This is a genomic window from Pseudomonas cerasi, assembly GCF_900074915.1.
GTDB classification, from domain to species: Bacteria; Pseudomonadota; Gammaproteobacteria; order Pseudomonadales; family Pseudomonadaceae; genus Aquipseudomonas; species Aquipseudomonas cerasi.
Map to the genome: position 1 here is coordinate 338474 of NZ_LT222319.1, position 57671 is coordinate 396144.

Here is a 57671-nt window from a genome sequence, read left to right on the forward strand (position 1 = left end):
GAGCATGGCTTCGACGTGTTCGGCCATCGATTGCTTGGCCGCCTTGACCACACTGGCCGGCTCGCTGACCGAGCGGGCACGGTACTCGTCCCAGGTCCAGCCTTTGGGCAGGTAGCCATTGAGCGGGTCGTGGGCGCTTGTCTGGTCGGTGACCATGTCCGGGCGCACACCGCGACGGACCATTTCCGGCAGGATGTCCGCCGCGTTGCCACACAGGGCGATGGAGATGGCTTTGCCTTCGGCCGTGTATTTCGCGATACGCGCCAGTGCGTCATCGAGATCAGCGGCCTGTTCGTCGACGTAGCGGGTCTTGATGCGGAAATCGATACGGCTCTGCTGGCATTCGATGTTCAGCGAGCAGGCCCCGGCCAGTGTCGCGGCCAGCGGCTGCGCGCCACCCATGCCGCCCAAACCTGCGGTCAACACCCAGCGGCCCTTGAGGTTGCCGTCATAGTGCTGGCGACCGGCTTCGACGAAGGTTTCGTAAGTGCCTTGCACGATGCCCTGGCTGCCGATGTAGATCCAACTGCCGGCGGTCATCTGGCCATACATGGCCAGGCCCTTGGCATCCAGTTCGTTGAAGTGCTCCCAGCTGGCCCAGTGCGGCACCAGGTTGGAGTTGGCGATCAATACGCGCGGGGCGTTGCTGTGGGTCTTGAACACGCCGACCGGCTTGCCGGACTGCACCAGCAGGGTTTCATCATCGTTGAGCTGAGTGAGGCTTTCGACGATCTTGTCGTAGCACTCCCAGTTGCGTGCGGCACGACCGATGCCACCGTAAACCACCAGTTCATTGGGGTTTTCGGCGACTTCCGGGTCGAGGTTGTTCATCAACATGCGCAGCGGTGCTTCGGTCAGCCAGCTCTTGGCGGTCAGTTGAGTACCGCGTGCAGCCCGTACTACACCTTCGCGATGGCGGGTCCAGTCCTGCTTAAGGTCTTGATTATTCTCGGTCACAAAAAAATCCTCGGCGATCAATTCGAACCAGCCCGATGAAGGGCGAGCAGCGCCTGGCGAAGCAGGCCTATTCAGTTGGGTAGAAGACAGAGTGTTAAGCCTGTCTCTACTTGTACATACAAGCATATGCAATCAAAAGACCAACTTTGTGCTGTCGCTGTTTTTTGCCCATCGAATCTATCTGCAGGGCTTTATTTATGCGGGCCTGGTGCTTTTGATCAGCAAAGGGGCATTTCTCCGAAAAGGGCTGGACGTTGTTACCTGAATGACTTTTTGCGCAGTTTTGGGGCAACAGGTAACAGATTGGTGCGGGGAATGTGTGCGCCGCATTCGGGCCGGGAATGAACTGCCGCTGGGTGTTTGCAAGCAGCGCATTTGGCGGGCTGCAAATGGCCTCTTTAGCATGGGAACGAACCCCCTCAAGCATGCGTCATACCCAGGCCTGAGCCAGCATTCACCGGCCTGCGATTAGGTCTCGCGGGTGTTTTCGTGTTTAAATTGAACGCTCGTTCAAGTTAAACCGGTGGTTCGCTGCCCGCTCACAACAGGAGGCTTACCCTTGCCGTATCCGCTTTTTGCAGTTGGTTTTATCAGTCCGGAGGCACTCAACCGATGAGTTCTGCGAGTTCCTCTTCAAGCGGCATGGTTCGCATGAATGCTCCAGTGTTCTATTTCGCTGCGAGTTTTATTCTGATTTTCGGCATCGTCGTGATCGCGTTCCCGCAAGCCAGCGGCGAATGGCTGCTGGCGGCGCAAAACTGGGCGGCCAACACGGTCGGCTGGTACTACATGATGGTCATGACCCTGTACCTGGTCTTCGTGGTGGTCACCGCCTTGTCGGGCTTCGGCAAGATCAAGCTCGGTGCCGACCACGACGAACCCGAGTTCAGTTACCTGTCATGGGCCGGGATGCTGTTTGCCGCCGGCATCAGCATTACGCTGTTCTTTTTCTGCGTTTCAGAACCCCTGACGCACCTGCTGCAACCGCCGCAGGGCGAGGGTGGTACCGCAGAAGCAGCACGCCAGGGCATGCAGTTGCTGTTTCTGCACTGGGGGCTGCATGGCTGGGGCGTGTTTGCCTTCGTCGGGATGGCGCTGGCCTATTTCGCCTATCGGCACAACCTGCCGCTGGCCCTGCGTTCGGCGCTGTATCCGCTGATCGGCAAACGCATCAACGGCCCTATCGGCTATGCGGTCGATGGTTTCGGCATCATTGCGACCATCTTCGGCCTCGGCGCAGACATGGGCTTCGGGGTGCTGCACCTCAACTCCGGTCTGGATTACCTGTTCGGCGTGGCGCACACCCACTGGATTCAGGTCGGTCTGATCACCCTGATGATGGGCGCGGCGATTCTGGTGGCGATCGCCGGTGTCGACAAAGGCGTGCGCGTCATGTCCGACATCAACATGCTGCTGGCCTGTGCGTTGCTGTTGTTCGTGCTGTTCGCCGGCCCGACTCAGCACCTGCTCAACACGCTGGTGCAGAACATCGGTGACTATCTGGGTGCACTGCCGAGCAAGAGTTTCGACGTGTATGCCTACAACGAGCCGAGTGACTGGCTGGGCGGCTGGACGGTGTTCTATTGGGCCTGGTGGATTGCCTGGGCGCCGTTCGTGGGCCTGTTCATTGCGCGTATCTCGCGTGGCCGGACCATCCGTGAGTTCGTCTTCGGTGTGTTGCTGATCCCGCTGGGCTTCACCCTGGCGTGGATGTCGATCTTCGGTAACAGCGCCATCGATCAAGTGCTCAACCATGGCATGACTGCGCTGGGTCAGTCGGCTATCGACGATCCGTCGATGACCCTGTACCTGCTGCTGGAAACCTATCCGTGGAGCAAGACGGTCATTGCGGTCACGGTGTTCATCAGCTTTGTGTTCTTCGTGACGTCGGCCGATTCGGGCACTGTGGTGCTGTCGACACTGTCAGCCAAAGGCGGCAACCCTGACGAAGACGGTCCGAAATGGCTGCGGGTGTTCTGGGGTGTGGCCACGGCGCTGATCACCAGTGGCCTGTTGTTCTCGGGCAGTATCGATGCGCTGAAGTCGGCTGTGGTACTGACCTCGCTGCCGTTCTCGCTGATTCTGCTGCTGATGATGTGGGGCCTGCACAAAGCGTTCGTCATGGAATCCCAGCGCCAGATTGCGCAACTGTATTCGTTGGCGCCAGTGTCCGGTTCAAGGCGCGGCGGGTGGCGTCAGCGCCTGAGCCAAGCTGTGCATTACCCGTCGCGAGACGAGGTGTACCGTTTCCTCGATCAGACCGTGCGTCCGGCGATTGAAGAAGTGACGGCGGTGTTCGTCGAAAAGGGTTTGAACGTGGTCAACGTGCCCGATCCGTCCAACGACTCGGTGACCCTGGAAATCGGTCACGGCGAAGAACGTCCGTTCATTTACCAGGTGCAGATGAAAGGCTTCTTCACGCCTTCGTTCGCCCGTGGCGGCATGGGCTCCAAGCAATTGAACAACCGCCGCTACTACCGCGCCGAAGTTCACTTGAGCGAGGGCAGTCAGGACTACGACCTGGTGGGCTACACCAAGGAACAGGTCATCAACGACGTGCTCGATCAGTACGAACGGCATATGCAGTTCCTGCATCTGGTGCGGTGATCGGGACGTGGGGGGCGGTTACAACTATCGTCCCTCACGCTCTGCGCCGCGCCTCATGTTCAGGAGAGGACGCGGAGCGTCGCACGATGGTTACAGGGTCATCGTTCCTCACGCTCCCGCTTAGGCTCGAGAGTGCGGCAGGCTCACGTACTCTCTCGCTCTACCAATCTGCATTCCAGCAGATTCAGGCGTTGTATCTCTCCCTCTACCGGTAACACTCCGAGGCTTTCAAGCACCCGCGTGGCGGCCATTACGCCGATCTGCAGTGCGGGCGGTTTGATGGTGGTCAGGCTGGGCAGCATCATTTCTGCGAAGGCGTAGTCGCCAAAACCCATCACGGCGCAATCCTGCGGAATGCTCAGGCCTGCGCGCTGGCTGGCGAGCAGGGCGCCGGCTGCCAGGTTGTCGTTGGCGAAGAAGATCGCGTCAGGGCGGGGCTCTTGGTTCATCAGGGTGTCCATCGCCTGTTTGCCTGCCTCGAATGGCGCTCGGTCCGCGTCCGGGACGAAGACCCACGGCGTGATACCGAGCCCTTCCAGAGTCGCAGCGTAGCCGTCGCGGCGCTCCAGTGCGCTGAAGTCGCCCGCGATGCTGTTCTGTACGAACGCGATTCGCCGGTAGCCCTTGTCATGCAGATAACGGGCTGCCATGACGCCGACGTCGTAGTGCGAAAAGCCGATCTGGATCGGACTGCGGTCGGGTTGATGGTCCCAGGTTTCGATCACCGGGACATCGGTCTGCTCGATCATTTTCTCGGTAGCAGGGCTGTGAAAGCGACTGGTCAGCACCAGTGCCGCCGGTGACCAGCCCAGAAATGCCCGTACCGCGCTTTCTTCCTGCTCGGCGGAAAAGTAGCTGGAGGCCAGCAGCAACTGAAAACCGTGCCGGCTCAGGGTGTCACTGAAGCCCTGAATGGTATTGGCAAAGATCGGCCCGGAGATGTTGGGAATCACCATCGCCACCACACGGCTGCGTGCTGACGCCAGGCCGCCAGCAACCAGATTGGGCACGTAACCCAGTGCATTGACCGTGCTCGCAATCCGCTCGCGCAGTTCGGGCGATACCTGTTCCGGCTGATTGAAATAGCGCGATACGGTAATGGCCGACACCCCCGCCTGACGCGCCACGGCAGTGATCGTCACCCGGCCTGCGCCTCGGCGTTTACGTGTCAGGGGTTTCTCGTCGGCCATGCTTGATCACTTCGCATAAAAGTAAAAAGAATATAAAACTAATTTTTCAGTATTGGACGGTCTATCTAGCATTTCCCGATACTGGCGATGTTAGCGCTAACAAAGATGGTTTGTCTGCTACTCGCCACCGCGAATGCCCGGACCCGGTTTAGTCAGCACGTATAGGCGCCAGTGCGCATCGCACTGTCGGATCAGGGCATATTTCAGGTAGGCACGCAGATGCACACAACAGCTGGGGATGGCGTCAGACACATGCTTCTGGCGCAGGCGATCGATCAGGTTCATGCGGCGCGGGGGCGTCGTTGTGGGTGGTTACTGATGGGGCTGACGGCATTGCCGTGTGTTCCGGCCATGGCAGAGACAGCGGCAGGGCAGAATACAGAAACGGTAGCGCTGGAATCGGTGACCGTGACCGCCACACGCCGTGAAGAATCGCTGCAAAAAGTACCGGTTGCCGTGTCCGTGATCGAGGGCGAACAACTGGAGCGCGATAACCGTAATGGCGTGGCCAGTATTGTGCAGCAGGTGCCGTCGTTGAATTTCCGCACCGGGGCTTCCAACAAGGACACTTCGCTGTTCGTTCGCGGTGTCGGCACCATTTCCACCTCGCCAGGCGTCGAACCGACCGTGGCAACCGTGATCGACGGCGTGGTGTATGCCCGTCCGGGTCAGGCCACGCTGGACTTGCTCGACCTGGAACGCATCGAAGTGCTGCGCGGCCCGCAAGGTACGCTGTTCGGCAAGAACGCTTCGGCGGGCGTGCTGAACTTCACCACCAAGGCACCGACCGAAGAGACTCACGGTTACATCGATCAGTCGTATTACAGCGGCAACGAAAGCCGCACCCGTTTCGGTATTGGCGGCAGCCTGATTCCGCAGACCCTCAAAGGCTCGATCACGACGTTGTTCGGCAGCTATGACGGCAATGTCGATAACAAGCTCAATGGTCAGGAAGTCAACGGTTACAACCGCAAGGGCGCACGCGGCAAGCTGGAATTCACGCCCAATGACGACATCACCTTCACCCTCGCAGCGGACTACATGCAGTCCCATGACGACGCGCCCAACGGTGTGGTAACCAAGGCGCTGACCCCGTCCTTCGCCAGTGCCCTGGCGCCGGTACGTGCCGACAGCGATAACCGCAATGTCGTCAGCGATTACCGCAGCCATGTCGAGGACGTCAACAAAGGCCTGTCCGGTCAGCTCGACTGGCAACTGGGTGACTACACCCTGACCTCCATCACCGCCTGGCGCGGCTGGGACAACACGCAGTATCAGGACGGTGACCGGCTTGGCACCATCACCTCCGCGTTCCCCGGCACTGAAGACAAGGGCGATCTTGAGTTCAACCAGTATTCACAGGAGCTGCGTCTGGCGTCGCCGAAAGGCCAGTTCGTCGAATACGTGGGCGGGCTGTTTTACATGCACGGCAAGAGCGACGAGACCTATCAGCGCACGCTGATCACACCAACGACTCAGGATCGCGGCATCGCCGACTACAGCACCACCACCGACAGTTATTCGGTGTTCGGCGAAACCACGTTCAATTTCACCCCGGACTTCCGTGCGATTGCCGGGGCACGCTGGACCCACGACGATCTGGAATACGATCATCGCCGCGTCTCGACATCGGCTACGACCGTCAGCGGCATTCAGCCAGCGACCAGCAGTTCCGGGTCGGTGGACGAAGACGGCAAGTCCGGGCGTCTCGGTTTGCAATACGACCTGAGCGACAGTGTGATGACCTACATCACCTATTCGCGCGGCTACAAAGGCCCGGCCTACAACGTGTTCTTCAACATGCAGCCGCGTGACACCGAGGCCCTCAAGCCGGAAACCTCGAACACCTGGGAGGTCGGCCTCAAGGCCACCACCTGGAATAATCGCCTGACCACCAACCTGGCGGTGTTCCACAGCGAATACGACAACTATCAGGCGAACTTCTTCGACAGTGTTGCCGGACAGGTTGTGACGCGCCTGATCAACGCCGGCAGTGTCAGCACCGAAGGCGTCGAGCTGGATTACGCCCTGCAAGCCACGCGAAACTTGAAACTCTCCGGCGCGCTGTCCTACACCAGAACACGCATCGACAGCTTTGCCTGCCCGGCCGGTGCGGCGGCGTCCTGCAACGTCGACGGCAAAACCCTGCCGTACAGCCCGGACTGGAAAAGCTACGTGCGCGCCGACTACACCCTCCCGCTGGACAACGGCCTGGATATCGAACTGGGCACCGATTACAGCTGGCAGAGCGAAGTGCAGTACGACATCAGCCAGAACCCGGACACCAAACAGGGCGCTTACGGCATCTGGAACGCCAGCGTGGCACTGGCTGATTACAACAGTGGCTGGCGTGTGGCATTGCTGGGCAAGAACCTGGCTGACAAGTCCTATTCGCCAATGCTGGCGACCGGGGGCAACTACGTTTACCGATCCGTGCCGCGTGATGATGAACGTTATTTCGGTGTGCAGTTACGCAAGGATTTTTGAGCCGAGACCCCAGGCAACACGGAAGGAGTGAGGTATGAGCACGACTGCTCGACAGATGAAGCTGGGCGCTTTCCTGATGGCCACCGGGCATCATGTCGCTGCCTGGCGGCACCCGGATGTGCCTGCGGATGCAGGGCTGGATTTCAAGCATTACCGGCACGTGGCCAGGGTTGCGGAGGCGGCAAAATTCGATGCACTGTTCGTCGCCGACAGCGTGGCTGCCGCGACCGGTGATATCGCCAGCCGCATGGCACGCTCCGATCATTTCGAACCGCTGACCCTGCTCTCGGCACTCAGTGCGGTGACTGAGCATATCGGTCTGATCGCGACGGCAACCACCACCTACAACGAGCCGTATCACGTAGCCCGCAAGTTCGCCTCGCTGGATCATCTCTCCGGTGGGCGAGCGGGCTGGAATCTGGTGACCTCGGATGCCGCCGCCGAAGCGCAGAACTTCGGTCGCGCCGAGCATGTGGGGCATGCCAAGCGCTATAGCCGCGCACGAGAGTTTCATCAGGTGGTGACCGGCCTTTGGGACAGCTGGGCAGACGATGCCTTCACCCGCGACAAGGCCAGCGGCGAGTATTACAACCCGGCCAGGCTGCATGTGCTCGATCACCAGGGCGAGCACTTCAGCGTCAAAGGCCCGCTGAACGTGGCACGTTCGCCGCAAGGACAACCGGTGGTGGTGCAGGCCGGTTCCTCGGAAGTCGGGCGTGACCTGGCGGCGCAGACGGCGGAAGTGGTGTTCACCGCGCAGACCTCGCTGGCCAGCGCCCAAGCGTTTTATGCGGACATCAAAGGCCGTCTGAGTGCTTACGGGCGTGACGTCGATTCGCTGAAAATCATGCCCGGCGTGTTCATCGTCGTGGCCGAAACCGAAGCCTTGGCGAAAGCTAAATTCGAGTCGTTTCAGGCGCTGGTCGAGCCTCAGGTCGGGGTCGCTCTGCTGGGCCGCATGCTGGGCAATTTCGACCTGTCGGGTTACCCGCTGGATGGCCCGTTGCCAGAGCTGCCACTGACCGACAGCGGCCAGCGCAGCCGGCAGAAACTGCTCACCGAACTGGCCGATCAGGAAAACCTGACCCTGGCGCAACTGGGGCGGCGGATTGCCGGCGGGCGAGGGCACTACAGCCTGATCGGTACGCCTGAGCAGATTGCCGATGAGTTGCAACGCTGGTTCGAGCAAGGCGCGGCGGATGGCTTCAATGTGCTGGTGCCGCATCTGCCGGGTGGTCTGGAAGATGTCGCGCAGTTGCTGGTGCCGGAGTTGCAGCGGCGCGGGCTGTTTCGTACCGAGTATGAGGGCACGACCTTGCGTGAAAACCTGGGCTTTCAACGGCCTGCTTACAAATTTTGATCGTTGCCGCATGCAAGTCCTGATGAGCGCAGCAAGCGGGCTTCGGCCAGAATCAGAGGCAGATTTTTATACAGAATTAAGGGATCACTCATGAAACCATTCACGTTTATCGCCGCCATTCTGGCTTTCAGTGGCCTGTTCGGGACAGCTGCTGCCGTCGAGCCCGACACCCTCCGCATCGGCTACCAGAAGGGTTCTGTCACGCTGGTGCTGGCCAAGGAACACGGCTTGCTGGAAAAGCGTTTTCCCGAGAAACAAATCAAATGGATCGAGTTTCCGGCCGGGCCGCAGATGCTGGAGGCGCTGAACATTGGCAGCCTGGACATCGCCTCCACCGGCGACATTCCGCCGATTTTCGCCCAGGTCGCAGGTGCCGACCTGGTCTACATTGGTGCCGAGCCACCCAAGCCGCAGGTGGAAACCCTGTTGGTGCGCAACGAAAGCCCGGTGCACAGCGTCGCAGAATTGAAAGGCCGCAAGGTCGCGCTGCAGAAAGGCTCCAGCTCGCATAACGTGGTGCTGCGTTTGCTCAACAAAGCAGGCCTGACCTTCAAGGATATTCAGCCAATCTATCTGACCCCTGCCGATGCCCGTGCTGCCTTTGAAAACGGCAGTGTCGATGCCTGGGCGATCTGGGACCCTTACTACTCCATCGCTATGAGCGAAGGCCACACTCGCCTGCTGGCCGACGGCGAGGGGCTTGGATTGTCCGGGCCGTTCTATACCGCACGGCGGGCGTTTGCCGAGGAAAATGCAGCGCTCGTGCAGCAGGTCCTCGACGAACTGACAGTTGCCGATGGGCTGTCGCGCTCGCAGCGTGCCGAGAGTATTCAGATACTGGCGCGCAGCATGGGCTTGTCCGAAGCGGTCATGACTCAGTATCTTGACCATCGGCCTGTATCACCCAGCCTGCCGATCACGCCGGAGATCGTACGCGCGCAACAGGCGACCGCTGATCTGTTTTACGACAACCACTTGATACCTAAGCGGGTCGACATTCAGCAGGTTGTCTGGCAAAAGCCATGATTCCGGCGTTGCGAACAGGCGTCACCTGTTCGCAAACGCAATCAAGACGCCTCGAATATCCCCCAGACAAGAGAGGATTCAATGACCTACATCGCTGCCGAAAATCGTTACGAAGACATGCCTTATCGCCGTACCGGCCGCAGCGGGCTGGTGCTTCCGGCACTGTCTTTGGGCTTGTGGCACAACTTCGGTGACAGCACGCCGATCGACACCCAGCGCGCCATGCTGCGCACGGCGTTCGATCTGGGCATCAACCATTTCGACCTGGCCAACAACTATGGCCCGCCGTACGGCAGCGCCGAGATCAACTTCGGCCGTCTGCTGCGCGAAGACTTCAAGCACTACCGTGATGAACTGATCATCTCCAGCAAGGCTGGCTGGGACATGTGGCCAGGGCCGTACGGGCAGGGCGGTGGTTCACGTAAATACGTGCTCGCCAGCCTCGACCAGAGCCTGCAGCGCATGGGGCTCGATTACGTCGACATCTTCTATTCCCACCGTTTCGACCCGGACACTCCGCTGGAAGAAACCGCCAGCGCGCTGGCCACCGCGGTTCAGCAGGGCAAGGCGCTGTATATCGGTATCTCATCCTATTCCGGGGCCAAGACCCGTGAGATCGCGGCGTTGCTCAAAGAGTGGAAAGTGCCGTTGCTGATCCACCAGCCGGCCTACAACCTGCTCAATCGCTGGGTCGAGAAAGACTTGCTCGACGCGACCGAAGAGCTGGGCGCGGGCGTGATCGCCTTTACCGCGTTGGCCCAGGGGCTGCTGTCGGACAAATACCTGAACGGCGTGCCCAAGGATGCGCGGGTCAATCGTCCGGGTGGCGGCTCGCTGCAGGCTTCGCACCTGTCCGAGCAGAACATCGCCCACGTGCGTGCGCTCAACGAAATCGCCCAGCGTCGCGGTCAGAGCCTGGCACAAATGGCCCTGGCTTGGACGCTGCGCGATCCGCGCGTGACCTCCGCGTTGATCGGTGCGAGCCGTCCGGAGCAGATTGTCGAAAACGTCGGCGCGCTGAAGAACCTCGCGTTCAGCCCTGAAGAACTGGCCGAGATCGACAGCTTTGCGGTGGAAGGCGGAATCAACCTGTGGGAAAAACCATCACTGGCTGAGTGATGCGGTGCTGAGCTGAGCTGCGCTGCGCGTTACACGCAATTCCTGAGATGACTATCGTTCCCACGCTCCGCGTGGGAATGTAGTTCTGGACGCTCTGCGTCCTGCCTTGAATAGTAGGCGCGGCGCAGAGTGTTTCGAAATGCATGCCAATGCGGAGCATTGGCACTAATGACCATCATATAACCACTCAGCCCTCATCGGCCTCGTCGTCATCCCCGCCATCGATCTTCATGCCCAGTTCCTTGATCTTGCGGGTCAGGGTGTTGCGGCCCCAGCCCAGCAGTACGGCGGCGTCGCGGCGGCGACCGGCGGTGTGCTTGAGGGCGGTTTCGATCATGATCCGCTCGAAGGTCGGCACGGCGCTGTCCAGCAGGCTGGACTGACCACGAGACAAGGCCTGATCGGCCCACTGGCGCAGCGCCTGTTCCCAGTTGGTGACCGGCGCGGCGTCCTGCGGCAGGCTCAGCAGTTCCGGTGGCAGGTCGCTGATGTGCACTTCACGACCCGACGCCATGACCGTGATCCAGCGGCAGGTGTTTTCCAGCTGACGCACGTTGCCAGGCCACGGCAGATGCTTGAGGTATTCCTCGGTCTCGGCCTTGAGCAGCTTGGGTTCGACCGCCAGTTCCTGAGCCGCGCGGCTGAGGAAGTGCTTGGCCAGGGTCGGGATGTCTTCACGACGGTCCGACATGCGCGGAATGTGGATACGGATCACGTTCAGACGGTGGAACAAGTCCTCGCGGAACTTGCCGGCCTGTACCAGGGTTTCCAGGTTCTGGTGTGTCGCGGCAATGATCCGCACATCGACCTTGACCGGCGTGTGCCCGCCTACCCGGTAGAACTCGCCATCGGCCAGCACGCGCAACAGACGGGTCTGGGTGTCGGCCGGCATGTCACCGATTTCATCGAGAAACAGCGTGCCGCCGTCGGCCTGTTCGAAGCGTCCACGACGCAGGTTGGCCGCGCCGGTGAACGCGCCTTTTTCATGCCCGAACAGTTCGGACTCCATCAGGTCCTTGGGGATCGCCGCCATGTTCAGCGCAATGAATGGCGAGGCCGAACGCGGGCTGTGGCGATGCAATGCATGAGCGACCAATTCCTTGCCGGTTCCCGACTCACCGTTGATCAACACCGTGATGTTGGAGTGACTCAGACGGCCGATGGCGCGAAACACTTCCTGCATCGCTGGCGCTTCGCCAATGATTTCAGGGGTGCGGGTCAGTGTCGGTGCAACGTCCAGGCCCTGTTGTTCCTGAGCGTGCTGATTGGCGCGCTTGACCAACGAGACGGCTTCATCGACGTCGAACGGCTTGGGCAGGTACTCGAACGCACCACCCTGATAAGACGCCACGGCACTGTCCAGGTCCGAATGGGCGGTCATGATGATCACCGGCAGACGCGGATGCTGCTCGCGAATCCGCGCCAGCAGGTCCAGGCCACTGGCACCCGGCATGCGGATGTCGGAAATGATCACGTCGGGTTGCTGACGGGCCAGACGGCTCATCACCCCGTCGGCGCTGTCGAAGCTTTGCGTGGTCATGCCTTCCTGTTGCAAGGCCTTTTCCAGTACCCAGCGGATAGAACGATCGTCGTCTACGATCCAGACAGTTTCACTACGGCTCATGTCGAAGCTGCTCCTTGTTCCAGCGGCAGGAAGATCGAGAATGTGGTGTGGCCGGGATGGCTGTCACACTCGATCAGACCCTGGTGCTGGCTGATGATGTTCTGGGTAATGGCAAGACCTAATCCCGTACCGTCCGGGCGGCCACTCACCATGGGGTAGAAGATGGTTTCCTGAAGTTCGGCCGGAATACCGGGGCCGTTGTCGATGATTTCGATCTTGCTCACCAGTCGATGGCGAACGTGGCCGATGGTGAACTGGCGCATGGCGCGGGTGCGCAGGGTGATCCGGCCAAGGCGCAATTCGTTCTGGCCGCTGATGGCCTGCATGGCATTGCGCACGATATTGAGCACGGCCTGGATCATTTGCTCGCGGTCGATCAACACGTCGGGAATGCTCGGGTCATAGTCGCGCACCAAGGTGATGCAGCCCTGGCTTTCGGCCTCGACCAAGCTGCACACACGCTCCAGCACTTCATGCACATTGGTCATGGCCAGCGATGGCAGCTTGTTGGAGCCGAGCATGCGGTCGACCAGATTACGCAGGCGGTCGGCCTCTTCGATAATGACGTTGGTGTAGTCCTTGAGACTTTCTTCAGGCAGCTCGCGGGCCAGCAATTGTGCGGCCCCGCGAATGCCGCCCAGCGGATTCTTGATTTCGTGAGCCAGGCCACGCACCAGCATCTTGGTGGTTTCCTGCTTGGACAGCTGGGCCTCTTCCTTGGTAATACGCAACAACCGGTCACGCGGGTGTACTTCAAGCAAAAGAAGGGTATCGCCCTTGCTGAGGATAGGCGTCACCGCATAGTCGACAGTCAGGGTCTGACCGGTCAGTGCAGTGAGCATCGCTTCGCGCTTGGTGAAAGGATGAGCCTGTTCGACTGCCTGACGCAGCGAACTCAATGCTTCGGCCGACTCGGTGAACAGCTCGCTGATGAATTGCCCATGGCTACGCTGCCCGCTGATGGCCAGCAGCATTTCCGCTGCCGGGTTCATGTACTCAAGACGCAGGTCGGCGTTGAGCAGAATGGTGGCAGTGGTCAGGTTATCCAGTAACAGTCTGTGCAGCGCATCGCTGATAGTCATGAATCGTGTTGACCTCTTTTGGCACATTGCAGTCGCGCCATGCTGGTGCTGGCTGGTCTGCGCCAGCAGGAGCAAAGCCACCAATACGGTGCTGTGTCAGTGAAGTTGCAAAAAACAAACCAAGGCTCCGAAAAGAAGCGTTTTATCTGCAAAGTCGGGCCGTTTTTGCAAAGCATGCCCGCATACGGCGCTACCCGGCCGGGCTTCCTGAACCAGATTGGGCTGTATTGTTGCGCAGGCAGTCATAGAGCGCACCAAAAAGGTGCTGGCGTTTTGGCGAGATCAGAAGAAGGGCAGGATGCTGCTTTTGGGCTCGGGCTTGTCCTTGAGCGGACACTCCGGCCGCACACCGTAGTCATCCTCCTTGCAGGGGTGAGTCGCGCGCTTTTGCGCCAGGGAAATGCGCTGCACGTGAAAGGGCTGGTTCGGTGTTTTTTCCAGCACACGGCCAAGTTCGTCGAAAATCTCTACCGACAGTTGATGCGTGCCACGATCGACATTGCTCAACGGGAACACCGGGCTGCGGCCGGCCTGGCCGACGACAACACCATCCAGTAGCAATCGATAGCTGTGCCCCTCCTGTAACACCGGTTCGCTGGTGACGGTAACGATCAGGTCGCCACTGGGATTGACCAGGGTGGCGTCCGGTTCGGGCACCAGAATTCTCAGCAATTGGTAATGAAACATCGGCTTTATTGCAGGTTTGGCAGGGTGGGCCTTCAAGGTCCGGGTCGGCGGCGTGCCGGTCATGTTGTTGCTGGGCGCGATGTCGACGCGGGTGGCGTTCTTGCGCGGCTGGTCGGTAAACACCCGATTACCCTGCGCGTCGATATAGGTATAGACGTCGGCCGCTGCGGGCAGCGTCAACAGCAGCAACAGGCAGGTCAGCAGACGGCGCATCGTGTGTCTGCTCATGGCTTGCCGAGGTGTACGCGCTGTACGGTCAGGGTGATGGTTTCACTCTGCTGAATGATCCGCTCGCCGTCTTTCACGACCACCGCGAAGCTGTGTTCGCCGCGATCTACGTTGACCACTTGAAAGCGCGGCAGGTTGGAGGGCTGCCCGTACAGGTTGCCGTCCAGCAGCAGTTGCAGGCTGTGAGTCGGTTGCAGACGCGGCTGGATCTTCACGCCGATGATGAACGTGCCATTGTTGGCGCGTAACGCTTCGTCGGTGGGCAGGTCGGTGAGTTCCAGTACGTCATAGGCCGTTTGCGGCTGCGAGGGTGGTGCGACAGGGGCTGGTTGCGGCGCACTGTTGACGACCGGTCTGGAAGGCGTCTGCGTTTCTATGCTGTTGAGTGGCGGCAACTCGACCACTTCGGTCTTGGCCCCGTTGGGCGGCTGGTTGCTGAACGCGGTGTTACCGTTCGCATCGGTGTACTTATAGATCTGCGCCAGCGCGGGCAGGCTGATCAACAGCAGCAGGCAAATCAGACTTTGACGCATGAGACTCTCGACAGCAGGGCAAGATTGGCCGTCAGCATAGAACACATCGCCCTATGCTGCGCTATCTGCCTGATGTGTCAGAGTTTCGCAGGGCAAAGGTCGGCAGTGGCCAGTACCAGCGCCTGATCGTGAATCGGGTCGGTCTGATAACGCTTCAGCGCCGCATCCAGTTGCATCTGGCAGGTTTCCGCCTTGCGCAGTGGCTGGAAGTCCGCGTAGGCCTGGAGCAGTTGCGTCTGCAGGCGATCCAGCTTAGGACGGATGTCATCGACCAGGCTGAGTCTGACCGTGTCGGGCGCTTTGCCTGCCGCGTGCCACTGGGCGAGCAGGGCGTTCTGCACCTGTTTATTGGCTTCGATCTGGGCGCGGAACAGACGTTGAACATCATCGGGGTTGAGCTTGAACTCGGCAGCGCGGGCCTGGGCGGCGCTGATCACTTGCTGTTCGCGTGGCGGGTCCTCGACCGCCTTGCTGTCCCATTTGCTCAGGGCAACCTGATCCGCGATGGTCAGGCGCTCGCTGATCGCTTGCAGCAGGGGTTCAAGTGCAGAAGGCTTCTGCTCGGCAGTGAAGGCGAAGCAGGAAGACATGAACGTCATTGTCAGCAGGGAAGTGGCCAGGATAAGGCGCATGGCAGTTCCATCTCGGTTCGGTGAGGAGATGCAGATTTAACTCCAGGCGACCGGGCAGAGCCAGCGTTGCGGGGTGAACAAAAGTTCACGCGGTAAACTCCGGGCAAAAAAAGACCTCCCGAAGGAGGTCTCCTGTTACGCCATCAACGCTGGCGTGGCTGGATCAGCAGCTGTAGTACAGCTCGTATTCCAGTGGGTGTACGAAGGTGCGAACCTTGATTTCTTCTTCGCTTTTCAGCTCGATGTAGGCATCGATGAAGTCGTCGCTGAAAACGCCGCCCTTGGTCAGGAACGCGCGGCCCTTGTCCAGTTCTTCCAGGGCTTCTTTCAGGCTGCCGCAAACTTGTGGGATCTCTTTGGCCTCTTCAGGCGGCAGGTCATACAGGTTTTTGTCAGCTGCGTCGCCAGGGTGGATCTTGTTCTGGATGCCGTCCAGGCCAGCCATCAACAGGGCAGCGAATGCCAGGTACGGGTTGGCCGCTGGATCCGGGAAGCGTGCTTCGATACGACGGCCGCGCGGGCTGGAGACGTAAGGAATACGGATCGACGCGGAACGGTTACGGGCCGAGTAGGCCAGCATGACCGGTGCTTCGAAGCCCGGGACCAGACGCTTGTAGGAGTTGGTCGACGGGTTGGTGAAGCCGTTCAGAGCCTTACCGTGCTTGATGATGCCGCCGATGAAGTACAGGGCGGTATCGGACAGACCGGCATAGCCTTCGCCTGCGAAGGTGTTCTTGCCATCCTTGGAGATGGACATGTGTACGTGCATACCCGAACCGTTGTCACCGTACAGTGGCTTGGGCATGAAAGTAGCGGTACGGCCGTAAGCGTCGGCAACGTTGTGTACGCAGTACTTGAGGGTCTGAACTTCGTCAGCCTTCTTGACCAGCGTGTTGAATTTCACGCCGATTTCGTTCTGGCCGGCAGTTGCCACTTCGTGGTGGTGAACTTCCACGACCTGGCCCATTTCTTCCAGAGCGTTGCACATTGCGGTGCGGATTTCGTGGTCGTGGTCGACCGGTGGCAGCGGGAAGTAACCACCTTTGACGCCCGGACGGTGGCCCTTGTTGCCGCCATCGACGTCGCCGTCGGTCATCCAGGAAGCCTGTTCGGAGAAGATCTTGAACATGGAACCGGAGATGTCGGACTTGAACTTCACTTCGTCGAAGATGAAGAACTCTGGCTCCGGACCTACGAATACGGTGTCGCCGATACCGGTGGACTTCAGGTATTCCTCGGCACGGTGGGCAATGGCGCGCGGGTCGCGGTCGTAGCCTTGCATGGTCGAAGGTTCGATGACGTCGCACACCAGAACCAGGGTTGGCTCTTCGGTGAACGGGTCGAGCAGGGCGGTTTCGTCATCCGGCAGGAGAATCATGTCGGACGCTTCGATGCCTTTCCAGCCAGCGATGGAGGAACCGTCGAACATTTTGCCGACTTCGAAGAAATCGTCTTCCAGTGCATCGCGCGCAGGCATGGTGACGTGCTGCTGCTTGCCCTTGGTGTCTGTGAAGCGCAGATCAATCCATTTAACGTCATGATCTTTGATGAGTTGAACCGACTTCGACATGGTGTCCTCCGGGTGGCTAGAGACCGACTTGATAGAGTTGTGGTCCCTTGAATTTGGGTGATGCCGGCGCAAATACTCTGCCAAGGCAACCTGCCTCACAAGGGAGCAATTTGCATGCCAGTGCCCCGTGTTGGGTTTTTTGCCTCAAACGCTGGTTTTCAGGGGGCGAAAACGCACCGCGCAGGAAAAACACGCACCTTTATGGCGCTGCAATTTGGTGCGTAGACTCTTTTTGGTGCGTCGGTGATTGCGTGTACGATAACTGGTTAAACCTTGAGCAATTTCCGCTATAATCCGCGCCCCCCTTTTTTGGTCGGCACCTCACGCTCCGTTTCCATGAAACTAATCGTTAAAGTTTTCCCAGAAATCACCATCAAAAGCCCGCCGGTGCGCAAGAAGTTCATCCGGCAACTGGGCAAGAACATTCGTACCGTGCTCCGTGAACTGGACGCGGACATTGTCGTGGGTGGCGTATGGGACAACCTTGAGGTCGAAACCCGGCTGACCGACCCCAAAGTGCTGCAGGGCATTAGGGAGCGGCTGAGCTGCATGCCGGGCATCGCCAACTTTCTGCAGGTCGCCGAGTACCCGCTGGGCGATCTGGATGACGTGGTTGCGAAGTGCAAACTGCACTACGCCGACCTGTTGCCTGGCAAGATGTTTTCAGTGCGCTGCAAGCGCGCCGGCCGACACGACTTCAGCTCCATGGACGTCGAGAAATACGTCGGCAGCAAGTTGCGCATGCAGTGCGGCGCGGCCGGAATCGAGCTGAAAAAGCCCGATCTGGTCGTGCGCATGGAAATTCGCGACCAACGGTTGTTTGTCGTTCATGACCAACATCAGGGCATGGGCGGTTACCCGCTGGGCGCGCTGGAGCAGACCCTGGTACTGATGTCCGGCGGGTTCGATTCGACCGTTGCGGCCTACCAGATCATGCGCCGCGGCCTGATGGCGCACTTCTGCTTCTTCAATCTGGGCGGAAGAGCCCATGAACTGGGCGTGATGGAAGTCGCGCACTTCATCTGGAAGAAGTACGGCAGTTCTCAGCGTGTGCTGTTCGTCAGCGTACCGTTCGAGGAAGTTCTCGGAGAAATTCTGCAGAAAGTCGATAACAGTCATATGGGTGTAGTTTTGAAGCGTATGATGTTACGCGCTGCATCCGCCGTGGCCGATCGTCTTGAAATCGATGTGCTGGTCACCGGCGAAGCGATTTCCCAGGTTGCCAGCCAGACGCTGCCCAACCTGTCGCTGATTGACGCGGCGACCGACAAGCTGGTCCTGCGGCCGCTGGTTGCCACCCACAAGCAGGACATCGTGGACCTGGCGACTGAAATCGGTACTGCTGATTTCGCCCGGCACATGCCTGAATATTGCGGGGTGATTTCGGTCAACCCCAAGACCAACGCCAAGCGAAATCGCGTTGAGTACGAAGAAAAACAGTTCGACATGGCGATTCTCGAGCAGGCGCTCGAACGCGCGAAGCTGGTTTCGATCGATCGGGTCATCGACGATCTGAGCCGCAATGTCGATATAGAAGAAGTCAGCCAGGCGCTGGCCGGTCAGGTGATCCTCGACATCCGTCACCCGGATGCCCAGGAAGACCAGCCGTTGCAGGTGCCTGGCGTGGAGATACAGACGTTGCCGTTCTACGCATTGAACAGCCGTTTCAAGGCACTGGATGACACGCGCCAGTACCTGTTGTATTGCGACAAAGGCGTCATGAGTCGCCTGCATGCCCACCATTTGCTCAGTGAGGGACATGCCAATGTGCGCGTATATCGACCGAGCTAAGTGCCCGGGGCTGTTTGCCTGTGGCTTGCGTCACCGGCCCCCCGACACCAGTCGTCATGCCGTAACGGCTTTTGCCGACTCGAAATAGTTAATCGCTGCCTTTAAACAGTCAGCAGACCGAATCCTCTGATCGAGATACACAAGTGATCGAAAATCTACGCAACATCGCCATCATCGCCCACGTTGACCATGGTAAGACCACCCTGGTAGACAAACTCCTGCGCCAGTCCGGCACCCTTGAGCGCAACGAGCTCAACGACGAGCGCGTGATGGACTCCAACGACCAGGAAAAAGAGCGCGGTATTACCATTCTCGCGAAGAACACCGCGATCAACTGGAATGGCTACCACATCAACATCGTGGACACCCCGGGCCACGCCGACTTCGGTGGTGAAGTAGAGCGCGTGATGTCGATGGTCGACTCCGTACTGCTGCTGGTCGACGCCCAGGACGGCCCTATGCCGCAAACCCGTTTCGTGACCAAGAAGGCATTCGAAGCCGGCCTGCGTCCAATCGTGGTCATCAACAAGGTTGACCGTCCAGGCGCGCGTCCGGACTGGGTTCTGGACCAGATCTTCGACCTGTTCGACAACCTGGGTGCCACCGAAGAACAGCTGGACTTCAAAGTCGTCTACGCCTCGGCCCTGAACGGCATTGCCGGTCTGGAACACACCGATATGGCTGAAGACATGACTCCGCTGTACCAGTCGATCGTCGATCACGTTCCTGCGCCAAAAGTTGACCGTGACGGTCCTTTCCAGATGCAGATCTCGGCTCTGGACTACAACAGCTTCCTGGGCGTCATCGGTGTTGGCCGTATCGCTCGCGGTCGCGTCAAGCCAAACACTCCGGTTGTTGCCATCGATGCCGAAGGCAAGAAGCGTAACGGCCGTATCCTGAAGCTGATGGGTCACCACGGTCTGCACCGTGTGGACGTTGAAGAAGCAGCTGCCGGCGACATCGTCTGCATCAGCGGCTTCGACCAGCTGTTCATTTCCGACACCCTGTGCGACCCACTGAATGTCGAAGCGATGAAGCCGCTGACCGTTGACGAACCTACCGTTTCGATGACCTTCCAGGTTAACGATTCGCCGTTCTGCGGTAAGGAAGGCAAGTTCGTCACCAGCCGTAACATCAAGGAACGTCTGGACAAGGAACTGCTGTACAACGTTGCCCTGCGCGTTGAAGAAGGCGACACCGCCGACAAGTTCAAGGTCTCCGGCCGTGGTGAGCTGCACCTCTCGGTACTGATCGAAACCATGCGTCGCGAAGGCTTCGAAATGGGTGTTGGTCGTCCGGAAGTGATCATCCGTCGTGTAGGCGACGTGAAGCACGAACCGTACGAAAACGTGACCATCGACCTGCCGGAAGAATCCCAGGGCGCGATCATGGAGCAAATGGGTCTGCGTAAAGGCGACCTGACCAACATGGTTCCGGATGGCAAGGGCCGTGTTCGCCTCGAGTACAACATCCCGGCCCGTGGCCTGATCGGTTTCCGTAACGAGTTCCTGACCCTCACTTCCGGTGCAGGCATCCTGACCTCGATCTTCGACCGTTACGACGTGATGAAGTCCGGCGACATGTCCGGCCGTCAGAACGGCGTTCTGGTTTCGGTTGAAACCGGCAAGGCACTGACCTACTCCCTGGAAACCCTGCAGGCGCGCGGCAAGCTGTTCGTCGAGCACGGTCAGGAAATCTACGGTGGTCAGATCGTTGGTCTGAACAGCCGCGACAACGACCTGGGTGTGAACCCTACCAAAGGCAAGAAGCTCGACAACATGCGTGCTTCGGGCAAAGACGAAACCATCGCCCTGGTTCCACCTGTCAAGTTCACCCTTGAACAGGCTCTGGAATTCATCCAGGACGACGAGCTGTGCGAAGTAACGCCGAAGTCCATCCGTCTTCGCAAGAAGATCCTGGACGAAAGCGAGCGTACCCGCGCTGCCAAGAAAGCCAAGGCTTGATACTTAGCCCGCGCTGAATAAAAAACCCCGGTCGAGAGACCGGGGTTTTTTTTGACCTGCTGATCATCGCAATGAGGTTCAGGACTTGATATCGAGGGCCTGACGTTTGCCCGCCACGGGTGCCAGCAACAGTTCAATACGCTGCTTGCGAATCCCGTCGGCAGCCGCTTCGGCCAGGGCTGCGTCGGTGATGATGGTGTCGAACTGTTCGAGCCCGGCGACCTTGTACATACCGAAGGTGCCGTATTTGGAGCTGGTGGCGATCAGCACGGTTTGCGAGGCGGACTGCATGGCGGCCTGCTTGACCTCGACCTTCAGCGCCGACGGTGTGGTGGTGCCGCGTTGCAGGTCCCACGAGCTGGTGGACATGAAGGCCACATCGGTCGCCAGCTGGCGCAGGGTCGCCGCTGCCAGGCCGCCGACGCTGGAGCGGTTCGGATGATCGAGCAGCCCGCCGGTGTGAATCACATCCACATGCGCAGCATCGGCCAGCGCGTTGACCACGCCGAAATCATTGGTGACCACAGTCATGCCCGACAGCGCGATGATATGCGGGACGATTTCGAGTGTGCTGGTGCCTGCGTCCAGATAGATCGTCATGTCCGGGTACAACAAGCCCGCTGCGAGCCGCGCCATACCCTGCTTGTGCGGCAACTCCACCACGGCCTTGGACTGGTGGCTGGGCTCGCTGTGGACCTGGCTGGCGATACGCACGCCCCCGGTGACCGAGTAGGCGCGACCTTCCTGCTCCAGCTGGGCGATGTCGCGGCGGATGGTCATGTGCGAGCAATCGAACATCTCCATCAACTGATGCACGCTGAGCACCTGATGCTTGCGCAACTGACGCAGCATCAGCTCCCGGCGCTGGTCAGGGATCATAGGTGTACCGCCGGAAATGGCGATCTCCTCTTCAGTGGACATTCGTACTCCTGTACATCAATGAGCCGCCTCAGGCAGCAGGCGGTCCGCGCATCTTAGCCAATCGCTTCGGCAATGGAAGCAGTTGCAGGCTTTTTTGCGCGGTTCGGCTCATCTTTACTCCCGTCGCACTTCAACTCATCCAGTTGCCACCGTCGACGTTATAGGTCTGGGCTACGACGTATTCGCTGTCCGCTGAAGCCAGGAAAATGGCCATGCCGGTCAAATCGTCCGCTGTGCCCATGCGCCCGAAAGGCACTTGCTCGCCCACCAGCCTTTTCTTCTCGCCCAGCGGGCGGTTTTCGTGGCGGGCGAACAGCGCATCCACGCCATCCCAGTGTTCGCCATCGACCACACCCGGCGCGATGGCATTGACATTGATGCCGTGCCTGATGAGGTCCAGCCCGGCCGATTGGGTCAGGCTGATCACCGCAGCCTTGGTCGCGCAATACACCGCCACCAGCGCCTCGCCCCGCCGACCGGCCTGGCTGGCCATGTTGATGATCTTGCCGCCGTGCCCCTGGGCAATCATTTGCCTGGCTGCTGCCTGCAAAGTGAACAGGGTGCCCGCGACGTTGATCGAAAACAGCCGTTCGTAACTGTCGCGGGTGATATCGACAATTGGTGCCAGATCAAACAGCGCGGCGTTGTTGATCAGGATATCCAGCTTGCCGGTCTGGGCGGCCACTGCGGCGATGGCCTGATCAATGGACGACTGATCCGTGACGTCCATGCTGACCGCGTAGGCGTTCGGTCCCAGCTCGTTCGCCGTGGCCTGTGCGCGCTGCAGGTCGATATCGGCAATCGCCACGCGCGCACCTTCGTGAATGTACGCCTGCGCAAACGCCCGCCCGATGCCTCGCGCCGATCCGGTGATCAGCGCGCTTTTACCTTCAAGTCGTTTCATGGGTTCATCGTCCGTTCAATACAGTTGAGGGCTGGCGCTCTACTTCGGGTAGCCGGCACGTTTCATCTCGCGCTCGGTCACCGCCTGCGCGGCTGTGAGCGCCTGTTCAGTGGTGGTTTGCCCGGTCACGGCGGCAGAGAACAGCTTGCCGACCGAGGTGCCGATGGCCTGAAACTCGGGAATGGTCACGTACTGGATACCAACGTAGGGCACAGGCTTGGCCGAGGGGTGCGCCGGGTCGGCGTGTTGCATCATTTGCAGCGTGACCTTGGCGAACGGTGCAGCTTTCAGGTAAGCCTCGCTGTAGGTGGAGGCGCGGGTGCCAGGCGGCACGTTGCTGATGCCGTCCGTCTCGGCGACCAGCTGGATATACGCCTTGGACGTCGCCCAGGTGATGAACGCCTTGGCCGCATCCTTGTGCTTGGAGGTGGTCGGTATCGCCAGCGACCAGGCGTAAAGCCATGATGAACCCTTGTCAGTCACTTCAACCGGCGCAGGTGCAAAGCCGACGCTGTCGACCACCTTGCTCTGTTCCTTGTCCGTCGTGAAGGAGCCGGCCACGCTGGCGTCGACCCACAAGGCGCATTTGCCGCTGTTGAACAGCGCGAGGGTTTCGTTGAAGCCGTTGCTCGACACGCCCGGCGGGCCATCGTTTTTCAGGGTGTTGACGTAGAAATTCGCAGCCTTGCTCCATTCCGGGCTGGTCAATTGCGGTTTCCATTGCTCATCGAACCAGCGCGCGCCGAATGCATTGGCCATGGTACTGAGCAAAGCGATGTTCTCGCCCCAACCGGCCTTGCCGCGCAGGCACATGCCGTAAACGCCCTTGTCGGGCTGATGCAGCTTCGCGGCGAAGTCGCCCAGCTGCGTCCAGGTCGGGTGTTCGGGCATGCTCAAGCCTGCCTGCTTGAACAAATCGGTGCGGTAATAAGTAAGGGTGCTTTCGCCATAAAAGGGCAGGGCATAGAGCGTGTCCTTGACTGACAAGCCTTGGCGCACCGAGGGAAAGATATCCTCCAGATCGTAGTCCGGCGCAAGATCGGTAATCGGCTCCAGCCACTGTTTGGCGCCCCATAACGGGGTCTCGTAGGTGCCGATGGTCAACACGTCGAACTGGCCGCCCTGCGTGGCGATGTCGGTGGTCAGGCGTTGGCGCAAAACATTTTCTTCGAGCACTACCCAGTTGAGCTTGATGTCGGGATGCTGCTGCTCAAAGGTTTTCGACAGGCGCTGCATGCGGATCATGTCGCCGTTGTTCACCGTGGCGATGGTCACGGTTTCGGTAGCCTGGACGGTCAGGTTGAAAAGGGCGGCGGACACGCCTGCTGACAGGAAAAGCGTTTTCCGAATGTTCATCGTAGTGCTCTCCACCCCGCGCCTTGTCTGGCGGGAGTCATTGTTTTTGTTGTTGGCCACGGTTGAGTCACCCTGGTGGACCGCTTGATTACAGCAGCCCTCAGGGGGCTGAACAAACGCAGCGCGGATGATCGACTGATACTTTTTTAACCGGCCGCGCTCCGGCTGTCCGAAAGCAAAAAAGTATCAGTGCCGGTTTGAACGCGAGCTAGCGCTGGTTGGACGCGAGGGGGTATGTTCAAGCGTCAACAGCGCATCCATAACGATAAAAAGGGGCATCCCGTGCCTGACAGCCGAGCCGCCTTGCTCGAGCAGCGCCCTGCCGAGCTTGAGGTTATTCTCCCGCAGCCCGACCACTGCTTTCGCTGGTACGAGCATGACTATCCCTACGCACTGGCGCGCTGGAACCATCATCCGGAGTTCGAAATTCATCTGATCCGCCAGGGCAGCGGCAAGCTGGTGGCCGGGGATTACATCGGTGAGTTCGCGGCAGGGCATGTGGCCCTGATCGGCCCGGATCTGCCGCATGACTGGATCGGCGATCTGGCCCCCGGTGAGCATCTGCCCGGGCGGGACGTGGTTCTGCAGTTTGATGGTGCCGCGTTACTGGCCTTGCGCGGCACGCTGCCGGAGATAGGCGATTTGCAGCGTCTGTTCGAGCAGGCGCGACGTGGCCTCGAGTTCACCGGTGCAACAGCGGTGCAGGCCGCGCGCCTGCTTGAACAGATCGGCCCGGCTCAGGGGCTGGAGCGGCTGATTCTGTTCCTGCAACTGGTCAACACGCTGATGAAAGCGCCTGCGCAGGAGGTTCGTCTGCTGGCCAGCACCTGGTATGCACCGACCCTGGATGCGCGCAGCTCCGAACGGATCAACAAGGCGTTCGACTATCTGCTGACCGAATTGACCAGCGATATTCGCCTGTCCGTCATCGCGCAGCGGCTGGACATGAGCGATCCGGGTTTTTCACGCTTCTTCAAGCGCACCACGGGCCATTGTTTTATCGACCTGATGCGCAAACTGCGGGTCCAGCGGGCTTGCCGTTTGCTGCTGCACAGCGAGATGTCGGTGTCGGACATCTGCTTTGAAGTCGGCTATGCCAACCTGTCCAACTTCAACCGGCACTTCCGCGTGGAGATGCAGCAGACGCCCAGTGAATACCGGCGCGCCGCTGCATCGGCCTGATCAATGCTCTGCCGGTTCTTTCGCCTGCGGGGCACGGGTAACGGCATTCACCAGCTTGCCGATGGTCAGGCCCTGCAGAAGGATCGACAGCAACACCACGATGTAGGTGATGCTCAGCAGCAGATCTCGTTCCGGCCCGGTCGGCAGCGCCAGCGCCAAGGCGACCGAGACACCGCCGCGCAGGCCGCCCCAGGTGAGGATGCGGATCGTGCCATGCGGCACCTTGCGCCAGCGACGCAGGAGCAGGATGGCCGGGGCCACGGTGACAAAGCGCGACAGCAGAATCGCCGCCGCCAGCAGGCTGGCCGCAATCAGGTGCTGCCACGAGAACGGCAACAGCAACAACTCCATGCCGATCAGCGCGAACAGCAGTGCGTTGAGCATGTCATCCAGCAGCTCCCAGAAACCGTCCATGTAACGACGGGTCATGTCGTTCATCGCCAGATTACGTCCCAGGTTGCCGATGATCAGGCCGGCCACGACCATCGCGATAGGACCGGACACATGCAGTTCAGACGCCATCGCCGAGCCGCCGATCACCAGCGCCAGCGTGAGCATGACCTCGATCTGATACTGCTCGATGCTCTTGATCATCAGGTACACGGCGTAACCGATCAGGCCGCCGAACAGCACACCGCCGACCGCTTCGTGGACGAACAGCAGGGCGGTTTCGCCCACCGTCGGCGTTTCGCCCAGCTGCGCAATACCCAGCAGCACGGTGAACACCACCACCGCCGTGCCATCGTTGAACAGGCTTTCACCAACGATGGTGGTTTTCAGCGGTTTGGAGGCGTTGGCGGTACGCAACACACCGAGCACCGCAATCGGATCGGTAGGCGAGATCAGTGCACCAAACAGCAGGCAGTACAACGGGCTGACGTGCCAGCCGAACAGGGCGAAGATCCAGTAGGCCAGTGCGCCGATCACGGTAGTGGCGATCAGCACCCCGAAAGTCGCCAACAGGCCGATGGGCCAACGGTAGCTCCTCAAATCGCCAAGGTTGACGTGCAGCGCCCCGGCGAACAGCAGGAAGGACAACATCCAGTTCATCAGCAGGTCGCCGAAGTCGATCTGACCGATCAATTGTTGAACGCGATCTTCCAGGCCGGGATAGCCCAGAAAGCTCAGACCCTGCAACAGCAACGAGAACATCAGCGCAGTGACCATCACGCCAATGGTGGGGGGCAGACCGATGAAACGGTAGTTCACGTAGGTCAGCAGCGCAGTGAGGCAGATAAAACCAGCAGCGAGTTCAAGCATCCGTCATTCCAGAGTCCGTAAGTGCAGTGTCTCGATCACCGTAACCGAGCCTGTGTTTGATGGACTGGATCTACGTCCAGACACATCTCGACACGCCACAGTGGGGTTTGCGTTGACCACGCAAAGGCGGTGATGTTGCAAAAAATGCTGGAATCACCCAGCGAAGCTGGATTTGAGACGGGAGAGGCAGGGCATTGCAGACACAAAAAAGTCAGCCCGAATGACGGTCCGGGCTGACGGGGGATGTAGCGCTGAGTGGCCTTCCTGGCAGGATCAGAATCATTGGCTGTTTCTGCATCCGCCGAGGACCTGGTACTGAACCGTGTTCAGCTTGCCTTTGGAGTCTTCGTAAGTCATCAGCTTTGGCATCACGCTACAGGTTTGCAGATCCGGGGATTTGCGGACCAGCTTGGCAATGTCCAGCTTCATTCCGTACGTGTATTCCTTGATCTCCGGCATTGGCTTGTTATGGATGGCGGCATACTTCTGCACGCTGGCCTGGTGCTCCTTGATCACCGTAGTGGCTTTGACTTCATCAGAGGTGTAGGCGAAAGCACTGATGGGCGAAAGGATGACCAGAGCAAGTAACAACGATTTGGCTGTGCGCATTTTCTTTTGTCTCCGTTTGAATGTGGCTTAACCCTAACCAATGCGCACTAACCGGAAGGTTGCTGAAACATTACAAATCGGTCATCTCGAAGATGTCAGCTTCCTAACAGTATTGTCATTGTTCGCTCACCTTCCTGTTAGCTCCCCCTCCGTAAGCTTGTTTCATCCCTGACGAGCGCTGAGCGCTGCGCAGGTCCGACATTCAACCGATAAAGGTAACGATGATGAAACTGGTCAAATCGATGGTCTTCGCAGTAGCTGCCTTGTCCGCCAGCGCAGCCTTTGCCGACGACGGTAACGAGTACGCAAGCACAGCGGCTGACAAGATGCGTCTTGCACAGGAACTGCGCTTCAAGGAACAGAACAGCAGCAATAAAGCCGAGCGCTACGTCAATACAGACGACAACGCCAAGGCCGAGCGGTCGACCAAGTCCGAAGGCTGATGCCTTTGATGCCCGACCCGCTGCACCCCCATTCGCCCTTTGTAGCAGCTCCCTGCTCCTTTGGTCGGGGCGAATCTTTAAGCGTCCTTCGGGGCGCTTTTTTTATTCCCGTATCTACACCAAATCGTTATCACGCCCGTGCTCCAGCGCCCGTGGGAGCGAGCTTGCTCGCGAAAAGGCCGGTACAGCCGCCAGAAGGAGTGCACTTGAACCAGGGAATGCCGTTCTGGACGCTCTGCGTCCGATCTTGAATGTCTGATTACACCGGTCAAAGCGTATTTTATTTTATTGAGCAACGGCGTGCTGTAATGCACGTCCTTTCATATTTGTAATCTTCCCGTCACCTCGGCGTTATCTTCGCCACTTCAAGATTGTGCCCCACTGGCAGCGTTCGGGTTAATAAAAACAGCCAGATCGACATGTTTATAACAATCTGCCGATTAGACGGAGCGCACATGACTCAACTTAAAACACTATCACTGGCCCTGTGCTCGACCCTTGCCGGTGTCGCACCGGCTGCGGTATTCGCCGAAGAACATAAAGAAGGCTTCATCGAAGGCAGCACGCTGACCGTACTCAACCGCAACTTCTACATGAACCGCGACCACCGCAACGGCGAATCCAGCCCTACCGGCAATGGTTACTCCGAAGCGTGGGCGCAAGGCATCATCGGTCGATTCCAGTCAGGTTTCACTCAAGGCACCTTCGGCGTCGGGGTCGATGCATTTGCCATGATCGGCATCAAGCTCGACACCGGTGACGGACGCAACGGCGGCCGCAGCGCATTCGACGTGCTGCCGGTCGATGGGGAAGGCCGCGCCCGTAACGAATACACCAAGGTAGGTGGCTCGCTGAAGGCCAGAGCCTTCGACACCGTCGTCAACGTGGGCGATGTGTTTCCCTCCACCCCCGTGGTTGCCTTCGGCGACTCCCGCCTGCTGCCCGAGAGCTTTCGCGGCGTTACCGCCGTCAACAACAGCATCAGCGGCCTGACCCTGCAAGGCGGTCGCCTGCATGCCATGAGCCAGCCCGTTTCCAGCAACCTGCGCGACGGTTTCGTCACCTTCTACGGCGGTGCCGTGGACTCTCCATGGGTTGCCTACTTCGGCGGTGACTATCAGGCCACCGACAGGCTGAGCCTTGGCCTCTACACCAGCCGACTAAAGACGCCTGGGATCAGAAATACGCTTCAGCGTCCTACGTGCTGCCGCTCTCTGACGACCTGTCGCTGACCAGCAGCCTGAACTATTACAACGCCACCGACGAAGGCAAAAAGCTGCTCGGCGAATTCGACAACGACATCTGGAGCGCAAAACTCGCCCTGCAATACGGCGCACACACCCTGTCGCTTTCGCACCAGCGCAACGAAGGTGATGACGATTTCGACTACCTCAGGCAGTCCGACTCCATCTACCTGGCCAACTCCATCCAGTACAGCGACTTCAACTCACCCAAGGAGCGCTCTTGGATGGTCACCTACAACCTCGACATGTCCACCTTCGGCGTACCCGGTCTGTCGTTCATGACCCGCTACGGCAAAGGCACCGACGCCGACTACTCCAACGCCAACAGCACCTACATGCGCCGCGACGCACAAGGCAACCCGCTGACCGATCAAAAACGCTGGGAGCGCGATATCGAAGCGAAATACATCGTGCAGACCGGATCACTCAAGGACCTGTCGCTGCGCGTGCGTCAGGCAACGACTCGGGCCACGGCGTTTGAATCGGACCTAGATGAGGTGAGGGTGATTGTGGAGTATCCGTTGAGTGTGCTTTGAGTATTTCCGAACAGGCAGGAAGCGTCCCTTGGGGCGCTTCTTAGTGCTAACCACGTTGTGTGAACCATCAACACCAAAGCTCAATAGGCTGCCCCATGATTTTTCCAGCGCAAAAAGCTGACTGGCCATCGCTATTTCGAAAGGAGTCTCATCAATGCAGCTAATGCAAAAGCCGATGCTGCGTAAAGGCAAAACTTACTGAAACTCCACATGGCATCCATAAGCTGTTGACCTTCGGCACTTCCTCCTGAACCGCTGATTGCGCTAGCTGTGCCGCCTATAAATACTGCGCCTGAAGCCACACACAGGACCACAAAAGCGCACGCCATTTTAAATAACGTGGCTGGGGTAAGCACATTTGAAATCCCGCCTGTTTCATCGGTGCTGATGATCCGAAAAATGACACGACCTATATAAAAAACTGCAGACAAGACACATAGGAAAAGCACCAAAGTGATCATGGAATTTACCTTGGGCAGAAAGTGTTTGATAGTCGCTCACCCCAAGATATCCTTGATGGCTGCGACGGTTTGATATGGATTTGAACGTTATTCTTCCTTTACGATCCATGCTAAGACATAAAACGCATAGATGGCGTCCTGGACAGCTTTGGACGAGAGTACAAGTTTGCATATGCCGCCCGCTATAGGCATATGCAGAATCTCTTCCGGACCGGCGTCATCAGACTTTTGATCAGTCTCCCTTGCTGTAAGCCGGCGACTCCGGTAACGGCCTGCCTGTTTTAGGATCAAGAATCATGGCCTTGGCCAACTGCTCGATCAGCGCTTCGGAAGGCTTGGGCGGCGGGATGTTGGCTTCACGCTCTTCAACCCATTTCAGCTTGCCATCCCATGCGGGGAGTTTGGCTGGGGGCAGAGGGACAATTTCGTTGATTTCGGGTACTTTTGGATTGGCGTAAGACCAATCTGAAAGCATGCTCCAAATCTGTTCGTAACGTTCTGCTCGCTCTATATCTTCATGCTGGCCCAAATAATACATACGATTATTCTGCTTAGGGAAACTCTGAAAAAGACTTCCAAATCTGGTGAAATACGCCAGTCCCAAGCACTGAACGGTTGAGTCCCGATGAAGCAGATGTCCTTCGCTGACGCCGAATACGCTGGCAAACGCAAACAAACCCGCCGTGAACGCTTCCTGATCGAGATGGATCAGGTCGTGCCCTGGAATGGCTTGGTCAAACTGATCGAGCCACACTATCCAAAGGGCGAAGGTGGTCGCCCTGCCTATCCGTTGATGGCGATGTTGCGGGTTCATCTGATGCAAAACTGGTTCGGCTACAGCGATCCGGCCATGGAAGAATCGCTCTACGAAACCACAATTCTGCGACAGTTTGCAGGACTGCACCTGGATCGGATTCCGGACGAAACCACGATCCTCAATTTCCGCCGACTGCTGGAGAAACATGAGCTGGCCGGTGGGATTTTGCAGGTCATCAATGGCTATTTGGGCGACCGTGGTTTGTTGCTGCGCCAGGGCACCGTGGTCGATGCAACGATCATCCATGCGGCGAGTTCGACCAAGAACGAGGACGGAAAACGTGACCCTGAAATGCACCAGACGAAGAAAGGAAATCAATATTTCTTCGGGATGAAAGCGCACATCGGTGTCGATGCCGAATCCGGTTTGGTGCATAGCGTGGTGGGCACGGCGGCGAATGTAGCTGACGTAACTCAGGTCGACCAGTTACTGCACGGAGAAGAAACTTACGTCTCTGGCGACGCGGGCTACACCGGTGTCGAAAAGCGTCCCGAGCATCAAAATCGCCAAATGATATGGTCGATTGCAGCGCGGCCCAGCAGTTATAAAAAGCATGCAAAGGAAAGTCTGATCGGGCGCATGCGTCGCAAAATCGAATACGCGAAAGCTCAACTGCGCGCCAAGGTTGAGCATCCGTTTCGAGTGATCAAACGCCAGTTTGGTTATACGAAAGTACGCTTCCGAGGCCTGCTGAAAAACACTGCGCAGCAGACCACGCTATTTGCTCTGTCCAATCTGTGGATGATGCGAAAACGACTGCTGAATACAGGAGAGGTGCGCCTGTAATGTGGACAATTGACGCTAAAAAGCGCTTGTCCGAAGAAAAAAGAGGAGTTGGGCGAGGCAAAGGTCTGATTTTCGATTGAAACGACGTTTTTTGAAACTTTGAAGCAACGGGAGGGTTAAAAAGTCTGCCTACTTCAGACCTTCCTTAGGGCCGCGAAACCCATTGTTTAGAAATGATGCTGAGCTTTCATCTCCTCCTGCTACTCCCAGTTGAAACGCTTCGAGGGCGGCTTGATACTGCTCATCCTCCGATAGATCTACGCCTAATGCTCCAGCAGCCTTTCCATTACCTTGCTCAGCTGCGCAACGCCGCATATTACGAGTAACCTCCACTGCGGCATTAGCAGACTCTAGCTTTTCGGCCACATAAGCTTGTGCTTGCGCACTCCCCTCGTCCGCCCCCTTGCGAAAGTAGCGCAGTGACATATTTTCGTCTTGTTGCAGCCCAGCTGCACCCTTCTCAAGGTAGACGGCGACCATGTAATAACCCGAAGCCACATGTGCATCTATCAGTTGCTGGCTAAGTCGTAATCTTTCCTCGCCAGTGAGCTTGAACTGGCCACGCATAGCGCCGTTCTGCAGGTTGACATTGGCCTTGTAGTGGTTGTTTTCTGCCGCGATGCGATACAGTCTGCCAATTTCGACGTCGACTGTTTCATCCTGCTGGATCTGGTTATTTTTCTGTAACCAGCGGGCATACTTGAACAGCATGTCCGTTTCTGCCGACGGGGCCGGGATTTTCTCGTGTACGCAGGTAAATGCCAGCTTGGCGTTGACTTCGCTCAACTGATTCAGCGGCGCGTCCTTCGTCCGTGAGGTAAGGGCATTGCCGGAGCTGCAGGCGGCCAACAGCAGGATCGAAAGCAACAAAGTCAAGCGCATCAGTCATGGTCCGTCATAGTAGCGTCGCGATAATAAGGTTCAACGAGCGCGCGTCGGGTTTGAGTTTGGGCAGAGATTTGCATGTGCCGATCACTGTCGACACATGTAAATCTCTGCTTGGCACATGGATCTGTGATCAGTCTTCCTTACTGTAGACCGGAGAGCCTGGCAACGGCTTGCCTGTTTTAGGGTCAAGCACCATGGCCTTGGCCAGTTGCTCTATCAGTGCTTCGGAAGGCTTGGGTGGCGGGATATTGGCCTCACGTTCTTCAATCCATTTCAGCTTGCCATCCCAAGCAGGAAGCTTGGCTGGCGGTAGTGGGACGATTTCATTTATTTCAGGGACTTTTGGGTTGGCGTAAGATAATCTACTGAGTAATCTGCTTATTTGTTTATAACGTTCCGCTCGTTCAAGATCTTCTTTCTGGCCTAAGTAGTACAAACGATCATCCGGTTTTGGGCCGCGAAACCCGCTATCCAAAAAAGATGCAGCGGTTTCATTACCTGCTGCCGCTCCAAGTTGAAAAGCTTCAAGAGCTGCTTGATACTGCTTTGCAGTTGATAGATTGTAACCGTCCGGGCAACACACCTTCCTGACACCGTCGCTTGAGGCGATGGTGTCCACCCAAATATAGGTGGACACCATTTTTAGCCTTTTTAAGCGGACGCCCATGCCACAAGAACGCCGTTCCTATTCCAAGTCCTTCAAGGCCCAGGTCATTGCTGAGTGCGCCCAACCTGACACTTCAATTGCCAATGTCGCCTTGACCCACAACCTCAATGCAAACCTCGTCCATAAATGGATTCGGGTGCATGCACAGAAAAACCTGACACTTCAAACCGCCTTCATCCCGGTCAAGACATCGCCGCCGGTGCCGATGCATCAGGCCCTTCCTGCCACGATCCGAATCGAAGTGCCGCATTCAAAAGGCGTAGTCGTGGTGAGTTGGCCGGCAGAAAATGCAGCGGCGTGTTCTGCTTTCCTGCGAGACCTGCTGCGATGATCCGCATCGACTCCATCTGGCTTGCCACCGAGCCCATGGACATGCGCGCAGGCACTGAAACTGCGCTGGCGCGGGTCGTGGCGGTGTTCGGTGCGGCGAAGCCGCACTGTGCTTATCTGTTTGCCAACCGTCGTGCCAATCGCATGAAAGTGCTGGTGCATGATGGCTTGGGGATTTGGCTTGCTGCCCGGCGCTTGAATCAAGGACGTTTTTTTTGGCCGGGCGTGCGGCACGGCTCTGAAGTCGAGTTGGATGCAGAGCAACTTCAAGCCTTGGTGCTCGGCTTGCCTTGGCAACGCGTCGGTTCCGGAGCAGCCATCACGGTGCTCTAATTCGCCTGCCATGGCCTGCTTGCCAGCGCAATTGGCCCATCAGTCTATCGCCGCCACTAGCCCTCTCTGGCAAAATCGGCGGCATGACTTCGCATCCGAATCTCGATCAATTAAACCCTGAAGAACTGCGTGCCTTGGCGGCGCAGTTGATCCAGCGCGTCGAGACGATGGACAAGCAAATCACTCATCACAAATCGGTCAACGAGAAGCTGGCCCACGAGATCGCGCTGCTCAAACGCTTCAAGTTTGCCAAGCGCAGCGAGCAGTTGAGCCCGGATCAAGCCAGCCTGCTCGACGACTTGATCGATACGGATATCGCCGCTATCGAAGCCGAGTTTGAGGCGCTGCAACCGGCACCTGTCGAAGCCAAAGTGCGCCAGCAACCCAAGCGCGCACCGCTGCCACCGCAGTTTCCTCGCACACTGATCCATCACGAACCGGACAACAGCCACTGCCAATGTGGCTGTGCCCTCAAACGCATCGGCGAAGACGCCAGCGAAAAGCTCGACTACACGCCCGGCGTGTTCACAGTCGAACGCCACATCCGTGGAAAGTGGGCCTGCGAACAGTGCGAAACACTGATCCAGGCGCCGGTACCGGCGCACGTCATCGACAAAGGCGTCCCGACCGCAGGCCTGCTGGCCCACATCATGGTGGCCAAGTTTGCCGACCATCTGCCGCTGTATCGCCAAGAGAAAATCTTCGGCCGCGCCGGGCTGCCCATCGCCCGTTCGACCTTGGCGCAGTGGGTGGGCAACTGCGGCGTGCAATTACAGCCGCTGGTTGATGCGCTGCGCGAAGCCGTGCTGACGCACGACGTCGTTCACGCCGACGAGACGCCGGTACAAATGCTGACGCCTGGTGCGAAAAAAACTCATCGCGCTTACGTCTGGGCCTATGCCACCAGTCAGTTCTCCAACCTGGCGGCGGTCGTTTACGACTTCAGCCCGAGCCGCGCTGGCGAACATGCCCGAGCCTTCTTGGGCAGTTGGAACGGCAAGCTGGTCTGCGATGACTTTGCCGGCTACAAGGCAGGCTTTGAACTGGGCGTTACGGAGATCGGCTGCATGGCCCATGCCCGCCGGAAGTTCTTCGACTTGCACGTGACCAACAAGAGCCAGGTCGCCGAAAAAGCGCTGAACTACATCGCGGCCTTGTACGAAGCTGAACGAGAAGTCCGAGAGCTGGAGCCGGGTGATCGGCAGCGAATACGGCAGGAAAAAGCAGCGCCAATCGCCGACGCACTTCATACCTGGATGATCGCCCAAAGACAGCTTGTGCCTGAGGGTTCGGCCATCGCCAAGGCGCTGGATTACAGTCTCAAACGCTGGATAGCGCTGACGCGCTATCTCGATGACGGTGCCGTGCCCATCGATAATAACTGGTGCGAGAATCAAATCCGGCCGTGGGCTCTTGGGCGTTCGAACTGGCTGTTCGCGGGATCGTTACGCAGCGGTAAACGTGCAGCGGCGATCATGAGTTTGATCCAATCGGCGCGACTCAACGGCCATGATCCGTATGCTTATTTGAAGGACGTCCTCACGCGCCTGCCGACGCAGCGGGCAAGTGAGATTGCGGAGCTACTACCGCATAGGTGGCGACCGGTTTAGTTGCGCAAGACGGGATGCCCGGACGCACCTCCAACTGGTGCCATTACCGGTCTACTCAGCCTTTATGCTGGTTATCCATGCATTCCTCCCTACAGCTTCGCCCGGTTCAGCCGATAGTTTTCGTACCAAGAGAAGCGCGGCAATTCGATCCTGTAACAAAGGAGAGTAAGCGGCTTTTGAGGAAGATCTCTTGGAATGCTTTCATTACCTCATAACCATAAATGAGAGATGGGCACTTTTTAACGCCTAAGAAAGCACTCACAGACCTTGAGTGATCGAGAACCCGATGAATTTATTAGCGCCTGCCCTGTTCGTTACCAACCGTGTTCGATTCCCCATGAAATTCGCAATTTTGGGATTTATTGTCCTGATTCCTCTGCTCCTGCTAGGCACCCGGGCGATGCTTTCACTGAACACGAGCATCACGGGCATCAAGCATGAACAGGTGGGTCAACAATACTTGTTGGACGTCACCCCTATCCTGCGTCTAACCATGATTCAGAGGGCGCTGACACACGGCATGCTCAGCGGTGACACCAACGCAGTAGCCAATGCAGCACGCAATGCTGAAAAGCTTAACGATGCCTATGCGACTCTTGCTGCGCAGGACGCAAAATTTAGCACCCAACTGGCAACGACAGACCGAGTTCAGACGTTGCGTACCGCTAGTGTGCAGCTGGTTGAACGCGCCAAAGCAGGCGAAGCACCTTTGGTGATCTTTTCCGCGTGGAACGACCAGTTAACCGACCTAATGAATTTCGTTTACTACATTACGGCCACTTCCGGCATGATTTTGGACGAAGACGCAGGTTCGTTGTACCTCATCGATCTGAGCTCTATACGTCTGCCTCGGCAAATAAATCTGGTCGGACAGATTCGCGGTCTGGCCAGCGGTTTTAGCGCTGACCGTCCTCTGGACGACACCACTCGTATTTTTGCCCAGACTTTGTTGAAACAGGAGCTGCTAATGCGTCAAGAGTTGCAGCAGAGCCTTTCCCTGCTTCGCCGAGAAGAGCCGAAATTATCTGGTGTAGTTCAGCCGTCTGTAACAACAGCCATTACCGACCTGGAAAATCTGCGTAAAGACCTGGTGGACTACCTTGATCCGAGCAAGCGCTCAAACGTGAATGCCAACACCTTGGGCGAGCGTGGAAACGCCGTCGTTGCTCAGTTTTACAAAGCTCAGGATCAGATGCAGGAATCGCTGCGAATTCGAATTGATGAGCGTCTGAATACACTGAGTAATGAGCGTACTTTCGGCACTGAGCTATTTATCGCCATTGCGATACTGCTGCTCTATGCGTTCGTCGGCATCTACAAGGCTCTGCGGATTGGGGTTGATGAGCTCCTAGCTGTGACGGCACGTATTGCTCAAGGCGATCTGAGCGCGCGCGTCCGAATCAACAGCCACGATGAAATCGGTGATGTAGGCGAGGGACTTAACCGCATGGTAACGGCCTTCTCTGGCTCACTGAGCCAGGTGGAGCGTAGCTCGCATTCAGTCTCAGATGCGGCAAAGCGACTAGAGATCTCCATAGGCCAAGCCAAAGCCTCAATGAACTCACAACAGGCTGAAACCGAGCAGGTTGCTACTGCCATCAACGAAATGACCGCGAGCGTTGCCGACGTGGCCCAGAATACCGAGGGCGCAGCACGTGCCGCTGAATCTGCAAGCAGTGCGTCTAACGACGGCTTGAAAGTTATGATTGAAACAAGTGCCGCTATTGAGGCGTTGGCCAACGAAGTGGAGCTCAGTGCAAGCAAAGTCGAAGCGTTAGCGACACACAGCAAAGAAATCGGTGGTGTCATCGAGGTCATCAGTACCATCGCGGATCAGACTAACCTGCTGGCCCTCAACGCGGCCATCGAGGCGGCGCGAGCTGGCGAGCAAGGCCGTGGTTTCGCGGTCGTGGCTGACGAAGTGCGGACTCTGGCCTCGCGCACACAAAACTCCACAGAAGAAATTCGACGGATCATCCAACAGTTGCAAGGCGCTACTGATGCCGCTGTTCAACAGATGAAAGCTGGGCAAACCCGAGCTAGGGAATGCATTCAGGCAGCGAGCCAAGCGTCTGGCAGCCTGAACCAGATCAATGAAGCAGTAGACGGAATTGTGGGCATGAACACTCAGATTGCAAGTGCGGCGGTGCAGCAACATTCGGTCTCAGAGGATATCAATCGCAACGTCATCGGCATTCGAAACAGCAGCTTAATCGTCATGGAAGGCGTAGAGGACAACGCCGTAACGGCTGACGAGCTTTCATTGCTCGCTAATGAACTTCGCAGCGTAGTCGGCAAGTTTAAGTTATCCAGCAACGCTTGAAAGGAATCTCAAGCGTTTCAATTGTTGATAGCACGAGAAAGTGCTTTGATCGGGTCTGACTGGGGTGATGATGCCCGGCAGTCCCTGATCGACATTGAGGGCTGAGCTTCATCGTTGCGCAATCTCGTAAAACAATAGAGCCAGCTACGCTAGATGACTTGCCCGGACGGTTACATCTTTTCAGCACAGTTCACCCCGTCAATCCGTAAGACCGGAGCTGTTTGCTCTGATATCCACGCCTCGTGCCACGCTCGGTTGCGCCCTGAAAAGTTCGGATTGTCATACTGCGAGGCCCATTCCCGAAAGGCCACATGTATCCCATGCATGTCACCACCGGGTGCAATCCGATTTCCAAAGCGTTCCTTCTCACGTGCGGCCAGCCGGTCAAGGCGAACGGGTGTTGCCGTTACAACGAACACAATAAGATCGACATGGGTAATCAGCGCATCGCCCCAACCCATACAAGAACCGGTCAACACCCAATCATCGTCACCGAATTCTTGCTGGATCAATGACACGCGCTCACTGGCAGGTCGCTTGGTCGTAAAAGGAGGGTTCGTGGGCATCCAGAAAAAATCATCGACATCGACATGTCGTACACCGCGCAGAGTTGCGAGGTTTTGACCCAAAGTGGTCACGCCCGCACACGAAGCACCTGTAATGTAAATCCGCAATTTTTCCTCCATGAATACAAGTCGGTTTCGAGGTCAGCAAGATATCCCATACCCGCCTGAGTCGTAAGCGGATGCTAATAGATCTTGAAGATGCCACACGTGAATCTGATTCCCTTGCCGGCTGACTTCACCTAGGCTTTCCAACCCGCTCAGCACGCAAAATTACCAGCCAAGGAGAAAACGTCATGATGGTAGATAAAGCTTGCCCGGTGGTGCTACGGAGCCGTCAAGCGCTAGAAATCTTGGCTTTTGAGCATCCATTGGCAGGTCTGCAATTGGTCAAAGGAAGTGTCGAGCCCGGTGAGTCTACTGATGTGGCCGCTGTGCGAGAACTGGTAGAAGAGGCAGGAATTCAAGGCAGGGTAGTGCGACATCTGGGAACGTGGCGCTCCCATATAACAGGGCACACATGGGCATTCCATGAGTGTCACGTCGCACAAGACCTCCCCGATACCTGGGTTCATCATGCTGAAGATGACGGAGGGCATGAGTTCAGATTCTTTTGGCATCCATTGGTGAGCGAGCCCTCTGATGCATGGCATCAGATTTACAAAGATGCTCTAGGATTTCTAAGATTTAATCTAGCTACACGCCTACCACTTCCACTTCTCGCTTGATGATCATCAGCATCCTCCATCTGAAAACAAGAAATCTACCTCGTAGATGCCACGCGCCGCACGGGTGATCACTGGGTGAGTGACCGGCCTCAAGTCACTCAACTCCCATGCGAGCCAGCCATCCTGAAAATAACTTGCACAGGCTGCTTGCATGTCAACGAGGGCGAATGGGCGCACAGCTTTCACGCGCACGATTGCGACAGCAATACCGTCATCGTCTTCGTCACCATCGATATGGAGAAATCGCCCGTTTTCAACAATCAGGAGATCCTCGGAAGGATCTAAGTCTGGATGCCAACGACGAACTTCGAGGGTTTTCTCCCCAGAAGCGATTCGAGCGCCGCTGGGCCGTACAATTGATAAGGCTTTGATGGTTCTCTCCTAAAGGGCAGCGTCCGGCTAAGTTGCTTTTTCGGAAGGGGTAGGAGGTACCGCTATGGGCGCAAGACTGAGCTGCGGCCATATCTTCATCCAGTTTTTGGACTTGAAGCGGTCTTGATAAATCGTATTTTTTTCCGTGACAAACCTACCAGCTGGCCGGATGACCAACCCCAAAAGGTCATCAACTCCCAGCGGGGCAGCGATCTCGCATGAGCCTTCGTCTCGTAGCCTGACAGCCACCGCCGTTGCGGTTTCAGGCCAATAGCGCATTGCGTCGATCGCACACAAGTATGGTTCGTCACCATTCTGAATATGCATTCGTGCTTGATTTTTCACAGACCACTTTACGGTCGGTTCTAATCCGCTAAGGACGGCCTCCAATGCTGCATCTTCCTCGGGAGTGCAACGTTCAGCATTGAACCAGATGACATCAACATCTGTTGATACTGGAGACGAAACGCGCCCGTGCAAATAATCCCAAACCGCGTTTCGAACGAAACCTGCTCCGATCCAGCAATCTGGCAATTTGAGCGAGTGCACAATTTCAAGTAAACGCCAACGAACGGGATCACTTGAAATAATCGATTGGATTCTCGAAATGTCGTCCATTCAAAACTCTCGTTGAGTAAGCCAGGCCGGCACCCACTGATGCGGTAGCAATTGCCCTATCTCACTAGCCTTCTGCGTCGGCAAGCGATTCAGCACATCGTTGAGATACGCGTACGGATCATGCCCGTTCATGCGTGCCGACTGGATCAGGCTCATGATCGCTGCCGCGCGTTGACCGCTGCGCAGCGATCCTGCGAAGAGCCAGTTCGAGCGACCAAGTGCCCACGGCCTAATCGTGTTCTCGACTTGATTGTTGTCGATGGGCACAGCACCATCATCCAGGTAGCGCGTCAGCGCTACCCAGCGTTTCAGGCTGTAATCCAGGGCCTTGGCCGTGGCCGAGCCTTCGGGCACAAGGTCGCGCTGAGCCAGCATCCACTCATGCAACTTTCCTGCTATGGGCACCGCTATTTCCCGGCGTAATCGCCAGCGATCCTCATCGCTCATGTCTTTGGCCTGCCGTTCGACCTCGTACAGGCCACCGATTGAGTGCAACGCCTGTTCGGCTAACTGGCTTTTGTTCGTCACATGCAGGTCGAAGAACTTGCGCCGGGCGTGAGCCATGCAGCCAATTTCGGTGATGCCCTGCTCGAAGCCGGCCTTGTAGCCCGCGAAGTCATCGCAGACCAGCTTGCCGTTCCACGTGCCCAGGAAGTTGCGGGCGTGTTCGCCAGCACGGCTTGGGCTGAAGTCGTAGACCACGGCCTTCAGTGCCGAGAACGGTGTTGTGCAGTAGGCCCAGACGTAAGCCCGATGTGTTTTCTTTTCACCCGGTGCCAGCATCTGCACCGGTGTTTCATCGGCGTGCACGACCCGCTGGGCGAGCACCGCCTCGCGCAGTGCATCCACCAGCGGTTGCAGTTGCACGCCGGTTTGGCCCACCCACTGAGCCAATGTCGAGCGTGGGATGGCCAAGCCAGCTCGGCCAAAGATCTTTTCCTGCCGGTACAGCGGCAGGTGGTCAGCGAACTTGGCCACCATCACATGGGCCAGCAGCCCGGCAGTGGGGATACCCTTGTCGATGACCTGTGCCGGCACCGGCGCCTGGATCAGTGTTTCGCACTGGCGGCAGGCCCACTTGCCACGCACATGTTGCTCAACGGTAAACACGCCCGGGGTGTAATCCAGCTTCTCGCTGATGTCCTCACCGATGCGCTGAAGTTGGCAGCCGCAGGTGCACTGAGTGCTCTCCGGCTCGTGACGGATTACGGTACGTGGGAACTGCGGCGGCAACGGGGCACGCTTAGGCTGCTGGTGTGGTTCGTCTGGCGCCGAGGCGGGACGAAGTGCTTTCAACTCGGCGTCGATGGCTTCGAGGTCGGTATTGAGCAAGTCATCCAGCAAGCTGCCTTGTGCCGGGCTGATTTGCTCGCTGCGCTTGGCGAACTTGTGGCGCTTGAGGATGGCAATCTCGTGAGAGAGCTGCTCGATGATCGTCTCGTCACGAAGGATCTTTCGGCCCATGGTGTCGACCTTCGACAGCAACTGTGCAGCGAGCGCACGCAGTTGATCGGGTGTCATTTGGTCGAGATTGGGCGAGGAAGTCATGCCATGGATTTTACCAAAGCAACCCTCCTGCCACAGCTAAAAGGCGAGGTTCAGAGCAATGTAATTGTGCCGTTGGCGCCAACCCGCTGCCATGGTAAACCGAGCACCAGCGCTTGAAGTTGTTCAGCGTCGAGTTCGATTTTCAGGCCGCGATGAGTGCCAGGCCAATGAAACTTCCCCTGGTTCAGCCGCCGTGCGGCAAGCCAAATGCCCACGCCATCATGCACCAGCACTTTGATCCGGTTGGCACGGCGATTGGCGAACAGATAAGCACAGTGCGGCTTCGCCGCACCGAATACCGCAACCACACGGGCCAACGCAGTTTCGGTACCGGCGCGCATGTCCATGGGCTCGGTGGCGAGCCAGATGGTGTCGATACGGATCATTGCGAGAGGCTGCGGATGAAGCGCGCGCAGCCGTCCGGGTCGGAGACGGGCCATTTGACCGTGATAGTTTTCTCGCCCAGCGGCAGTGCAATAACCGCAGTTTCATCAGCGTACCGCTTGGGCGTCGGATGTAGCGGCACGAACGCGGGCAGTGGCGCGGGGGCCTTGTCGCGGTAAATCGGCAGCCACTTGCGGATCACGTTGGCGTTGATGCCGTGGCTGATGGCAACACTGGAAACCGTGGCGCCTGGTTGCAGGCATTCCTGCACGACCTGGGCCTTGAAGGGTTTGGGGTAAGAGCTTCGTTGGCGCATGGAAATCCTGGCGATAAGGGTGATCGCGTCCGCTAAAAATACGCGGACACCATCGCCCTTAATGCTGGATTTCAGAAGGTGTGTTCGCCATCCGCTTACGATAGATTAACTCCTAATGCCAAAGCCGCATCACCATTGCCTTGTGACGCTGCACAACTGCGCATCTGACGTGCTATGTCCGGTGCAATGTCAATGGGGGCGAGCTTTTCAGCCACGTAGGATTGCGCTTGCGCGCTTCCTTCATCTGCCGCTTTGCGAAAGTATCGCAGGGACATATCCTCGTCTTGTTGCAGACCCGCCGCGCCCTTTTGAAGATAGATGGCGATCATGTAATACCCCGAAGCCACATGCGCATCTATCAGCTGTTGGCTAAGTCTTAATCTTTCCCCTCCAGTGAGCTTGAACTGGCCACGCATAGCACCGTTCTGCAGGTTGACATTGGCCTTGTAGTGGTTGTTTTCTGCCGCGATGCGATACAGTCTCCCTATCTCTACGTCGACCGTTTCATCCTGCTGGATCTGGTTATTTTTCTGCAGCCAGCGCGCATACTGAAACAGTACGTCCGTTTCCGACGAAGGGGGCGGGATTTTCTCGTGTACGCAGATAAATGCCAGCTTGGCGTTGACTTCGCTCAACTGATTCAGCGGCGCGTCCTTCGTCCGTGAGGTAAGGGCATTGCCGGAGCTGCAGGCGGCCAACAGTAGGCTTGAAAGCAACAAAGTCAGGAGCATCAGTCATGGTCCGTCATAGTAGCGTCGTGATAATAAAGTTCAACGAGCGCGCGTCGGGTTTGAGTTTGGGCAGAGATTTGCATGTGCCGATCACTGTCGACACATGTAAATCTCTGCTTGGCACATGGATCTGTGATCAATCTTCCTTACTGTAGACCGGAGAGCCTGGCAACGGCTTGCCTGTTTTAGGATCAAGCACCATGGCCTTGGCCAGTTGCTCGATCAGCGCTTCGGAGGGCTTGGGCGGCGGGATGTTGGCTTCATGTTCTTCAACCCATTTCAACTTGCCATCCCAGGCCGGGAGTTTGGCTGGTGGCAGGGGAACGATTTCGTTGATTTCTGGGACGCTTGGGTTGGCGTAGGATAAGTTACCCAATACCTTGCCAATTTGCTTGTAACGTTGCGCTCGTTCAAGGTCTTCTGTCTGGCCTATATAATACAAGCGATCATCTGACTTAGGGCCGCGAAAACCATTCTCTAAAAAAGACGCTGAGCTCTCGTCGCCTGCTGCGACTCCTAACTGAAAAGCTTCAAGAGCGGCCTGATATTGTTTAGCCGTTTTCAAATGTACACCTAATGCTCCGGCTGCTTTGCCGTTACCTTGCTCGGCAGCACAGCGACGCATTTGTCTTGCAATATCCGGTGCAATATCAGTAGGCGCGAGTTTTTCGGCAACGTATGCTTGCGCTTGCGCACTTCCCTCATCTGCCGCTTTGCGAAAGTAGCGCAGGGATATATCCTCGTCTTGTTGCAGACCCGCCGCGCCCTTTTGAAGATAGATGGCGATCATGTAATATCCCGAAGCCACATGTGCATCTATCAACTGCTGGATAAGGCGTAGTCGTTCCCCCCCAGCGAGCTTAAACTGACCACGCATGGCGCCGTTCTGCAGATTGACGTTGGCCTTGTAATGGTTGTTTTCTGCCGCGATGCGATACAGTCTTCCGATCTCGATATCGACCGTTTCATCCTGCTGGATCTGATTGTTTTTCTGCAACCAACGGGCGTACTTGAACAGCACGTCCGTTTCTGCCGAAGGGGCCGGGATTTTCTCGTGTACGCAGGTAAATGCCAGCTTGGCGTTGACTTCGCTCAACTGATTCAGCGGCGCGTCCTTCGTCCGTGAGGTAAGGGCATTGCCGGAGCTGCAGGCGGCCAACAGCAGGCTTGAAAGCAACAAAGTCAGGCGCATCAGTCATGGTCCGTCATAGTAGCGTCGCGATAATAAGGTTCAACGAGAGCGTGTCGGGTTTGAGTTTGGGCAGAGATTTGCATGTGCAGATCACTCTAGGCACATGCAGAATCTGGCTCGTAACAGAAAGCCTCTACCGCCCTATATTCAGTCTTCCTTGCTGTAAACCGGAGAGCCCGGCAATGGCTTGCCCGTTTTAGGGTCAAGCACCATGGCCTTGGCTAGTTGCTCAATCAGCGCTTCAGAGGGTTTAGGCGGCGGGATGTTGGCTTCACGCTCTTCAACCCATTTCAGCTTGCCATCCCAGGCTGGGAGTTTGGCTGGTGGCAGGGGGACGATTTCGTTGATTTCGGGGACCTTTGGATTGGCGTAGGACAATCTATTCAATATCTTGCTAATTTGCTTGTAGCGCTCAGCACGGTGAAGATCTTCTTTTTGATCCATATAGTACATGCGATCATCGGGCTTAGGATTACGAAATATTTTGCCTAGAAAAGAAGCTGCAGTTTCATCACCTGATGCAACACCGCGCTGGAATGCCTCAAGTGCTTCTTGATATTTTTTATCTGTCTTTAGATCAAAGCCCAAAGCAACTGCCGCCTCGCTGTTACCCTGCTCAGCCGCGCAGCGTCTCATTTGCCTAGCGATATCTGGTGCGATGTCAATTGGTGCAAGCTTGTCGGCGACAAAGGCTTGTGCTTGCGCGCTTCCCTCATCTGCCGCTTTGCGAAAGTATCGCAGGGACATATCCTCGTCTTGTTGTAGACCCGCCGCGCCCTTTTGAAGATAGATTGCGATCATGTAATACCCCGAAGCCACATGCGCATCTATCAGCTGTTGGCTAAGTCGTAATCTTTCCCCTCCAGTGAGCTTGAACTGGCCACGCATGGCACCGTTCTGCAGGTTGATATTGGCCTTGTAGTGGTTGTTTTCTGCCGCGATGCGATACAATCTGCCAATTTCGACGTCGACCGTTTTATCCTGCTGGATCTGGTTATTTTTTTGCAACCAGCGCGCGTACTGGAACAGCACATCCGTTTCTGCTGAAGGGGTCGGGATTTTCTCGTGTACGCAGGTAAATGCCAGTTTGGCGTTGACTTCGCTCAGTTGATTCAATGGAGTGTCCTTTGTCCGTAAAGTAATGGCGTTGCCGGAGCTACAGGCAACCAACAGCAAGATTGAGAGCAACGTAGTTAAGCGCATCAGTCAAAGTCCGTCATGTTGGTTTTGCTGTAATAGAATTCGACAAGAGGTGCACTAGGTGATGAGTTTTTTGATTTAAACTCTCTATTCTGTTTAATTATTTCATGCCATGCCATGCCATGCCATGCCATGCCATGAATGCTTCCTCAGGATCATCCTGCGCCCCTCCCCCCCTCGTATGCAGATCCCACAACCGCCGCCGCAACGGCTGACTAAACTCCGGATGCTCATGGCAGATGTTCAGTTCGCTATCCACCATCATGCTTCGAGTGTTGATGTTGGCCGAGCCGTGTGTGGTGTAGACGTCATCGACGATCATCAGTTTGGAGTGGATGTAGACCGGCATCCAGGGCTGGCCATCTTGCAAATCGCGCGCGACCAGTGAGCAAACATGAATCTTCAAGCCTGGCACTTCCTTGGCTACCAAGTTGGAAGTTTCAATCTCCTTGGTTTTCCGGTCCATCTCCGCTTGCCATTCGTCCAGCTTTCTCTGCTCGGCCCGATCATTTGGCCCGTCCGGCCGAGGTCTGACCGGGGCTTCACTTTTCATCTCCTTGATCATTCGCAGCTTGGTGATGGCCGGAATGGTTTCTGCCCTGCCGAGGCTGGCGAGCATTTCCTGGGTCTTGGCTGTGCCCATGCCAACCCCGTCCTTGGTGTCATTGGTGACGACAAAAAGATAGAGGGGCTCCTTGCGGCCTGCTTTGAAGTATTTCCCTGCCAGGGTCTTGAGGTGATCGGCCAGCGGCGGCCAGCGGAAGTACTGGTTTTCGATGTAGATGAACTGGGTGGCGTTGTTGGCAGCCACCATGTAACCGCTTTGGATGTCAAAGACAGGTTTTTCATGGTCGCCTACGTCATCCTTGTGCTTGCGGTTGGTTTTGGGCTGGCCCACCTGGGCCTGGGTGCGCAACAGTTGCATCATCAACCGCGTGCCGTTCTGGAACTGGAGACGATTGGAGGTCGGATCGCAATCGCGGCAGGCGAGCAGGTCCTCGCCGGTTTCCTTGCGCCAGGCGATGGCGAAGTTCTGGTGCACATCGTGGAGGATCGGCCCGGACAACATGCACGAGATGTCCTGGCGTGGCGTAGAGCCGCGCGAGCCTAGATAGGGCTCAGGCTTGGTGCCTTCTTCACGGTTCAGTGCCGAGTGTTGATCGGTGTCCCAATATTCGTCCAGCGAATTGTGGCCCATGACAAAGCCGACCGCGCTGGGCAGTTCATAGTCGACCAGTACACTTTTCTGGTGGTGCGAGGCGCTGGCGCTCAGGACGAGGCGCATGCCCACGCTGATATTGGGATCGAGCGCTTCATACTTCACCCAGTGCTTGATCTCTAACCGTTCATTGGCGCTGAAGCCACGACTCACGAACACTGGAGATTTGCCTTTGACTCGCTCAGCCGCCTTGCCATCGGACACCGCGCATTCGGAGAACCAGTCGCGATCGTAGTCATACTGATCAGGCGTGGAGCTTTGCATGGCCCGGGATTTTATCCGGATTACACCTTTGCCCGGCAGATTACCTTCGCCTGCTACGCCTGCGGAGTTGAAGGGCATTTCCCAGCCCAGTATGCGTACCTTCACACCGTTGGCAGCCTTGATCCTGAGCAGTTCGCCAATGCAGGGGTGGGATCCGTCGCGGATGAAATACATGGAAGGCTGGAAGCCCCAGCAGATGATTTCGACGGATTTTTCAGCCTTGGCAATGGCCTCATAGACGGCCTTGAACGCTTCCTCTCCGTTGACCAGCGGTCGGTAGGTGGCTGGAGTCGGGCTGAATTCGCTGTCCTCGACGAACCAACGCTGAACAATCCTGGCGCTGTTGGTGTGCGAGAGTGCGATGGGCACTGTTATGTTGTTGAGGCGGGGAAGTGGCGATTCCATGAGCGTTTCGTCCTTATAGTTTTTGACACGCTGCCTGATCGGAGAGGCGAGCTGGATGGCTGACAGTTGATCGCACAGGCCATGGCCGTTCTGCAGGTTCATCAGGATGCATGCCGGTCGCAACTCTGGTCTCGAATGGGTTAGTCGTTCCCATCACGTTTCCGATTCTGATTCTGGGTTGTTCAGTGAGGTGTACAGGGCCCGGAACTTGCTCTCAGTTCCTGCCCGAGAGTTCGTTGAACCCGTTTGGTTGCTATGGCGATGAAATCCGCTGTTGGCGAATTCGGCATTGCTTTGCTCGCCTTGGTACTGCCCGCCGACCGGAATGTCGTAACTCACGCCATTGGCCAGTTCTAGCGTGTAATTGCTGGTTGTGGGGTGGTGATCAACGTCAATTGCCCCGGTTTTATCCATGACGCCTTTTTTGACGACTGATGCCCCGTCGCGCAACGTGTAAGGCATACCAGCTCATGCACTAGAGCTTCCGGCGTTGGTTTGCCCAGCATAAAAGGTAAGCGCTTGGGTCACCGAGGACTCGGGCCAGGCAGGGTGGTCGCGATTAAGCTGGGCTGGCCCACTAAACGTCTTCTTCGCCCCTTTGACATCAATCGTCCCCGGCGCGTGAATCTCGATGTTGCCGTCCTTGATGCGGATGTAGCCACCACCGCTGGTAAGCAATATGCCGTCCTGAGCAGCGATTTCTATTCCGGCAGCGGTCGAGGTGATTTTCACCCCTTGCTGCGCGGTCAGCTCCATCGCATCACTTTGCGCCTGCAACTCGATCTTGCCTTTGGCCACGAACAGTTTGGCTCCAGCATTCTGCGCGAACAGGCTGATGCTTTGCGCGACGCTGGCCAGCAGGGATTTGCCGCTGGCGATGCTGACGTCTTCGCCGGTGCTCAGGGTCAGGTGCTTGCCGCTGTGCAGGTGGGTGCTTTTCGGCGTGGCGGTGGCGATGTCGGCAGGGGAGGAGGCGATCAGCAATGGCTGCTGGTAACCCGGTGTCTTGCCGCGTCCGCCGCTGCGGATCGCCCAGGCGGTATCGCCGCCGTTGCGTTGCTGCTCGCCGGGGCCTTGGCTCGGGCTGCCGTCGTCACTGCCGTAGGTCACGTCGGCATCGCTATTGAGCTGGGTGAGGCTGTCCAGGCCTTCCTGCATGGGCAGGGCATTGTGCTGTTGCGCGGTGTCGGACAGGGTCTTGACGCGTTGCTCGCTGTTTTTCAGTTGCTGCTGCGCTTCGCTGGCATCGATCTGTGCGCCCTGGGCACCGCTGCGTTTCCAGGTGCTGAGGTAAAGACCCTGCTGGGCGCGCAGGGCACCGTAAGCATCGGTGCGCAGTTCGAACCCGGTACCACGCAGGCCACCGCGGTTGTTGCCGCGCTGGTCGATCAGGTAACCAAGGTTAAGCTGGGTATGCCCGTGGCTGCTGTGGATCTGGGTGCGAACCTGGCCGGTCGAGTCGTCCATCACCCAGTGGTTGAAACCGCCGCCGCCGACTTCCTTGCTCTTGTAACCGGCCATCAAGCCGCTGGAGTGCCAGGCGGGTTTGTGGCCGCCGTAGACCTGGCCCATGACCAGTGGCCGATCAATGTCGTTGTCCAGAAAGGTGATGACCACTTCTTCACCGGCACGCGGCACATGTACGCTGCCCCAGTCCGGACCACTACTCGGTTGCATCATGCGCAGCCAGCAGGAGCCCAACTCGCCATCCTGAGACAGGCGGTCCCAGTGAAAGCGTACGCAAATCCGGTTCAAGGTGTCGGTAAACACTTCATGGCCGCTGGGCGTGACGACCACTGCGGTCTGTTGGCCGAGGCTTTTGGGTTTGAAATGCTCCGACGGGCTGCGGAACGGCACGCTGTGCAACTGGCCTTCGAAGCGATTGAGGAAGAAGCCGTGGCTGCCGACGCCCAAGGTGTCCGCTACCTTGTTCACGACGCCAAGCCCTGAAGGCTCAGGGCGCACCGATCTGAACAGCGCCGCCAGACTACCCGGCACTTCGCGGCGCTCCTTGGCCAGTGGCAAATTGCTCTCGGCGAACATCTCGACTTCGATCAGCAAAAACTGACGCTCTTCGGCTGCCTTGCGCTCGTACAGCGGATGCTGGGTCAGCTCAAACCAGCGCCCGGCTTCCATCTGCCGCACGCCGCTTTGACCTTGCACACGACGTGCCTGGGATTCACGCTGTTCGATCTGTACGCGGCTCAGCCACTCGCCCCGGTCCTGCTTCTGCCAGCCGTACTGGCCCTGATACTCGTAACGCTCCAGCGCCTGCGGGGCCGAAGCGGCCTGCAAGGCCGGCATCACGGTTTCGCGTGGCTGGCCGTGGGCCAGGTAATCGACACTGCGCCAATGCAGCTTGCCGCTGAGCAACTGCGAGCCACTGCTCCACTGGGTAATGCCGTCCTGTTTCTCTGTGGCGTTCTGGGTGTGAAAGCGAATGCTCTGCGGTGCCAGCGTGGGCAGGGTGTCGACGGTGTCAGTGAAGACGATGCAATGCTTGTCCGCCGTGTGCTCGACGTACCAGAAAAGACCTTCCTGCTCGCACCAGCGCTGCACGAAGTTGGCATCACTTTCATTGAACTGGGTAACGTAGGACAGCGGGGCGTATTCACGTCGCAGGTCCAGGCGGTAATTGCCCTTGGCCTGCTCGTACATCGAGAAAACGGCTTCCAGAATTGTCGGCAGATTCTTGTCCTGCCAGATGCGGCAGTCGAGTCGGTATTCGAGCAGGCTGAACCAGGGCGCGAAGACCAGTTGCCAGTCATGCAGACCGCCGTCATTGCCCAGATAGCGCACGCTCTCGACCAGGCCATGACGCTGCGCGGGAGAACCGTCATCGCAGAGAATCGCCAAGCTGACCGGCTGGCCGATGAGTTTTTCAGGATCGTATTCGGTGTCCTGCACCACCGCGTCAAGGGTGTAGCGAGGAACGCGCCCGATGCGCTCGACCCCATGCATGCGCAGGGCCTGAAGCTGATGCTCGCCCAGCGGCGTGGTGAGTTGCAGAAGGCGTCCGCTCTGGCTGAGAGGTGTGCCAAAGGTCAGGTCCATTGTGTAACTCCTTTACTTGCGCAAACTGTACGTCCTGTCTTTCAAATGGCCACTTCGTGTGGCGAATTGAAAAGAAACACAACGTTCAGCGTCGATCCTGTTTGCCGCCGATGCGCAAGCGACTGCGCTGTTAGTGGCCGATGCGGGGAATGAGTTCCCACACTGGCGGGAAATTCATGATCTTAAGTATCTTCGGCGCAACGCGTTCTGCGCTGGGTGACAAGGCTGCATTTCAACACATTTGGCAACTAGCTAGTAACGTGTTTCATGTTTCGAAATATCATTGCTCAAGGCTGCGGTGTCTACCTGAATTGTTCGCCAGCAGGTGTGCTGCGTTTCTGGAAATGGAGTAAGACTTTGGCTACAGACAGTGCCGACTGCGCTGGGCCAGTTGACGGTAACATCAGCTGGATCAGCGCAACTTTTACTTAAAAACCTATTTCAACGCCTCAACCGCCGCCTCATCCTCCCGCCGATGCGCCCACTGATACAACGCCGGCAATACCAACAACGTCAGCGCTGTCGACGACAGAATCCCGCCAATCACCACCGTCGCCAGCGGTCGCTGCACTTCGGCACCAGTCCCGGTAGCGAGGGCCATGGGGATGAAGCCAAGGGAGGCGACCAGTGCGGTCATCAGCACTGGGCGCAGGCGGGTGAGGGCGCCTTCGTTGATGGCGTTGTGCAGCGAGTGGCCTTGTTCGCGCAGGCTGCGGATGAAGGCGATCATCACCAGGCCGTTCAGCACCGCCACACCCGAGAGGGCGATGAAGCCCACGCCTGCGGAGATCGATAGCGGAATGTCGCGCAGCCATAGGGCCATGACGCCGCCGGTCAGGGCGAACGGGATGCCGGTGAACACCAGAAGGCCGTCCTTGAGGTTGTTGAACATCATGAACAGCAGCGCCAGTACCAGCAGCAGCGCCACCGGCACGACGATCTGCAGGCGTTTTGCGGCCGATTGCAGTTGTTCGAACTGCCCGCCCCAACTGGTCCAGTAGCCGGCCGGGATCTGCACGCCGTTGTCGATGGTGGTGCCCGCTTCTTCGACAAACGAGCCAAGGTCGCGACCGCGCACGTTGGCGCTGACGATGACCACACGCTTGCCGTTCTCGCGGCTGATCTGGTTCGGCCCGAGCACCAGGTCGAGGCTGGCGACCTGGGACAGCGAGATGAAGCTGATCTGCTGGTTGCTGTTGGCACTCGCAGGCACCGGAATGAGCAGGCTGGAAAGCCCGTCCACATCGGTTCGCAGTTGCTCGGAGAGGCGCACCACCATGTCAAAACGGCGGTCGCCCTCATACAGTGTGCCCGCCTGACGACCGCCCAGCGCAATGGCGATGGCGTCCTGCACGTCGGCCACGTTGAGGCCGTAACGCGCGGCCTTGTCGCGGTCGATGTTGATGGTCAACACCGGCAGCCCGGTGGTCTGCTCGACTTTGACTTCCGAAGCACCCGGCACTTTTTGCAGGGTGGCGGCGATTTTTGCGGCGGTCTGGTTCAGCACGTTCATGTCGTCGCCGAAGACCTTTACCGCCACATCGCTACGCACCCCCGAAACCAGCTCGTTGAAGCGCAACTGGATCGGCTGGGACAGTTCGTAGTTGCTGCCCGGCACACTGGCGGCGGCCTTTTGCAGGTCGGCGATCAGTGTTTCGCGAGACTTGTCCGGGTCCGGCCATTCACTTTGCGGCTTGAGCATCACGTAGCTGTCAGAGATGTTGGGCGGCATCGGGTCGGCGGCGATCTCGGCGGTGCCGGTGCGTGCGAACACGCGCTGCACTTCCGGGACCTTGTCGATGATGGCTTTTTCCAGACGCTGCTGAATGTCCACCGACTGTGTCAGGCTGGTGCCCGGCACCCGCAGGGCCTGCAGGGCGAAGTCGCCTTCGCTCAAGCTTGGGATGAACTCGCTGCCCATGCGGCTGGCGGTGAAGCCGGACAACACGATCAGCACCAAGGCCATGCCGAACGCTATCGAGCGATGCCCCAGTACCCAGCTCAGGATCGGTGCGTAGCGCTGGCGAGCGGTGCGCATCACCAGGCCTTCTTCTTCCTTGACCTTGCCGGTGACGAACATGGCGATGGCGGCAGGCACGAAGGTCACCGAAAGAATCATGGCGCCGAGCAGGGCGATGACCACGGTGAAGGCCATCGGGTGGAACATTTTGCCTTCCACTCCGGTGAGGGCGAAGATCGGCAGGTACACGACCATGATGATCAACTGACCGAAAATCAGCGGCCGACGCGCTTCTCTTGCGGCGGCGAAGACCTCATGGAAACGCTCGCTGCGGGTCAGCATGCGGCCGTGCTTTTGCTGGGCATGCGCCAGCCTGCGGATTGCGTTTTCGACGATCACCACCGCGCCATCGACAATGATGCCGAAGTCCAGCGCACCCAGGCTCATCAGGTTGGCGCTGACCTTGTTGGTGAACATGCCGGTGAAGGTGAACAGCATGGCCAGCGGAATCACCATGGCGGTGATCAGCGCAGCACGGATGTTGCCGAGGAACAGAAACAGAATCACGATGACCAGAATCGCGCCTTCGATCAGGTTCTTTTTCACTGTTGCGATGGCTTTTTCGACCAGGTTGGTGCGGTCGTAAACCGTTACCGCTTCGACGCCTTCGGGCAGTGTGCGATTGATGTCGGCGAGTTTGGCGGCCACGGCCTGTGACACCGTCCGGCTGTTTTCACCGATCAGCATGAACACGGTGCCGAGCACCACTTCGCGGCCATTTTCGGTGGCGGCACCGGAGCGCATTTCCTTGCCGATGCCGACTTCGGCCACGCTGCTGATTCTGATCGGCGTGCCCTGCACGTTGGCAATGACGATGTTGGCGATGTCGTCCACGGTGCCCAGCTGACCCGGTGCGCGAATCAGTAACTGCTCGCCGCCGCGCTCGATATAACCTGCGCCGACGTTGGCGTTGTTGCGCTCCAGCGCTGCCACCAGGTCGTTCAGCGTCAGCTTGTAGGCCGCCAGCTTCTTCGGATCGGGCGCGATCTGGTACTGCCTGGCAAAACCGCCGATGGTGTTGATCTCGGCCACGCCCGGTACGTTGCGTAATTGCGGCTTGATGATCCAGTCCTGAATCACCCGCAGGTCGGTCGGCGTGTACGGCGTACCGTCCTCCTTCAGCGCGCCCTCGCGCGCTTCGACTGTCCACAGGAAGATCTCGCCGAGGCCGGTGGAGATCGGCCCCATCATCGCATCGACGCCTTCCGGCAACTGGTCCTTGGCGATCTGCAGGCGCTCGTTCACCAGTTGGCGGGCGAAGAACAGGTCGGTGCCGTCCTCGAAAATCACCGTGACCTGCGACAGGCCAGAGCGTGACAGCGAGCGCGTCTGTTGCAGGCCGGGCAGGCCCGCCATGTTGGTCTCGATGGCGAAGGTGATGCGCTGCTCGGTTTCCAGCGGCGAGAAGCCGGGCGCAGAGGTGTTGATCTGCACCTGTACGTTGGTGATGTCGGGGACCGCATCGATGGGCAGTTTCTGGTAACTGGCGATGCCCAGCCCAGCCATGAGCAGCACAGCAAGCATCACGACGATGCGCTGTTCAATCGCGAATTGAATCAACCGTTCAAACATGGGGGTGTACTCGTGGGACGCAGATCAATGGGCGTGCTCGGCGGAGCCTTTGCCCAGCTCCGACTTGAGGATGAAACTGCCAGCGGTGGCCACTTGTGTGCCGGCCGCCAGGCCCTTGACGATTTCCACGTGGCCACCATCGTTGCGGCCCAGTGTCACCGGCGTCAGTTGAAAACCTTCAGCGTTGCGCACGAAGACCGAGGGTTTGTCCTCGACCGACTGGATCGCCGTTTCGGGAAGACTGACCGCCACACTGGCCTGCTCGGCGGCGACTTCCACCGAAACGAACAGGCCGGGACGCCACGCGCCCTGCGGGTTGGCCAGTGTCACGCGCACGGCCGCAGCACGGGTCTGCTCGCCCAGCAGGCTGCCGACGTAGCCGACTCGTCCTTCGACCCGGGCATTCAGGTCGGGCGCACTGACGATGACCGGACGACCGACCACCACCTTGTCCAGATCCCTGGGCGCTACGCCGAAGGTGGCCCAGACACGCGACAGGTCGGACAGCGTGAAGGCATTGCTCGCTTCGCTGACCATCTCGCCGATGCCGAGGTGTTTCTCCACGACTATGGCGTCAAATGGCGCGATCAATTCGTAGCGATTGCCCGCGGATGGGTTCAGGCTGGCACCGATGGCGCTGATCTTCTGCCGCGCGTTGGCCAGGTTGATGTCGGCTTCCTGAAAGTCCTGACGGGCCTGCAAGTAATCCTGCTCGGCCGAGATTCTGTCTTCCCAGAGCTTCTTTTCGCGTTGCAAGGTCAGGCGCGTCAGTTCCTGACGTCGTTGTGCAGCGTTCAATTCGCTGCGTTGATCGGAAATCTGCTGGCTGGCAATCACCGCCAGCACCTGGCCCTTCTTCACCGATTGACCCAGATCGACCTTCACCGCTTCGACCACGCCGCTGACCCGCGGCACGACATGCGCAGTGCGGTCTTCATCGAAGCGGATTTCACCGGGGAAGGTCACGGTCGTGCTCATCTGCCGGGGTTCTGCGATGGCCAGCTCGATGCCTGCCGCCTTGATCTGCTCGGCAGTCAGCTCGATGTGTCCCTCTTCCTCTTCGTGAGAAGCTTCCGAGGCTGCGGTGTCCGATTTTTTCGCCTCGTCGGCGTGGCCTGGCTCTTCAGCATGGTCCTGCCCGGATTCATGCGCGTGCTCATCGGCTGACGGTTCTGGTCCGGCTGCGAACGGCAGCCTCTGCGGGTTCAGGGTCAGACTGCCCAGACCAATGATGACCACCACCGCCAGCGCGATGGCAATGCTTCGTTTGTTGTTCATGAAGGCTCCCGGCGATCAGGTGCGTGCAGCACTTTTGGATACGCTCGATACAGGCGGAAAAGGAAAGTCAGGGGTTGAGGCTGAAACGGTTGAGATCACCGTGGATTCGCTCGATGGCGACTCTGGCCTCGGTGGCTGTGGCCAGCGATTCGAGGTATTGGCTGCGCGCCGAGATCAGCGTTCGTTGCGCGTCCAGCACTTCGAGAAAGCCGAACTTGCCCATCTCGAAACCGCGCGTTGCCGTGTCGACGGCACGTTGCGCGGCGGGCAGGATCACGCGGTCGAAGGACTCGACCTCCTGCGCGGCGGTGTTCCATTGATCGAGGGCTGACTGCGTCTGGGTGCGCAGCTTCAGTTCGACGGCGTTACGCAGGTCGCGCGACTGATCGGCACGGCGTGATGCCGCGAGCACGTTGCCTTGGTTCCGGTCGAATAGCGGGAGCGGCATCGACAGGCCCACGACGTTGACCCGCTCGCGCTCTTCGCGGCTGTACTGGCTGCCAACGCTGACGGTCAGGTCAGGGATGCGCTTGGCGCGCTCCGAACCCAGCGCGGCTTCGCGCTGCTCGATCTGGGTCTGCGCCAGGCGCAGCTCGGCGGACTGATTGAGGGCGGTCAGTAGCTTTGCGCTCGGTGGCAGCTTGCCTGGCGACAGGTCGCTGTAGTCCAGGTGCTCGAAAGAGGCGAGCGGCGAACCGGTGGTGCGCGCCAGTTCGCGGTTGCTGTTGATTTTCAGGGTCTCTGCGCGGCGTACCAGCAGGTCGGTTTCGGCCAGTTGTACCTGGGCGCGTGTGGCTTCCACCGGTGACACCTTGCCTGCCCGAACACGCCCCTCGGCAACCTGCAGGCCGCGTTCGGCCAGTGTCCTGGATTGGCGCGCCAGGTCCAGACCTGCCTGCGCCCGCGCCGCTGCGTAGAACGCCTGAACCACTTCGGCCCGCAGTTCGTTGCCGCGACGCTCCAGCTCCAGCCGCGCAGCGTCCTGGCCCTTGCTGGCGGCTTCGATGCGTGCTCCGCGCTTGCCGCCCAGTTCCAGTGCCTGGCTGAGCATCACGGTGGTGGTGCTGGTCTCGCGGCGGGTGTCTTCCACTTCCCATGACACGGTCGGGTTAGGGATCAGCCCGGCCTGCTGTCGATCGCCTTCGGCGACGCCGATCTCCCACTGGGCTGCGGCAAGTTCCGGGTTACGGGCGAAGGCTGCCTCCAGTGCCTGAGCCAGGCTGATGCCTTGGGCTGCGGCGATGCCAGGGGCAACAAACGGTAACAACACCAGGCACAGTGCGGCGACTCTCATAGCGCACTCCCTGCCAATCGATCTATACGCTGAGCGCGCACGTTATTCTCCAGTCGCATGACTCACCCCATCGAAAGCAAAAAACAAACAGGCACCAGGGCGCTGAAGTTGGCTGAGGGGACTTTATGCAACCGGAGTTATCAGAGGGATTGCTGCAAAATTACGATTTTGTTATCCAGCGGGATGGGCGTTTCTTTTCAGTACACTGCACGGCATCGTCATTCATCGTTCATCAAACAGGAAGCCTGGTTATGCGAATCCTTGTCGTCGAGGACGAGCCAAAAACTGCCGAATACATGCATCAGGGGCTGACCGAAAGCGGCTATATCGTCGATATCGCTGCAACCGGCCTCGATGGTCTCTATCTCGCGCAGCATCAGGCTTACGATGTGGTGATACTGGACGTGAACCTGCCGGAGATGGACGGCTGGGAGGTGTTGAGCCGCCTGAGGAAGACCGTCAGTACGCGCATCATGATGGTCACTGCACGAGGCCGTCTCGAAGAGAAGGTCAAGGGCCTGGAAATGGGCGCCGATGATTACCTGGTCAAGCCATTCGAGTTTCCCGAGTTACTGGCACGGGTCCGCACGCTGATGCGCCGCAGCGAGCAGACCACCACCTCCAAGGTGTTGCAGGTCGGCGATCTGGAGCTGGATCAGGGGCGCCACAGGGCATTCCGCGGCAGCCAGCGCATCGACCTGACGACCAAGGAGTTCGCGCTGCTGCACCTGTTGATGCGGCACAGCGGCGAAGTCATGTCGCGCACCCAGATCATTTCTCTGGTCTGGGACATGAACTTCGATTGCGACACCAATGTGGTGGAGGTGTCGATCCGCCGTCTGCGGGCGAAGATCGATGATCCTTTCGAGACCAAGCTGATTCACACGCTGCGTGGCGTCGGTTACGTACTGGAAGTGCGTGAATGAAGCTGACCCGTCTCTCGACACGCCTCGGATTGACGGTCGCGGCGCTCATCGGGTGTCTGGTGCTGGTCATGGAAATGCTTGCCTACACAGCCATTTCCCGTCAGCTCGATATACGTGCTGAAGACAGTTTGAGCGAGAAGTTCAGGCAGATCGAACACAGCATGAGCGAGGGGTTTCTGGGCATCGAGGACATCGTCCAGTACCCGCACACGCTGCGTGACCAGATCGTCGGGCATGACAGCTTCTCGCTGACCATGCTCGACGCGGGCAACCCTCGGCAAGAGCTGATGAGCGTTGGTAGCGTAGAGGGGCGAAATCTGCCGGTTCCCGATACCGATGCGCTGCCGCCAGGCTTTCAGGAACTGAAATCCGCCCAGGGCCACAAGATTCTGCTGGGTTACAGGACCGTACGCCTCAAGACCGGTCAGGACGTGCTGGTCAGGCTGTCCATGGACAGGGA

The 57671-nt window shown here is 58.2% G+C and carries 43 protein-coding genes and 8 pseudogenes (2 of these 51 running past the window's edge); 19 read left to right on the forward strand and 32 right to left on the reverse strand.

Features of this window, described 5'->3' with window-relative positions; translation table 11 throughout:
* Positions 1 to 957: the 5' portion of a urocanate hydratase gene (gene hutU, locus PCPL58_RS04030; RefSeq protein WP_016569239.1), read on the reverse strand. It extends 741 nt beyond the left edge of the window; 957 of the gene's 1698 nt are visible here — the first part of the coding sequence; it begins with the start codon at positions 955 to 957; its stop codon lies off the left edge, out of view.
* Between the two features lie 651 nt (positions 958 to 1608).
* Between hutU and betT the strand changes: the two genes are divergently transcribed.
* The gene (betT, locus tag PCPL58_RS04035; protein ID WP_192872994.1) at positions 1609 to 3564 is read left to right on the forward strand and encodes a choline transporter BetT; all 1956 of its coding nucleotides are present in this window, start codon (positions 1609 to 1611) and stop codon (positions 3562 to 3564) included.
* A gap of 143 nt (positions 3565 to 3707) precedes the next feature.
* On the opposite strand, the gene PCPL58_RS04040 is transcribed toward betT, so the two are convergent.
* Entirely contained in the window at positions 3708 to 4754 is a 1047-nt protein-coding gene (locus PCPL58_RS04040) for a LacI family DNA-binding transcriptional regulator (protein WP_058397119.1), read from the reverse strand.
* Positions 4755 to 4871: 117 nt separating this feature from the next.
* Positions 4872 to 5039 carry a hypothetical protein gene (locus PCPL58_RS31995; protein ID WP_167355211.1) on the reverse strand — a complete coding sequence of 56 codons (168 nt, stop codon included), beginning with the start codon at positions 5037 to 5039 and terminating at the stop codon, positions 4872 to 4874.
* Here PCPL58_RS31995 and PCPL58_RS04045 point away from each other — a divergent pair.
* From PCPL58_RS04045 to mgrA, 4 genes are all read left to right on the forward strand, one after another.
* The gene (locus PCPL58_RS04045) at positions 4974 to 7241 is read left to right on the forward strand and encodes a TonB-dependent receptor (protein WP_065350995.1); all 2268 of its coding nucleotides are present in this window, start codon (positions 4974 to 4976) and stop codon (positions 7239 to 7241) included. The two genes, PCPL58_RS31995 and PCPL58_RS04045, sit on opposite strands and share 66 nt — an antisense overlap.
* A 34-nt stretch (positions 7242 to 7275) precedes the next feature.
* On the forward strand, positions 7276 to 8601 hold the full coding sequence (locus PCPL58_RS04050; RefSeq protein ID WP_065348864.1) for an LLM class flavin-dependent oxidoreductase: 1326 nt from the start codon (positions 7276 to 7278) through the stop codon (positions 8599 to 8601).
* Between the two features lie 90 nt (positions 8602 to 8691).
* Complete coding sequence (locus PCPL58_RS04055; protein WP_065348865.1) at positions 8692 to 9627, forward strand: sulfonate ABC transporter substrate-binding protein; 936 nt, start codon at positions 8692 to 8694, stop codon at positions 9625 to 9627.
* Between the two features lie 81 nt (positions 9628 to 9708).
* Complete coding sequence (mgrA, locus tag PCPL58_RS04060) at positions 9709 to 10746, forward strand: L-glyceraldehyde 3-phosphate reductase (protein WP_004654952.1); 1038 nt, start codon at positions 9709 to 9711, stop codon at positions 10744 to 10746.
* A 187-nt stretch (positions 10747 to 10933) separates the two neighbouring features.
* Here mgrA and ntrC read toward each other — a convergent pair whose 3' ends face one another.
* From ntrC to glnA, 6 genes are all read right to left on the reverse strand, one after another.
* Positions 10934 to 12370, reverse strand: coding sequence for a nitrogen regulation protein NR(I) (gene ntrC / locus PCPL58_RS04065; protein WP_003413458.1), 1437 nt, complete (start codon positions 12368 to 12370; stop codon positions 10934 to 10936).
* Positions 12367 to 13452: a nitrogen regulation protein NR(II) gene (gene glnL, locus PCPL58_RS04070; protein ID WP_002555720.1), complete on the reverse strand. Its 1086-nt coding sequence runs from the start codon at positions 13450 to 13452 to the stop codon at positions 12367 to 12369. Before glnL ends, ntrC begins: the two co-directional genes overlap by 4 nt.
* Before the next feature lie 282 nt (positions 13453 to 13734).
* The gene (locus PCPL58_RS04075; protein ID WP_024663428.1) at positions 13735 to 14352 is read right to left on the reverse strand and encodes a DUF4124 domain-containing protein; all 618 of its coding nucleotides are present in this window, start codon (positions 14350 to 14352) and stop codon (positions 13735 to 13737) included.
* Positions 14353 to 14363: 11 nt separating this feature from the next.
* A complete protein-coding gene (locus PCPL58_RS04080) occupies positions 14364 to 14900 on the reverse strand; it encodes a DUF4124 domain-containing protein (RefSeq protein ID WP_044310464.1) in 537 nt (178 codons plus the stop codon).
* Between the two features lie 77 nt (positions 14901 to 14977).
* Entirely contained in the window at positions 14978 to 15532 is a 555-nt protein-coding gene (locus PCPL58_RS04085) for a chorismate mutase (protein ID WP_065348866.1), read from the reverse strand.
* A gap of 163 nt (positions 15533 to 15695) precedes the next feature.
* Positions 15696 to 17102, reverse strand: coding sequence for a glutamate--ammonia ligase (gene glnA / locus PCPL58_RS04090; RefSeq protein WP_003372080.1), 1407 nt, complete (start codon positions 17100 to 17102; stop codon positions 15696 to 15698).
* Between the two features lie 336 nt (positions 17103 to 17438).
* Between glnA and thiI the strand changes: the two genes are divergently transcribed.
* A complete protein-coding gene (thiI, locus tag PCPL58_RS04095) occupies positions 17439 to 18893 on the forward strand; it encodes a tRNA uracil 4-sulfurtransferase ThiI (protein WP_003426934.1) in 1455 nt (484 codons plus the stop codon).
* A gap of 143 nt (positions 18894 to 19036) precedes the next feature.
* Entirely contained in the window at positions 19037 to 20857 is a 1821-nt protein-coding gene (gene typA / locus PCPL58_RS04100) for a translational GTPase TypA (protein ID WP_002555714.1), read from the forward strand.
* A gap of 78 nt (positions 20858 to 20935) precedes the next feature.
* On the opposite strand, the gene PCPL58_RS04105 is transcribed toward typA, so the two are convergent.
* The 3 genes from PCPL58_RS04105 to PCPL58_RS04115 all read right to left on the reverse strand — a co-directional run bounded on the left by PCPL58_RS04105 (position 20936) and on the right by PCPL58_RS04115 (position 24038).
* The gene (locus tag PCPL58_RS04105; RefSeq protein ID WP_065348867.1) at positions 20936 to 21778 is read right to left on the reverse strand and encodes a DeoR/GlpR family DNA-binding transcription regulator; all 843 of its coding nucleotides are present in this window, start codon (positions 21776 to 21778) and stop codon (positions 20936 to 20938) included.
* A gap of 130 nt (positions 21779 to 21908) precedes the next feature.
* Entirely contained in the window at positions 21909 to 22682 is a 774-nt protein-coding gene (locus PCPL58_RS04110) for an L-iditol 2-dehydrogenase (protein ID WP_065348868.1), read from the reverse strand.
* Between the two features lie 39 nt (positions 22683 to 22721).
* Positions 22722 to 24038, reverse strand: coding sequence for an ABC transporter substrate-binding protein (locus tag PCPL58_RS04115; RefSeq protein ID WP_065348869.1), 1317 nt, complete (start codon positions 24036 to 24038; stop codon positions 22722 to 22724).
* 282 nt (positions 24039 to 24320) lie between these two features.
* Here PCPL58_RS04115 and PCPL58_RS04120 point away from each other — a divergent pair, with 282 nt between their 5' ends.
* Positions 24321 to 25220: an AraC family transcriptional regulator gene (locus PCPL58_RS04120; RefSeq protein ID WP_032609331.1), complete on the forward strand. Its 900-nt coding sequence runs from the start codon at positions 24321 to 24323 to the stop codon at positions 25218 to 25220.
* On the opposite strand, the gene PCPL58_RS04125 is transcribed toward PCPL58_RS04120, so the two are convergent.
* Both PCPL58_RS04125 and PCPL58_RS04130 read right to left on the reverse strand, forming a co-directional pair.
* Entirely contained in the window at positions 25221 to 26480 is a 1260-nt protein-coding gene (locus PCPL58_RS04125) for a cation:proton antiporter (RefSeq protein ID WP_003343805.1), read from the reverse strand.
* 279 nt (positions 26481 to 26759) lie between these two features.
* Positions 26760 to 27089 carry a DUF2790 domain-containing protein gene (locus tag PCPL58_RS04130; protein ID WP_003372061.1) on the reverse strand — a complete coding sequence of 110 codons (330 nt, stop codon included), beginning with the start codon at positions 27087 to 27089 and terminating at the stop codon, positions 26760 to 26762.
* Between the two features lie 221 nt (positions 27090 to 27310).
* Here PCPL58_RS04130 and PCPL58_RS31345 point away from each other — a divergent pair, with 221 nt between their 5' ends.
* Both PCPL58_RS31345 and PCPL58_RS04140 read left to right on the forward strand, forming a co-directional pair.
* The gene (locus tag PCPL58_RS31345) at positions 27311 to 27532 is read left to right on the forward strand and encodes a hypothetical protein (protein ID WP_054081749.1); all 222 of its coding nucleotides are present in this window, start codon (positions 27311 to 27313) and stop codon (positions 27530 to 27532) included.
* A gap of 455 nt (positions 27533 to 27987) precedes the next feature.
* A pseudogene (locus tag PCPL58_RS04140) lies at positions 27988 to 29312 on the forward strand (OprD family porin).
* Between the two features lie 131 nt (positions 29313 to 29443).
* Here the strand turns inward: PCPL58_RS04140 and PCPL58_RS30630 are convergent.
* Positions 29444 to 29773 carry a hypothetical protein gene (locus PCPL58_RS30630; protein WP_157893887.1) on the reverse strand — a complete coding sequence of 110 codons (330 nt, stop codon included), beginning with the start codon at positions 29771 to 29773 and terminating at the stop codon, positions 29444 to 29446.
* A 232-nt stretch (positions 29774 to 30005) separates the two neighbouring features.
* Positions 30006 to 30332: pseudogene (locus tag PCPL58_RS04150) on the reverse strand (DUF6396 domain-containing protein); the annotation flags it as partial.
* 66 nt (positions 30333 to 30398) lie between these two features.
* Here PCPL58_RS04150 and PCPL58_RS04155 point away from each other — a divergent pair.
* Positions 30399 to 31376 carry an IS5 family transposase gene (locus PCPL58_RS04155; protein WP_065348561.1) on the forward strand — a complete coding sequence of 326 codons (978 nt, stop codon included), beginning with the start codon at positions 30399 to 30401 and terminating at the stop codon, positions 31374 to 31376.
* A gap of 144 nt (positions 31377 to 31520) precedes the next feature.
* Here the strand turns inward: PCPL58_RS04155 and PCPL58_RS04160 are convergent.
* Positions 31521 to 32258: pseudogene (locus PCPL58_RS04160) on the reverse strand (SEL1-like repeat protein); the annotation flags it as partial.
* 136 nt (positions 32259 to 32394) lie between these two features.
* Positions 32395 to 32832 (reverse strand): annotated as a pseudogene (locus tag PCPL58_RS04165) (DUF6396 domain-containing protein); the annotation flags it as partial.
* Between the two features lie 97 nt (positions 32833 to 32929).
* Here PCPL58_RS04165 and tnpA (PCPL58_RS04170) point away from each other — a divergent pair.
* The 5 genes and pseudogenes from tnpA (PCPL58_RS04170) to PCPL58_RS32550 all read left to right on the forward strand — a co-directional run bounded on the left by tnpA (PCPL58_RS04170) (position 32930) and on the right by PCPL58_RS32550 (position 37527).
* Positions 32930 to 33262 carry an IS66-like element accessory protein TnpA gene (gene tnpA, locus PCPL58_RS04170; protein WP_003317539.1) on the forward strand — a complete coding sequence of 111 codons (333 nt, stop codon included), beginning with the start codon at positions 32930 to 32932 and terminating at the stop codon, positions 33260 to 33262.
* Positions 33259 to 33594 carry an IS66 family insertion sequence element accessory protein TnpB gene (gene tnpB, locus PCPL58_RS32000; RefSeq protein ID WP_004409766.1) on the forward strand — a complete coding sequence of 112 codons (336 nt, stop codon included), beginning with the start codon at positions 33259 to 33261 and terminating at the stop codon, positions 33592 to 33594. Before tnpA (PCPL58_RS04170) ends, tnpB (PCPL58_RS32000) begins: the two co-directional genes overlap by 4 nt.
* 83 nt (positions 33595 to 33677) lie before the next feature.
* Positions 33678 to 35204, forward strand: coding sequence for an IS66-like element ISPsy43 family transposase (locus PCPL58_RS04180; protein ID WP_003317542.1), 1527 nt, complete (start codon positions 33678 to 33680; stop codon positions 35202 to 35204).
* A 1192-nt stretch (positions 35205 to 36396) separates the two neighbouring features.
* Positions 36397 to 36651 (forward strand): annotated as a pseudogene (locus PCPL58_RS32545) (HAMP domain-containing protein); the annotation flags it as partial.
* Positions 36652 to 36810: 159 nt separating this feature from the next.
* Positions 36811 to 37527 (forward strand): methyl-accepting chemotaxis protein, encoded by a 717-nt coding sequence (locus PCPL58_RS32550; protein WP_370445645.1) that lies wholly within the window; start codon positions 36811 to 36813, stop codon positions 37525 to 37527.
* A 170-nt stretch (positions 37528 to 37697) separates the two neighbouring features.
* Here the strand turns inward: PCPL58_RS32550 and PCPL58_RS04190 are convergent, their stop codons facing one another.
* On the reverse strand, positions 37698 to 38201 hold the full coding sequence (locus PCPL58_RS04190) for an ATP-binding protein (RefSeq protein ID WP_065348871.1): 504 nt from the start codon (positions 38199 to 38201) through the stop codon (positions 37698 to 37700).
* Between the two features lie 185 nt (positions 38202 to 38386).
* Here PCPL58_RS04190 and PCPL58_RS29035 point away from each other — a divergent pair, with 185 nt between their 5' ends.
* Positions 38387 to 38818, forward strand: coding sequence for an NUDIX hydrolase (locus PCPL58_RS29035; protein ID WP_083188316.1), 432 nt, complete (start codon positions 38387 to 38389; stop codon positions 38816 to 38818).
* Positions 38819 to 38824: 6 nt separating this feature from the next.
* Here the strand turns inward: PCPL58_RS29035 and PCPL58_RS29040 are convergent, their stop codons facing one another.
* The 13 genes and pseudogenes from PCPL58_RS29040 to PCPL58_RS04255 all read right to left on the reverse strand — a co-directional run bounded on the left by PCPL58_RS29040 (position 38825) and on the right by PCPL58_RS04255 (position 56285).
* A complete protein-coding gene (locus PCPL58_RS29040) occupies positions 38825 to 39190 on the reverse strand; it encodes an ASCH domain-containing protein (protein WP_083188317.1) in 366 nt (121 codons plus the stop codon).
* A 27-nt stretch (positions 39191 to 39217) separates the two neighbouring features.
* On the reverse strand, positions 39218 to 39808 hold the full coding sequence (locus tag PCPL58_RS04200; protein ID WP_065348873.1) for a nucleotidyltransferase family protein: 591 nt from the start codon (positions 39806 to 39808) through the stop codon (positions 39218 to 39220).
* Positions 39809 to 41356, reverse strand: coding sequence for an IS66 family transposase (gene tnpC, locus PCPL58_RS04205; RefSeq protein ID WP_065348874.1), 1548 nt, complete (start codon positions 41354 to 41356; stop codon positions 39809 to 39811).
* Positions 41357 to 41406: 50 nt separating this feature from the next.
* Complete coding sequence (tnpB, locus tag PCPL58_RS32005) at positions 41407 to 41742, reverse strand: IS66 family insertion sequence element accessory protein TnpB (protein ID WP_065348875.1); 336 nt, start codon at positions 41740 to 41742, stop codon at positions 41407 to 41409.
* The gene (gene tnpA, locus PCPL58_RS04215) at positions 41739 to 42056 is read right to left on the reverse strand and encodes an IS66-like element accessory protein TnpA (RefSeq protein WP_003307811.1); all 318 of its coding nucleotides are present in this window, start codon (positions 42054 to 42056) and stop codon (positions 41739 to 41741) included. Before tnpA (PCPL58_RS04215) ends, tnpB (PCPL58_RS32005) begins: the two co-directional genes overlap by 4 nt.
* A 98-nt stretch (positions 42057 to 42154) precedes the next feature.
* Positions 42155 to 42787: pseudogene (locus PCPL58_RS04220) on the reverse strand (SEL1-like repeat protein); the annotation flags it as partial.
* A gap of 136 nt (positions 42788 to 42923) precedes the next feature.
* Complete coding sequence (locus PCPL58_RS04225; RefSeq protein WP_065348876.1) at positions 42924 to 43979, reverse strand: SEL1-like repeat protein; 1056 nt, start codon at positions 43977 to 43979, stop codon at positions 42924 to 42926.
* Positions 43980 to 44126: 147 nt separating this feature from the next.
* Positions 44127 to 45182: an SEL1-like repeat protein gene (locus PCPL58_RS04230; RefSeq protein WP_065348877.1), complete on the reverse strand. Its 1056-nt coding sequence runs from the start codon at positions 45180 to 45182 to the stop codon at positions 44127 to 44129.
* Positions 45182 to 47067: pseudogene (locus PCPL58_RS04235) on the reverse strand (phospholipase D-like domain-containing protein). The gene PCPL58_RS04230 and the pseudogene PCPL58_RS04235 overlap by 1 nt, the downstream one beginning before the upstream one ends.
* A gap of 153 nt (positions 47068 to 47220) precedes the next feature.
* A pseudogene (locus PCPL58_RS04240) lies at positions 47221 to 50121 on the reverse strand (type VI secretion system Vgr family protein).
* A gap of 436 nt (positions 50122 to 50557) precedes the next feature.
* A complete protein-coding gene (locus tag PCPL58_RS04245; protein WP_065348878.1) occupies positions 50558 to 53713 on the reverse strand; it encodes a CusA/CzcA family heavy metal efflux RND transporter in 3156 nt (1051 codons plus the stop codon).
* Between the two features lie 24 nt (positions 53714 to 53737).
* A complete protein-coding gene (locus PCPL58_RS04250; protein WP_065348879.1) occupies positions 53738 to 54991 on the reverse strand; it encodes an efflux RND transporter periplasmic adaptor subunit in 1254 nt (417 codons plus the stop codon).
* Between the two features lie 67 nt (positions 54992 to 55058).
* A complete protein-coding gene (locus PCPL58_RS04255) occupies positions 55059 to 56285 on the reverse strand; it encodes a TolC family protein (protein ID WP_065348880.1) in 1227 nt (408 codons plus the stop codon).
* A gap of 251 nt (positions 56286 to 56536) precedes the next feature.
* Between PCPL58_RS04255 and PCPL58_RS04260 the strand changes: the two genes are divergently transcribed.
* Positions 56537 to 57211, forward strand: a complete 675-nt coding sequence (locus PCPL58_RS04260) for a heavy metal response regulator transcription factor (protein ID WP_003372647.1) — start codon at positions 56537 to 56539, stop codon at positions 57209 to 57211.
* A protein-coding gene (locus PCPL58_RS04265) for a heavy metal sensor histidine kinase (protein ID WP_065348881.1) crosses the window boundary here: on the forward strand, positions 57208 to 57671 show its 5' end (the start). Its footprint extends 928 nt past the window's final position; the window shows 464 of its 1392 coding nt (coding positions 1-464); the start codon lies at positions 57208 to 57210; the stop codon falls past the right edge of the window. Before PCPL58_RS04260 ends, PCPL58_RS04265 begins: the two co-directional genes overlap by 4 nt.

Bases quoted from the DNA above. Each gene is read 5' to 3' on its own strand.
- betT (WP_192872994.1), top strand. From the start codon at position 1,609: ATGAATGCTCCAGTGTTCTATTTCGCTGCGAGTTTTATTCTGATTTTC.
- PCPL58_RS04040 (WP_058397119.1), bottom strand. From the start codon at position 4,754: ATGGCCGACGAGAAACCCCTGACACGTAAACGCCGAGGCGCAGGCCGG.
- PCPL58_RS04045 (WP_065350995.1), top strand. From the start codon at position 4,974: ATGCACACAACAGCTGGGGATGGCGTCAGACACATGCTTCTGGCGCAG.
- PCPL58_RS31995 (WP_167355211.1), bottom strand. From the start codon at position 5,039: ATGAACCTGATCGATCGCCTGCGCCAGAAGCATGTGTCTGACGCCATC.
- PCPL58_RS04050 (WP_065348864.1), top strand. From the start codon at position 7,276: ATGAGCACGACTGCTCGACAGATGAAGCTGGGCGCTTTCCTGATGGCC.
- PCPL58_RS04055 (WP_065348865.1), top strand. From the start codon at position 8,692: ATGAAACCATTCACGTTTATCGCCGCCATTCTGGCTTTCAGTGGCCTG.
- mgrA (WP_004654952.1), top strand. From the start codon at position 9,709: ATGACCTACATCGCTGCCGAAAATCGTTACGAAGACATGCCTTATCGC.
- ntrC (WP_003413458.1), bottom strand. From the start codon at position 12,370: ATGAGCCGTAGTGAAACTGTCTGGATCGTAGACGACGATCGTTCTATC.
- glnL (WP_002555720.1), bottom strand. From the start codon at position 13,452: ATGACTATCAGCGATGCGCTGCACAGACTGTTACTGGATAACCTGACC.
- PCPL58_RS04075 (WP_024663428.1), bottom strand. From the start codon at position 14,352: ATGCGCCGTCTGCTGACCTGCCTGTTGCTGCTGTTGACGCTGCCCGCA.
- PCPL58_RS04080 (WP_044310464.1), bottom strand. From the start codon at position 14,900: ATGCGTCAAAGTCTGATTTGCCTGCTGCTGTTGATCAGCCTGCCCGCG.
- PCPL58_RS04085 (WP_065348866.1), bottom strand. From the start codon at position 15,532: ATGCGCCTTATCCTGGCCACTTCCCTGCTGACAATGACGTTCATGTCT.
- glnA (WP_003372080.1), bottom strand. From the start codon at position 17,102: ATGTCGAAGTCGGTTCAACTCATCAAAGATCATGACGTTAAATGGATT.
- thiI (WP_003426934.1), top strand. From the start codon at position 17,439: ATGAAACTAATCGTTAAAGTTTTCCCAGAAATCACCATCAAAAGCCCG.
- PCPL58_RS04105 (WP_065348867.1), bottom strand. From the start codon at position 21,778: ATGTCCACTGAAGAGGAGATCGCCATTTCCGGCGGTACACCTATGATC.
- PCPL58_RS04110 (WP_065348868.1), bottom strand. From the start codon at position 22,682: ATGAAACGACTTGAAGGTAAAAGCGCGCTGATCACCGGATCGGCGCGA.
- PCPL58_RS04115 (WP_065348869.1), bottom strand. From the start codon at position 24,038: ATGAACATTCGGAAAACGCTTTTCCTGTCAGCAGGCGTGTCCGCCGCC.
- PCPL58_RS04125 (WP_003343805.1), bottom strand. From the start codon at position 26,480: ATGCTTGAACTCGCTGCTGGTTTTATCTGCCTCACTGCGCTGCTGACC.
- PCPL58_RS04130 (WP_003372061.1), bottom strand. From the start codon at position 27,089: ATGCGCACAGCCAAATCGTTGTTACTTGCTCTGGTCATCCTTTCGCCC.
- PCPL58_RS31345 (WP_054081749.1), top strand. From the start codon at position 27,311: ATGATGAAACTGGTCAAATCGATGGTCTTCGCAGTAGCTGCCTTGTCC.
- PCPL58_RS30630 (WP_157893887.1), bottom strand. From the start codon at position 29,773: ATGATCACTTTGGTGCTTTTCCTATGTGTCTTGTCTGCAGTTTTTTAT.
- PCPL58_RS04155 (WP_065348561.1), top strand. From the start codon at position 30,399: ATGAAGCAGATGTCCTTCGCTGACGCCGAATACGCTGGCAAACGCAAA.
- tnpA (WP_003317539.1), top strand. From the start codon at position 32,930: ATGCCACAAGAACGCCGTTCCTATTCCAAGTCCTTCAAGGCCCAGGTC.
- tnpB (WP_004409766.1), top strand. From the start codon at position 33,259: ATGATCCGCATCGACTCCATCTGGCTTGCCACCGAGCCCATGGACATG.
- PCPL58_RS04180 (WP_003317542.1), top strand. From the start codon at position 33,678: ATGACTTCGCATCCGAATCTCGATCAATTAAACCCTGAAGAACTGCGT.
- PCPL58_RS32550 (WP_370445645.1), top strand. From the start codon at position 36,811: ATGACCGCGAGCGTTGCCGACGTGGCCCAGAATACCGAGGGCGCAGCA.
- PCPL58_RS29035 (WP_083188316.1), top strand. From the start codon at position 38,387: ATGATGGTAGATAAAGCTTGCCCGGTGGTGCTACGGAGCCGTCAAGCG.
- PCPL58_RS04200 (WP_065348873.1), bottom strand. From the start codon at position 39,808: ATGGACGACATTTCGAGAATCCAATCGATTATTTCAAGTGATCCCGTT.
- tnpC (WP_065348874.1), bottom strand. From the start codon at position 41,356: ATGACTTCCTCGCCCAATCTCGACCAAATGACACCCGATCAACTGCGT.
- tnpB (WP_065348875.1), bottom strand. From the start codon at position 41,742: ATGATCCGTATCGACACCATCTGGCTCGCCACCGAGCCCATGGACATG.
- tnpA (WP_003307811.1), bottom strand. From the start codon at position 42,056: ATGCGCCAACGAAGCTCTTACCCCAAACCCTTCAAGGCCCAGGTCGTG.
- PCPL58_RS04225 (WP_065348876.1), bottom strand. From the start codon at position 43,979: ATGCGCCTGACTTTGTTGCTTTCAAGCCTGCTGTTGGCCGCCTGCAGC.
- PCPL58_RS04230 (WP_065348877.1), bottom strand. From the start codon at position 45,182: ATGCGCTTAACTACGTTGCTCTCAATCTTGCTGTTGGTTGCCTGTAGC.
- PCPL58_RS04245 (WP_065348878.1), bottom strand. From the start codon at position 53,713: ATGTTTGAACGGTTGATTCAATTCGCGATTGAACAGCGCATCGTCGTG.
- PCPL58_RS04250 (WP_065348879.1), bottom strand. From the start codon at position 54,991: ATGAACAACAAACGAAGCATTGCCATCGCGCTGGCGGTGGTGGTCATC.
- PCPL58_RS04255 (WP_065348880.1), bottom strand. From the start codon at position 56,285: ATGAGAGTCGCCGCACTGTGCCTGGTGTTGTTACCGTTTGTTGCCCCT.
- PCPL58_RS04260 (WP_003372647.1), top strand. From the start codon at position 56,537: ATGCGAATCCTTGTCGTCGAGGACGAGCCAAAAACTGCCGAATACATG.